This is a genomic window from Dickeya chrysanthemi NCPPB 402 (assembly GCF_000406105.1).
GTDB classification, from domain to species: domain Bacteria; phylum Pseudomonadota; class Gammaproteobacteria; order Enterobacterales; family Enterobacteriaceae; genus Dickeya; species Dickeya chrysanthemi.
Genome location: NZ_CM001974.1, coordinates 3528486 through 3586156, shown reverse-complemented (window position 1 = coordinate 3586156; position 57671 = coordinate 3528486). Strand labels below are relative to the sequence as shown.

The following is a 57671-nucleotide window of genomic DNA, read 5'->3' as shown; positions in this document are numbered from 1 at the left end:
TAGTACTGACGGAAGCTGATTTGCCGTTCTGTAATATTGCTGCGTTAGTGGTAAAGAATCCCTATTTGGCCTATGCGCGTATGGCGCAGTTGATGGATACAACGCCGGCGCCTGCACAGGGGATCGCACCTTCAGCGGTGATAGCTCCTGATGCGCGTTTAGGAGATGGGGTTTCGGTCGGTGCTAATGCGGTGATTGAATCCGGCGTTGAGCTGGGTGATGGTGCCGTGATTGGCGCTGGCTGCTTTATCGGCAAGAATGCCCGTATTGGTGCGGGAACCCGGTTATGGGCCAACGTCACCATTTACCATAACGTTGTATTGGGCGAAAAATGCTTGATTCAATCTGGTGCGATAATCGGTTCAGATGGATTCGGGTACGCCAACGATCGTGGCAATTGGATCAAGATTCCCCAGTTGGGGACGGTTATCATCGGCGATCGTGTCGAGATCGGTGCCAGTACCACCATTGATCGTGGTGCGCTGGATGACACCATTATTGGTGACGGTGTCATCATTGATAACCAATGTCAGATTGCACACAACGTTGTGATTGGGGACAATACCGCCGTGGCCGGTGGTGTCATCATGGCGGGCAGTCTGAAGATTGGCCGGTATTGCATGATTGGCGGTGCCAGCGTGATCAATGGTCACATGGAGATTTGCGACAAGGTAACAGTCACAGGGATGGGGATGGTCATGCGGCCGATCACCGAGCCGGGAGTTTACTCCTCCGGGATCCCGTTACAACCGAACAAAGTCTGGCGCAAAACAGCCGCGCTGGTGATGAATATTGATGAGATGAGTAAACGACTCAAGGCCGTCGAGCGTAAGCTCGAAGACCGCTAATCACTGGTATTCATAACCCTGAGTTTCGGGTGTAAGACTGACGCCGATGTGCGTAATTTTTATTTGCGGCCTGCATGTTGTTCCTCCCTCGTCGGGGAATGTGCAGGCCGTGTTGTTAATGCTATCGTTTTTATTGACAGGAAGAGTATTTTGAATACAGACACGCATACTCTGCATATCGAAGAGATTCTGGATCTACTACCGCACCGCTATCCGTTTTTGCTGGTGGATCGTGTACTGGATTTTGAGAAAGGAAAATTCCTGCGCGCGGTAAAAAATGTCTCTTTTAATGAGCCGTTCTTTCAGGGGCATTTCCCTGGCAAGCCGATTTTCCCGGGTGTGTTGATTCTCGAAGCTATGGCGCAGGCCACGGGGATTTTGGCGTTTAAGAGCCTGGGTAAACTGGAACCGGGCGAGCTGTACTACTTCGCCGCTGTAGATGAAGCACGTTTCAAACGCCCAGTAGAACCAGGCGACCAGATGATCCTGGAAGTCGAGTTCATCAAGGAGCGCCGTGGCATTGCGCGTTTCAAAGGTGTTGCTAAGGTTGATGGCGAAGTCGCTTGTGAAGCGGAAATGATGTGCGCTCGTCGTCGGGAGGGCTGATTAGTGATTGATCAAACCGCCTTTATTCACCCCAGTTCGATTGTTGAAGACGGCGCCGTTATCGGTGCCGGTGTTCATATCGGGCCGTTTTGCCATATCGGCGCGCAGGTTGAGATTGGCGCAGGTACGGTGCTGAAGTCTCATGTCGTCGTTAATGGCATCACCAGGATTGGTCGTGACAACGAAATTTATCAGTTTGTAACGATTGGTGAAGTCAACCAGGACTTGAAATACGCCGGTGAGCCGACCCGTGTTGAAGTGGGCGATCGCAACCGTATTCGTGAAAGCGTGACCATTCATCGTGGTACTGCTCAGGGCGGTGGGTTGACTAAAGTCGGTAACGATAATTTGCTGATGATCAATACCCATATCGCTCACGATTGTGTTATCGGTAATCGTTGCATTCTGGCGAACAATGCGACGTTGGGCGGCCATGTTTCCGTTGATGATTTCGCGATTATCGGCGGCATGACGGCAGTGCACCAGTTCTGTGTGATTGGCGCTCATGTCATGGTGGGTGGTTGCTCCGGCGTCGCTCAGGATGTTCCGCCGTATCTGATAGCGCAAGGCAATCACGCTACGCCATTCGGCATCAATATTGAAGGGCTTAAACGTCGCGGGTTTGAAAAGGACACGCTGCATGCCATTCGTAACGCTTACAAACTGATCTATCGCAGTGGTAAGACGTTGGACGAAGTGAAAGCTGATCTCGAAGCGTTGGCGGCGGAGCATTCTGCGGTACAGGCTTACCTCGATTTCTTTACCCGCTCGACGCGCGGCATTATTCGCTAAGTCATGACGCAGCGTCCCCTGACTATCGGACTGGTCGCCGGAGAAACCTCCGGCGATATTCTTGGTGCCGGCTTGATCCGCGCACTGAAAGCTTACGTGCCTGATGCCCGCTTTGTTGGTGTGGCAGGTCCGCTGATGCAGGCTGAAGGTTGTGAAGCCTGGTATGAGATGGAAGAACTGGCGGTGATGGGGGTGGTTGAAGTATTGGAACGCCTGCCCCGTTTGTTGAAAATCCGTCGCGACCTGACGCAGCGTTTCAGTGCATTGCAACCCGATGTGTTTGTCGGTATCGATGCTCCCGACTTTAACATTACGCTGGAAGGTCGTCTCAAGCGCAATGGCATCAAAACCATCCACTATGTCAGCCCGTCGGTGTGGGCATGGCGGCAAAAGCGCGTCTTCAAGATAGGTAAAGCCACACATCTGGTGCTGGCGTTTCTGCCGTTCGAAAAAGCTTTTTATGATCGCTTCAATGTGCCTTGTCGTTTTATCGGCCATACCATGGCGGATGCGATGCCGCTGCATCCGGACAAAGCCGCCGCACGACGTACGTTAGGGCTGCCGGAAGACGCGCGTTGCCTGGCTATGTTGCCGGGTAGTCGCGGCGCCGAAGTAGAAATGTTGAGTGCGGATTTTCTGAAAACGGCGCAATTGTTGCGGCAAACCTACCCTGAACTGGAAGTGATCGTGCCGCTGGTAAATCAGCGACGCCGCGAACAGTTCGAAAAAATTAAGGCTGAAGTCGCGCCGGACATGACAATTCGGCTGCTGGACGGGCAGGCACGTGATGCGATGATCGCCAGCGACGCTGCCTTGCTGGCATCCGGTACGGCGGCGCTGGAGTGCATGCTGGCGAAGTGCCCGATGGTGGTGGGATACCGGATGCGCGCCTTTACGTTCTGGCTGGCGAAACGACTGGTGAAAACGCCGTGGGTATCGTTGCCTAATTTACTGGCGGGGCGTGAACTGGTCAGCGAATTGTTGCAGGACGATTGCACGCCCGACAAACTGTCGACGGCGTTATTACCCTGGCTTGCCGGCGGTGACGCAGCCCGGCAATTGCAGCAGACATTCTTACATTTGCATGAGCAGATTCGATGCGACGCCGATGAGCAGGCGGCGCAGGCAGTACTGGAGCTGTGCGGTTATGAGTGATGTTTTTGTTTATCCACAGGCACGTTGCATTGCCGGCGTGGATGAAGTGGGACGCGGCCCGCTGGTTGGTGCGGTGGTGACGGCGGCGGTGATTTTGGACCCGAGCCGGCCGATTGTCGGGCTGGCGGATTCCAAAGCGCTCAGCGAGAAACGCCGTCTGGCGTTATACGATGAAATTCGGGAAAAAGCGTTGGCCTGGAGCCTTGGCCGCGCCGAGCCGGAAGAGATTGATTCACTTAATATTCTGCATGCCACCATGCTGGCGATGCAGCGTGCGGTGGCTGCCTTGCCGATTACGCCGGATTTTGTGCTGATCGACGGTAACCGTTGCCCAGCTTTGCCGATGCCGTCGCAGGCGGTGGTCAAAGGGGATAGTCGGGTAGCGGAAATCAGCGCGGCCTCGATTTTGGCCAAAGTGACGCGGGATCGCGAAATGGAAGTGCTGGACCGGCAATTTCCAGAGTATGGATTTGCGCAGCACAAAGGGTATCCTACGGCATATCACCTTGAAAAACTGGCGACGTTGGGCGCCACCCTTCACCACAGGCGCAGTTTTGCTCCGGTTAAACGGGCGCTGGGTCTGGCGTAACGCAAACGTCTGGAAACGCATAATGTGCCTGATGCTATCTATCAGGCGGGTTACTGAAAAGATTATGGGATCCGTAAATGGCCGAACCACGTTTTATTCACCTGCGTGTTCACAGTGACTATTCCATGATCGATGGGCTGGCAAAAATCGGCCCGTTGGTAAAAAAAGCCGCTGCTCTGGGGATGCCGGCGCTGGCAATCACCGACTTTACCAACCTGTGCGGGCTGGTAAAATTCTATGGCGGTGCGCATAGCGCCGGTATTAAGCCGATCATCGGCGCTGATTTTTATCTGCAAAGCGAAGAGTTAGGCGACGAACTGGCGCATCTCACCGTTTTGGCGATGAATAACGAAGGTTATCAGAACCTGACGTTGCTGATTTCACGAGCTTACCAGCGCGGATACGGCGCTGACGGGCCGACGATCGATCGGGCATGGCTGGTGGAGCATCAGGCAGGGTTGCTGTTGTTGTCCGGCGGGCGTCATGGTGATATCGGCAAGTTTTTATTGCGTGGTAATCAGGCATTGGTGGAACAGTGCGTCGCGTTTTACCAGCAACATTTTCCTCAGCGGTTTTATCTGGAGCTGACGCGTACTGGTCGACCGGACGAAGAAAGTTATCTGCATGCCGCAGTGACGCTGGCTACCGCGCACGGCTTACCGGTCGTCGCCACCAACGAAGTCTGTTTCATCAGTCAGGATGATTTTGACGCGCATGAAATTCGCGTAGCGATTCATGACGGCTTTACCCTGGACGACCCTAAACGCCCCCGTAATTATAGTCCGCAGCAGTACATGCGTAGCGAAGATGAGATGTGCGAGCTGTTTGCCGACATCCCGGAAGCGCTGATTAACACGGTAGAGATTGCCAAACGTTGTAACGTGACTATTCGGCTCGGTGAGTATTTCCTGCCTCAATTTCCTACTGGCGACATGTCGACCGAAGACTATCTGGTCATGTGCGCCAGAAAGGGGTTGGAAGAGCGACTGACGTTTTTATTTCCGGATGAAGAGGTCCGCGCCCAGCGCCGTCTGGAATACGATGAGCGTCTGGAAATCGAGCTGAACGTTATCAACCAGATGGGCTTCCCCGGTTACTTCCTGATTGTGATGGAGTTTATCCAATGGTCAAAGGATAACGATGTACCGGTAGGTCCGGGACGAGGTTCCGGCGCCGGTTCGCTGGTGGCCTACGCGCTGAAGATTACCGATCTGGACCCGCTGGAATTCGACCTGCTGTTCGAACGCTTCCTTAACCCGGAACGTGTGTCGATGCCTGACTTCGACGTCGATTTCTGCATGGAAAAACGTGATCTGGTGATCGAACATGTGGCGGATATGTACGGCCGCGATGCGGTGTCGCAAATCATCACCTTCGGTACCATGGCGGCTAAAGCGGTTATCCGTGACGTGGGCCGGGTGTTGGGGCATCCGTATGGTTTTGTCGACAGGATTTCCAAACTGGTGCCGCCCGATCCGGGCATGACGCTGGAAAAAGCCTTTGCGGCCGAGCCGCAACTGGGCGAAATTTACGAAGCGGACGAAGAGGTTAAAGCGCTGATTGATATGGCGCGCAAGTTGGAGGGGGTAACCCGTAACGCCGGTAAACATGCCGGTGGGGTGGTGATTTCGCCCACTAAAATCACCGATTTTGCGCCACTGTATTGCGACCCGGAAGGGCATCACCCGGTCACTCAGTTCGACAAGAGCGACGTAGAATACGCCGGGCTGGTGAAATTCGACTTCCTCGGCTTGCGCACGCTGACCATCATTAACTGGGCGCTGGAGATGATCAACGCCCGGCGCGAGAAACAGGGACTGGAACCGGTAGATATCGCCGCCATCCCGCTGGACGACAAAAAAAGTTTCGACATGCTGCAGCGCTCGGAAACCACGGCGGTGTTCCAGCTTGAATCGCGCGGCATGAAAGACCTGATCAAGCGCCTTAAGCCGGACTGTTTTGAGGATATGATCGCCCTGGTGGCCCTGTTCCGCCCTGGGCCGCTGCAATCAGGGATGGTGGATAACTTTATCGACCGTAAGCACGGACGTGAAGAGATTTCCTACCCGGATATCCAGTGGCAGCATGAGACGCTCAAGCCTGTGCTGGAGCCGACCTATGGTATTATTCTGTATCAGGAACAGGTGATGCAGATTGCCCAGGTGCTGGCCGGGTACACCCTTGGCGGTGCGGATATGCTGCGCCGCGCGATGGGTAAGAAAAAACCTGAAGAAATGGCCAAACAGCGCTCGGTATTCAAAGAGGGCGCGGAGAGGATGGGGGTCGACGGCGAGCTGTCGATGAAAATCTTCGACCTGGTGGAGAAATTCGCCGGTTATGGCTTTAACAAGTCGCATTCGGCTGCTTATGCCTTGGTGTCGTATCAGACGTTATGGCTGAAAGCACACTACCCGGCGGAGTTTATGGCGGCGGTAATGACCGCCGATATGGACAACACCGACAAGATCGTCGGGCTGGTGGATGAATGCTGGCGCATGGGGTTGAAGATCCTGCCGCCGGATATCAATAGCGGGCTCTATCATTTCCACGTCAACAATGACGGCGAAATTGTCTACGGTATCGGTGCCATCAAAGGCGTGGGTGAAGGGCCGATTGAAGCCATTATCGAAGCACGTAATAACGGCGGCTATTTCCGTGATTTGTTTGATCTGTGCGCCCGCACGGATATTAAGAAGCTGAACCGCCGGGTGCTGGAAAAACTGATCATGTCCGGTGCGTTTGACCGGCTTGGCCCGCACCGGGCGGCGCTGATGAATTCGCTGGTGGACGCGATGAAATCGGCGGAACAGCACGCGAAGGCCGAGGCTATCGGTCAGGCGGATATGTTCGGCGTTCTGGCGGAAACGCCCGAACAGGTAGAACAGTCTTACAGTACGGTGCCGCCGTGGCCTGAGCAGGTGGTGCTGGATGGTGAAAGGGAAACGTTGGGGTTATACCTGACCGGCCATCCCATCAACCAGTATCTGAAGGAAATCGAACGCTACGCCGGAGGCGTGCGGTTGAAAGACATGCATCCCACGGAGCGGGGAAAAATGACCACTGCCGTCGGGCTGGTGCTGGCCGCCCGGGTGATGGTGACCAAGCGGGGCAACCGTATTGGCGTCTGCACGCTGGATGATCGCTCCGGTCGCCTGGAGGTGATGTTGTTTACCGACGCGCTGGAAAAATATCAGCACCTGCTGGAGCAGGATCGCATTTTGATAGCCAGCGGACAGGTCAGCTTTGATGACTTCAGCGGTGGACTTAAAATGACTGTCAGAGAGTTAATGGATATCAGTGAAGCGCGGGAAAAATATGCGCGTGGGCTTGCTATCTCGCTGACTGACAGGCAAATTGATGACCAGTTGTTAAACCGTCTCCGTCAGTCGTTGGAACCCCATCGATCGGGGACGATTCCGGTGCATCTCTACTACCAGCGCCAGGATGCGTGTGCCCGGCTACGTTTTGGTGCAGCATGGCGCGTCACGCCCACCGATGTGTTGCTGAATGATTTACGTACCCTGGTTGGTAATGAACAGGTAGAACTGGAATTTGACTAAAATAGGAATACTATGAGTCTGAATTTTCTTGATTTTGAGCAGCCGATTGCAGAGTTGGAAGCGAAGATTGATTCCCTGACCGCAGTCAGCCGCCAAGATGAAAAATTGGATATTAACCTGGACGAGGAAGTTAAGCGTCTGCGTGAGAAAAGCGTAGAGCTGACGCGGAAAATCTTTGCCGATCTGGGGGCATGGCAAGTAGCCCAACTGGCTCGCCATCCGCAACGTCCTTATACCCTGGACTACGTTAAGCATATTTTCTCCGACTTTGATGAGCTGGCGGGCGATCGCGCCTACGCCGACGACAAAGCGATCGTCGGCGGGATTGCTCGTCTCGACGGTCGGCCGGTGATGATCATCGGTCATCAGAAAGGTCGTGAAACCAAAGAAAAAATCCGTCGCAACTTCGGGATGCCCGCTCCGGAAGGTTATCGCAAGGCATTGCGTCTGATGGAGATGGCCGAGCGCTTCAAAATGCCGATCATCACCTTTATCGATACTCCCGGTGCCTATCCGGGCGTGGGGGCGGAAGAGCGCGGTCAGTCTGAAGCGATTGCCCGTAACCTGCGTGAAATGTCCGGCTTGCGTGTGCCGATCGTCTGTACCGTTATCGGTGAAGGCGGTTCCGGCGGCGCGCTGGCCATCGGTGTCGGCGATAAAGTCAACATGCTGCAATACAGTACCTATTCGGTGATTTCGCCGGAAGGGTGCGCTTCGATTCTGTGGAAGAGTGCAGATAAAGCGCCGTTGGCCGCGGAAGCCATGGGCATTACCGCTCCTCGTCTGAAAGAGCTGAAGCTGATTGATTCCGTGATTCCCGAGCCACTGGGTTCCGCTCACCGTGATATCGCAGCAATGTCGGCATCATTGAAGTCTCAATTGCTGTCTGATCTGAAAGAGCTGGATACACTGAGTGAACAGGAACTACTGAACCGTCGTTATCAGCGTTTGATGAATTACGGCTACTGCTGATTTAGCACGCGTTACGCAAGAAAAGTCCGCGATTGGGAACGATCGCGGACTTTTTGTTATGCTAATAACGGTTTTTTATGCGATGCGTGATATTCACGGCGATAATTACCTGACCCAAGCCTTTCTCCCGACTCATGGCATCACATCGACAGGCGTGGTGGTGCGCCTCTTCGGAGAATCAACCTTATGCTGACACTGCTGGATATCCACCATATCGCGATTATTGCCTCGGATTATGAGCGCAGTAAGCGTTTCTACTGCGATGTGCTCGGTTTTACGCTGCAACAAGAGGTTTACCGTGCCGCTCGTGATTCCTGGAAAGGTGATCTGGCGCTGAACGGTCGTTACCTGATCGAACTGTTTTCATTTCCTGCACCGCCTGCGCGCGTCAGCCGGCCGGAAGCTTGTGGGTTACGTCATCTGGCGTTTGCGGTTGAGGATATCGAACCGGCGGTGACCGCGCTGAATGCGGCGGGCGTAAACTGTGAACCGGTACGCATAGATGAGTATACCGAGCGCCGGTTTACGTTTTTCGCTGATCCTGATGGATTACCGCTTGAGTTGTATGAACGCTGATACCGATATTTCTTCCACACTGCTGGCGGCCGTTGACGAGCAAGTTGCTGGCTACGGGCATTATCTGGTGGCTTACAGCGGCGGTCTGGATTCCACCGTGCTGCTACATGTGATGACGCGCTTGCGTTTGCCACGCTGCCTGTCGCTACGGGCGGTATACGTGCATCATGGTTTGAGTATGAATGCCGATGCATGGGCTGAGCATTGTCGTACTCAGTGTCTGAACTGGCAGGTGCCGTTTGATGTCGTGTCGGTGCAGGTAGATGCACGTGACGGCGGTATTGAAGCGGCGGCCCGGGCGGCACGTTATAAAGTGTTACATCAATATTTGTGCGATGGAGAAGTGCTGCTGACAGCCCAGCATCAGGATGATCAGAGCGAAACTTTTCTGCTGGCGCTCAAGCGTGGCAGCGGCCCTGCCGGCCTGGCGTCGATGGCGGCGGCCGCAACGCTGAACGGTATGGTGCTGCAACGCCCATTATTAAGCATCAGTCGTGTGCAACTGGAGATTTATGCCCGGTTGCATCAACTGAGTTGGGTAGAAGACGACAGTAATGCTGATGAGCGTTATGACCGTAATTTTCTGCGTCGGCAAGTCTTGCCATTGTTGAAGCAGCGTTGGCCCCATTTTCCATCCACTGTTGCACGCAGTGCGGCATTGTGTGCTGAGCAGGAACAACTGTTGGATGAGCTGTTGGCGGAGTCGCTGGCGGCATTGCGCAATGCTGACGGCGCATTGAGTGTAGAGGCTCTGATGCCGATGAGCGCGACACGGCGGTTTGCCTTGTTGCGTCGGTGGCTGGCAGAGCAGGGCGCTCGCATGCCGTCTCGTGAGCAACTGGTTCGATTATGGCAAGAGGTGGCGCTCAGTCGCGATGACGCCAACCCGCGGTTACAACTTGGTCCATGGCAGGTCAGGCGATTTCGTCATTACCTTTATTTGCTCCCGACGATGCAGCCGGTGACCGACTACGTGTTGTCGTGGCAACCGACGGTAGCCCCTTTACCTTTGCCGGATAACCTCGGGCAATTGCAGTTGTCGACGCAGGGAACCTGGGTACGGCAACCACGTCATGATGAAGCCGTGACGGTAGGGTTTGGTTTCCAGGGGCATGTGCAGATAGTTGGGCGCGCCCACGGACGCCCGATTAAAAAACTGTGGCAGGAACTGAACGTACCGCCGTGGCTGCGTGAGCGCACGCCGCTGGTATTTTACAACCGGCAACTGATTACCGCAGTGGGGCGATTCGTGACCCGAGAGGGGGCGGTAATGCAGGACGCCGCCGGGTGGTTTATCGATTGGTGCAGGCCGGAGTAAAAACGGACAACCAGGGTTGTCCGTTAATGCTGAATGTCGAAGATAAAGATGAGTTGGGGTTATCAGGGTTCGCTGACCACAACTTTGCCTATTTCAGGGTGACTGAAGCTGAGGATGTGGTCGAGTCGAAGTTCGCGTTTTTGGCCCGCATCGTCAATCACCAGGTATTCGATGTTTTTTCGAGAGATCATATCGCTGGCTTTGCCGACCACGATTTCGCCGTCACGCAATTCGACCGTTAATGTCAGATGCTGCTGGCAGGTGGCTTCCAGATTATCGTAGTCATCACAATTAATGGGTTGATATTCATTACTCATTGACATAATCGCTCACCAATAAGTTAGCGGCGGCATAGGCCGCCTGTTCCCTGACAGAGGATGGTAATTCGCTATTTGTCGCGATGTCATCCAGGGTTTTCAACACACAACCCAGCGCGTCGGGTATGAACCCCAGATCGCCGCTGGCGATCTCCGCGTACAGACGGCGTACTAATTCACTGTATTGTTGCACAATATCCTCCCTTAGAGCTTACCCCGGTAGCGATTCATGCACCCTTCGTGGTTATCGTGACTGCAATGTAGTTCTACGAAGATAAACTCTCCTCTTATTCCCGACTATAGCATAGGCCCCGGCAGGTTATCAGCATAATGCAACAGCATATTAAGTTGTTACCGTCAGACTCGTGCGTGTGGCTGTGATGTCTGTCGCAGCTAGGGTAGACTGTCGGTTCTGTCACAAGGGGTAGAGAATGGCCTTAAAAGCAACGGTTTACAAAGCCAGCGTCAATATCGCTGATATGGATCGCGCCTTTTTTCAGGATGTCGGTCTGACACTGGCTCAGCACCCTTCTGAAACCGACCAACGCATGATGCTGCGGCTGCTGGCGTGGATTTGTCATGCCGATGATCGATTGCGTTTTACCAAAGGGCTGTGCGCGGATGACGAACCGGAAATCTGGCAACATAGCGACGACGGCCGACTGATGCTCTGGATTGAACTGGGGTTGCCGGATGAGAAACGTCTAAAGAAAGCCTGTAGCCTTTCGCCGTCGGTTGTACTTTATGCGTATGGTGAACGTGCCGCCCGGGTTTGGTGGCAAAACATGGCGGATAAAGCGGGAGCACTGGCTAACCTGACGGTGCGTTTCTTGGATGATCAACAACTGATGAGCCTGGCTGCACTGGCAAAGCGCACCATGACGTTGCAGGCGACGTTGCAGGAGGGAACTATCTGGCTGTCTGACGATCAGAATAATCTGGAATTGTCGTTCAGTAACTGGCAAATTGCGCAAGGTTAAGGATGATCTGACAGCAGGCCAGCACAACACAGCAGGAGAATAAGGATGAAAAAACTGGCGACAGGGGTGATGCTTGTTGTTTTATTATCGGGGCTGATGGGATGCCATTCCCGCTCCCAGGTTCAGGATGAGTCACTACGCCCGATGGCGCAATACTATCGCGGTAAGCTGCCTTGCGGCGCTTGCGGTGACATGGATACATCGCTCTTTTTGAGCACGGACGGCAGTTTTGTGATGCAGGAGAGCTATTCATCCGGGGCGGCAGGTAAAACTACGGTTGCCGAATCCGGTCGCTGGAGTCGCACGGCTGAACGTCTGATATTGACCGATAGTCATGGTGAGAAGCGTTATTTCCGCCCGTTGAACAACGACCTTGAAGCGCTGAACGATGATGGTCAGCCGATGGCTGCGACGGCGCGTTATCGGTTGCTGGCGGTAGATAAGCCAGGTAACAGCGGTACTGCGCCTGCCTGTCTCAGTTGGCTTTCTGAGCATGGTAAGCGAGCGCTGAGCACGGCAACTGAGCGTGATATGACGGTGCAACCGGATGGGTATGTGTTTTCGATTACGGCAACGCCGGGGGGAGCCGCCATTCGCGTGAGTTATTACTCACATTCCCGCGTGATCGTTTATCCTGTCTCGTCGTCCTGAACCGCAGAGTGAATAGGCGTATTCAATGAGCGGAGAACCAGAACACTGCTGTTCTCCGCCCAAAGTGCTTACTGTTACAGCATACCTTTTAATTTATACAACCAATCCAGCGCCTGACGTGGCGTCAGTGTATCCGGGTCGATAGATTCCAGCGCCTCCATTGCCGGTGACGGCTCAACTGGCGCGAGCAGCGCAAGCTGCGAACCATCGACATGGCTGGCGGACGCATGACCGGCCAGCGATTCCAACTCCCTCAGTTTTTGTCTGGCCCGTTTGATGACCTCTTTCGGTACGCCGGCCAGTGCGGCAACCGCCAATCCGTAACTCTTGCTGGCTGCGCCCTCCTGCACGCTATGCATAAAAGCAATCGTGTCGCCGTGTTCCAATGCGTCGAGATGAATGTTGATGACGCCTTCCATTTTCTCCGGCAGGTTGGTGAGTTCGAAATAGTGGGTGGCGAACAGCGTCATGGCTTTGATGTTGTTTGCCAGTGCTTCAGCACAGGCCCAGGCCAGCGACAAACCATCATAGGTGGAGGTGCCGCGCCCGATTTCATCCATCAGTACCAGGCTGTGTTCGGTGGCGTTATGCAGAATATTGGCGGTTTCCGTCATTTCCACCATGAAGGTGGAGCGACCGGAGGCGAGGTCATCGGCGGCCCCGACGCGAGTGAATATCCGGTCCACCGGGCCAATCACCGCCTGTTCGGCCGGGACGTAACTACCGATATGCGCCATCAGCACGATCAGTGCCGCCTGCCGCATATAGGTGCTTTTACCGCCCATGTTAGGACCGGTGATGATCAGCAGCCGGCGCTGGGGCGACAGTGATAACGGGTTGGCAATAAACGGCTCGCTCAGTACCTGCTCTACCACCGGGTGGCGACCACCGGTGATCTTGATCCCCGGTTTGTCGCTCAACGTCGGGCAGACGTAGTTCAGTGTGTCGGCACGTTCGGCCAGATTGCTGAGCACATCCAGTTCCGCCAGTGCGCCGGCGCTTTGCTGGAGTTCCGCCAGGTGCGGCAGTAACAAGTCGAACAATTCCTCATACAGCGCTTTTTCCAGTGCTAACGCTTTGCCTTTTGAGGTCAGTACCTTATCTTCGTATTCTTTCAGTTCGGGAATGATGTAACGCTCGGCATTTTTGAGCGTTTGGCGGCGGACATAGTTCATCGGCACCATGTGGCTTTGCCCACGGCTAACCTGAATGTAGTAACCGTGCACGCCGTTAAAGCCGACTTTCAGGGTATCGATGCCGAGCCGGTCACGTTCACGAATTTCCAGTTTTTCCAGATAGTCGCTGGCGCCGTCGGCCAGCATACGCCACTCATCCAGCTCGTCGTTGTAACCGCCGGCAATAACCCCGCCATCGCGCACCAGCACCGGCGGCGTTTCCACTACAGCGCGTTCCAGCAGGTCGCGCAGTTCATCGAAATGGCCGACATGCGCGCGCAACTGCTGTACCGCTTCGGCGTTGACGGTTTCCAGTAGGGCATGGATATCCGGCAGTTGCTGAAACGCGTGACGCATTCTGGCCAAATCACGCGGGCGTGCGGAACGTAACGCCAGACGCGCCAGAATACGCTCCAGATCGCCGACCTGACGCAAAAATGGTTGCAGTTCAGCGGCGGTATCCTGGAGAGCGCCGATGGCCTGTTGACGTTGCAGCAACGCCTGAGTATCGCGAATGGGGGCGTGCAACCAACGCTTAAGCATACGGCTGCCCATCGCGGTCACGGTACAGTCGAGAACGCAAGCCAACGTGTTGTCGACTCCACCAGACAGGTTCTGCGTCAGTTCCAGATTACGGCGGGTCGCCGCATCCATAATGATGCCGTCCTGCTGGCGTTCCATGGTGATGCCGCGGATATGCGGCAGCGATGTGCGCTGGGTATCTTTGGCGTACTGCAACAGGCAACCGGCGGCACGTAACCCCAGCCGGGCCTGCTCGACACCGAAACCGGTCAGGTCGCGGGTGCCGAATTGCAGGTTTAACTGCTGGCGAGCGGTATCAAGCTCGAATTCCCACAACGGACGGCGACGCAACCCGTGGCGGTGCTCAATCAGGGGCATCGCCTCGAAGGTTTCCGGATAAAGCAGTTCCGCCGGATTGGTGCGCTGCAACTCGGCCGCCATGGTATCCCTATCAACCGGCTCCACCAGCCGGAAGCGACCAGAGCTGATATCCAGTGTAGCGTACCCAAATCCCCGGTTTTCCTGCCAGATGGCCGCCAGCAGGTTATCTTGCTTTTCCTGTAACAGCGCTTCATCACTGATGGTACCGGGGGTGACGATGCGGACAACTTTGCGTTCTACCGGCCCTTTGCTAGTGGCTGGGTCGCCAATCTGTTCGCAAATCGCGACCGATTCACCCAACTGCACCAGTCTGGCCAGATAGTTTTCTACTGCATGATGAGGGACACCGGCCATCGGAATCGGTTCGCCGGCGGAAGCGCCGCGTTTGGTGAGCGAGATATCCAGCAATTGCGACGCACGCCTGGCATCGTCATAAAACAGCTCATAGAAGTCGCCCATGCGGTAAAACAGCAAAATATCGGGATGCTGGGCTTTCAGCTTCAGGTACTGCTGCATCATGGGGGTGTGGGCGTCTAAACTCTCTGGTGTACTCATCGCGTTGTGATGTCCATCTTCTTAAATTTTAATGCGTTAATGATACTGGCGATGCTCATTAGCGCTCATGAAATCCTGTGCTTTACTGCTGGCCGATTTGGTTATCACCCGATGATAGGCAATGCGCGACCCGCATGGCTTTCATTGGTATGCAGGCTGCATGATAACGGAGTCTTTAAGGCAGGAAAACAAGAGGGGCGGCCGTATTCTTCGAGCGCGCTCGAAACAATCGAGTTTGGTGATGGTGGTGACGTGGCTATCGATGCAAATCGAGACCTGCGCGGCTGGTGAGGTAAAATAGGCGTAAACCAAAAATAGCAGAAAGTATCACTCGTCTGAGCTTGCAGGGGGCAAGTGAGTATATGTGATGTTGTTTCGATGTTTTGGTATACTGTTTGTACTGCGGTGTTTTTTGAACAACTATCGTTGGATAGAGAGGGCTTAATGGTCAATAACAGAAAAAAAGAGCAGGCAACTTATGCTAAACCTTCTCGCTCTGACATCGTGCGTTCTGTAGCGACGTCAACGGCTGTCGAAACAGGCCAGCCATCAGCTAGCGTCGAAGCTTCTCTTGAAGCCGCACGCAAGAAGTTCGCGCATCTTAGCCTTGCCTAGTCCCTTCTTAATGCTTCACTGACCCTGTGTTTCATCGGCTCATAGTTCATCGACATACCTGAGTGAATAGCTGAGATATACTGGGTTTTGTTCTGCTCCCAGCGTTGATAATCCAGTGTTTTATAACCAGCCTGAACCGCCATTACATCGGCTAACAGTCGTGATAAGCGCCCATTTCCCTCTCTAAATGGGTGGATGAGTATCAGCTCAACATGGGTTATGGCGATAGCTTCAATCAGCTCTTCTTCGCTCATATTTGTACACGGTGTGTAACGGGCGAGATATTTCACATCAAATTCGTTCAGCAGTTTTGGCAACTGCGCTGAGGGCGCAAACATAAAGCCGCCTTTGCTGATATTAACCGCTCTTTCTTGTCCAGCCCACTCGTAGATGTTACCTAACCAGCGGCGATGCCAGCTTTTTAGCATGGCTACGCTGAGCTGCCCTTCCGGGAACTGTTCTTCAAAAACAGACTGGTAGAGTTGTTCTAACAGGACAAGTTCAGCCTCATCCATCTCATCAGAAGTAGCGATCCCCAGCTTGTTAGCCAAAACTTGGTCGCCAGAGTCTTTCTCATACTGACCTTCACTGCTGGATACATGGTATCGGCTCATGGAGATGCCCTGTGTTATTAGAGGGATGGAAAAACAGAGGGATTATAACGCTGGATGAGTACAGTAAACAATATTAATAAAATCAGATGGTTACAAAAATGTAGGTTAAAATATAGTTTTTATAATCTGATGGTAAATAACCGTTAATAATCATCATTAACACACCAATGCATCATGGGGGTGTGGGCGTCTAAACTCTCTGGTGTACTCATCGCGTTGTGATGTCCATCTTCTTAAATTTTAATGCGTTAATGATACTGGCGATGCTCATTAGCGCTCATGAAATCCTGTGCTTTACTGCTGGCCTGCCTGGTTATCCCCCCGGAAGTGGAGGAATGTTCGACCAGCATGGCTTTCATTGGTATGCAGGCTGCATGATAACGGAGTCTTTAAGGCAGGAAAACAAGAGGGGCGGCCGTATTCTTCGAGCGCGCTCGAAACAATCGCGTTTGGTGATGGTGGTGACGTTGTAAGTATCCTGATCTCTTCCCTGTAATCAGTACCGATCTAAACTGCAGTATCCGGTCTTTCTTTATATCGAACAAAGAGGCCAGTCCGTCATGAAAAAGACCCGTTATACCGAAGAACAGATCGCCTTTGCGCTGAAGCAGGCCGAAACCGGCACCCGGGTGGAGGACGTGTGCAGAAGATGGGGATTCTGAGGCCACTTTTTATAACTGGAAGAAGAAATTTGCCGGTCTGGGGGTGACAGAACTGCGTCGTGGCTGCCGCCTGATGATGCAAAGTCGTACGGTGTACAACTATCGCAGCTGCCGCGATGACAGGGCCCTGACTCAGAGGATAAGAGAGATTGCTGCAGCTCGGGTTCGCTATGGTTGCCAGCGTATTCATATTCTTCTGCGGCGGGAAGGCTGGTTAGTCAACCACAAGAAAACACACCGAATTTATTGTCTGGAAGGGCTGAATCTGCGGACAAAACGTCCCCGTCGGCATGTCACAGCCAGACATCCACGGTCAATTGAGCTTCGGAGTTCAACGTGATCATCCTTAGCATTCTGTGAGTGTACAAAAAACACTCACAGAACACGGTTATGGATCAACCGTCAATTTCCCGTGGTAATTAGCGACTGCGACAAAGTCGCCTGGTAATTATACCGTCAGTATCCCTTGGTAATCACCCTAATACAAAATTGCTGACATAGACCAACCTTATTAAAAAGTAACGTTATTTTTGACCGGAAAGCTCGGTTGTACGGCGTACTGCAGCCAGAACGCTGCTTTGCAGGCCAGCGGCGAAATCACTTTTATTCAACTCGTATAAACCATTAATGCCGACACCCGCCGGAGAGTTATTAATATCCATCAGTTGGCGCGGATGGCGTCCGGATAATTTAAGCATTTCAACCGCGCCGACCAGATTTTCCCACACCACCTGCGTGGATTGAGTGCGGGTTAATCCGGCAAGAACACCGGCATCAGCCAGCGCTTCGACAAAGTAATAGACATAGTTGACGCCAGCGACAGCAAAACCGGTGAAGACGTCAATCAGCCGTTCCTCCAGCACCATCACCTTGCCGAAACTTTCGAGGAATGGCATAACGGACGCACTGTTGACATAAGCATTAAACGCCACGCCGCTGTAGCCCAGCCCGGTATCCGTCAGCGTATTCGGGATGATCCGCGTAATCGGGCGCGACTCGCCCAGCATCAAAGACAGCTGGGCCAGCGTGACGCCAGCAATAATAGAAATGACCGACGCCTGTGGCGCTGCATGCTGCTTAATCAGTTGTGCGACACCGGCAATATCATCCTGCGGGCGTACCCCCATCACAATGTGATCCGCTGCAGCCAGCGCGTTGGGCAGATCTTGTGTATTGCTCAACAGATAGCGTGCTTTTAGCGTTTCAATTCGCGCTGGATCAATATCCGATAAGCTGACCTCATCCGGGGTTAATGCCCCGCGTTTTAAGGCGGCGCGCAGAATCGCTTCGGTCATTTGACCGGCACCAATAAAGTGGATATGGCTCATAGTTAATCCTCGGAAGTAACAGAAACAGGGCCCAATGACCTCTCCACCAGCGATACCCAAAGACCGATGCCGGGTGCGATAAGTTGGTCATTAAAATCATAATGCGGGTTATGTAATGCTGCGCCGGGCGTTGGGCCATCGGCCCCCAGCCACAGATAAGCGCCCGGACAGGCTTCCAGAAAATAGGCGAAATCTTCTGCCGCCATGGATGGCGATAACTGCGTGTGGACTTGCGTGATCCCGGGGACTTGGCGTGCGGCATCCGCCAGAATTTTTGCCTGTTGCGCATGGTTGACGGTTACCGGGTAACCGTATTCCCAGCGAATGTTGCCAGTGACGCCAAACGGCTGGGCGAGCTGTTCGACATACTCCGCCATCAGGGTCTGGCAACGCGCTCTGGCGGCCTGACTCAGGCAACGCAACGTGCCGGATAAGTGCATTGTCTGCGGGACGACATTTATTGCTTCTCCGGCCTGTAGTTGCGTCACGCTGATCACGGCGCTGTCCAACGGAGAGAGGCGGCGCGTCGTGATCGTTTGCAATGCGGTAATCAGGTGTGCACCGGCCAACACCGGATCGGCCCCTTTTTCCGGCATCGCCGCATGGCATCCCACGCCAGTCAGCGTGATAAAAAAGTTGTCCTGCGAAGCCATCATTGGGCCTGCGCTAACGGCCACTTCCCCTACCGGCAGCCCCGGCCAGTTGTGCAGCGCATAAACCGCAGAAACAGGGAAGCGCGTAAAGATCCCTTCTTCCACCATCAAACGCCCGCCACCGGCATTCTCTTCCGCAGGCTGAAAAATAAAGTACACCGTACCATTGAACGCTCTGGTCTGGCTGAGATAGCGCGCCGCTCCCAGTAGAATGGCAGTATGCCCGTCATGTCCACAGGCGTGCATCGTGCCTGCCGAGGTTGAGCACCATGCAACGGCGTTATTTTCCTGGATGGGTAATGCATCAATATCAGCGCGCAGGGCTATTGCCGGCCCTTCACCATTGCGAAGAACACCAACCACGCCAGTACCCGCGATACCGGTATGCACTTCAAGATCATATTCGCGTAGCAGGCTGCTGATTTTCGCGGAAGTATTAAACTCTTGTAAGCCAATCTCCGGGCGCGCATGAATCTCACGTCGCCAGATAATCGCCTGTTGAATAATGTCTTCGGGAATGGAGCACATATTTCCTCTACATTTTCCCGGCACAATGCCGCAGCATGACGCTGTGAATGAATTACCAGAACGCATAATGCCTTCTGGTAGTGGATTAAATTATTGTGTTTTTTTTAACGAAAAAGAGCAGCTCAGGGCTTACCAAAATAGATCCTGGCCAGCCCTTCTTTTGTCACTTCAACCGCGTGCTCGGCGCTCAATGAAATATGTTGCTCAATCAGCACCACGCCTTTTTCTATATCCCGCTGACGTAAAGCCGCGATAATGTCGACATGCTCGTCATAAGCATTATTCCTGCGCACGGGCGTTTCGAGATCGATACGCCGGAAAAAGCGGCTGAGCGAATTCAGGCTATCGAGCATTTCATAGAGCCGACCGTTATGGGAAATACGGGCTATCTCCATGTGGAAACGTTCATCGATTTCCGCTATCTTCGCCCAGTCCTGTTCGGTTTGCGCCGGGCGATGCTGGCTCACTTCCTCCCAGATAGCCGTGGTCGCGGCGATCTCTTCATCGGTTGCCCGCAGGCAGGCGAAACGAAAGGTTGATTGCTCTATCACCATTCGCACTTCATACAGCTCGCGGACACCCTCCGGCGTCAGGTCGCGGGAGTAAAAACCCCGGTTAGGGACAAAGTTCATAAAGCCGTCTTTTGCCAGACGGTTTAGCGCTTCCCGTACTGGGGTGCGCGAGACGCCCAGTTGTGCAGCAAGCTCAACTTCATTCACCCGTTCGCCGGGACGAAAGTGGTAATCAATCGCCAGGCCTTTCACTTTCTCGTAGACCTTTTCCACACTGTCAGCGCTACGGGATTTCTTTTTAATAGCAACCACATTATCCCCTTAATTTACCGCACACTCAGCACGAAAATAAAAATGCTGCACAGGTTATTTCACGTAATGTTTTTATATATCCGTCATACTTCAAGTTGCAGGTGTGTTGGCTGCGTTCGTTCACCCGAATCACTTACCTGAGTAAGCTCATCGGGATTCACTCACTTGCCGCATTACAAGGCTCTAATGAGCCTTGCCCTAAAGGGCCAACGCGTGGCGTTGTTCAACACGCCAGCGTGTTGTCCTGCAACTTGAATTATTTAGGGTATAGATAGCACAGCAAAAAAAACAACTCAACACAAAAGTGAATACACTTTTGTTCTATTTAAAAGTTAATGATTTATAAGTTTTTTTATATTATTTGTTGTCGTGGTTTTTTTTCGCACCATTTTGCGTCAGCGTTGCACCAAAATGAATCAAAGTGACTTCACTTTTGTACGCAGGCTTTTTTATAAACCACGGTAAAAAGAAAATAAAAGTTTTACTATGCGATTTTTATTATTTTAGATTTCCTTGTATTTATTCGGGAATTTGCATTTGTCTCACCTGAAATAAGCACGTGCTGTCGGGAATATCCTGGCTTTCTGGCATCGTCTTTGCTTAATACATAAGTGTATGCACTTATATATTCACTTTGGTGCGCACTTTTTTGGCATGACCAGGCAGGCTTGTGCACGTTTGCACAGGCGACAAAACACCGGCCTCAGAAGTCGGCAACAGCAAACCGGAGAACCAACATGAAAAATCGTTTTGGGCAGGGCATGGCGCTGTCAACACTGGCAGGTATGACGTTGTTAGGTCTGGCGCACACGGCGCAGGCCGATGTGAACATGGGGGCGATTTTGCCCTTAACCGGCACCAGCGCAAGCATTGGTGAAGATCAGCGCCGTGGTATTGAACTGGCGGTTGAACAGGTCAATGCCCAGGGCGGCGTTAATGGTCAGCCATTACATGTGATCGTGGAAGATTCCGCTGAAAGCCCGGTAACCGGCCTGAATGCCGTGCGCAAGTTAACCCAGGTTAACCATGTGCCGTTAGTGGTGGGTAGTTTTTCCTCCAGCGTCACCATTCCGGTTGGGCAATATCTGGTGAAGAACAATCTGTTGCACATCAATATTTCCGGCACCAGCACCGATATCCGCAAAATCGGCGCTACGTCCTGGAGCGTTATTGGCCTGGATTCCCTTTCCGCGAGCTTCTCGGCACAAGATGTGCGCCAGCTCGGTTACAGCAGCGTAGCCTTTATCGCACCTGATGGGGCTTACGGGCAGGGGATGGCGGAGCAGTTCACCAAAGCGTTTGAAAAAGCGGGTGGCAAAGTGGTTGCCAAAGTGCTCTATGCCAGCGGTCAGCCTTCTTATCGCCGTGAGTTGGAGCAAATCTCCCGCGCCCATCCGCAAGCCTATGTCTATACCAGTTACGGCCAGGATGCCATTGTGCTCAACCGTGAGGCCTGGGAACTGGGGCTGAATAAAACGCCCTGGTATGGCATGTATTTAACCATGGCTATTGAAGGTTCTCCGGCGCAGTACACCAACGGACAGGTGGGTATGGAAGTCGCGGGTATTGACCAGAAAGCGGCGAGCGGCAACGGCGCAAATTATGCTGAGCTGTACCAGCAAAAATTCCATGAGAAACCGCGTTCCGTGTACGGCAGCTATGCCTGGGATAGCGTGATGCTGGCGGCGGCAGCGATTGATAAAGCACACAGTGCCGATCCGGCAGCGATGATCGCGGCAATGAAAACCATTGCGCCTGGCTTTACGGGGATTACCGGCACATTAAATCTGGATGCCGATAACCAGCGTCAGTCCCAGCCATACCTGAAAGTGAAAGCGTTTAATGGCGTACCGGTTCCCCGGTAACGAGCCGCTTTATCTCGCCAGTTCACGCTACATCATCGGGGAAACACCATGCTGCAGTTTTTGATTGATACATTGATTCGCACGGCGGATTTGTCGCTGGTCGCGCTGGGATTAAGCCTGGTGTACGGGCTGGTACGGTTCGCCAATATCGCCCATATGCAATATGCCATGGTCGGTTCATTTATTACCGCCGCCGGGCTTCGTCTTGGCATGCCGTTGTCTATGGCAATCGTGTTTTCGGCAATGGTCTGCGGCATGCTGTCCATGATGTTGCATCACTGGGTGTACCAGCCGCTGCTAAAACGCGGCACCGCTAACGCCATGATTGGCTCGCTGGCGGTATCGATGGTGCTGATTGCACTGGTTCTCGGGGTTGAAGGATCGGCCCCGGTGAATTATTCCCTGCCAGTGGGCGAACTCTTGCTGGTGGGGGACACACGCATCTCGACCGACGAGCTCTGGAGTCTTGGCGTCACGATGTCGTTGGTGGTGATGTTCAGCCTGCTGCTGTTTCGCACGCCGCAAGGTCGCGCTATCCGTGCGCTGGCCAGTAACCGGGATCTGGCGGCGGCCTCCGGGTTGAATGCCAGTGCCATTATCCACAACGTCAATCTGGTGGCCGGAATGCTGGCCGCTGTGGGAGGCAGCATGCTGGCGATGAACGCCAGCGCATGGGTTAACCAGGGCAATGATCTGATGTTGCCGGTACTCGCTGCCGCCATTCTCGGCGGGCTGGGAAACCCAATGGGCGCTATTTTTGGCGCACTCCTTATCGCGGCAACCGAAACCCTCGTTACCAACATCGACTGGAGCTGGCTGTTCGGCGGCGACTTAGTGTTTATCCCGGTAACCTGGGTGAATGCCTCATCGTTTGTGATTTTGCTGCTGGCGCTGTTGCTGCGTCCTTATGGCCTGTTTAACCGGGAGGTCCGCCGTGTCTGAGTTTTTACTGCATATCCTTTGCCTTGGCGGGATCTATGCCATTGTCGCACTTGCCCTGAATTTACAGGCAGGTTATGCCGGTTTGCTGAATTTCGGTCATATCGTGTTTGTCGGAACCGGCGCTTATGCCATCGGTCTGGGAAGCCATTTTGGGTTGCCGCTGTGGCTGGTGATCCCGGCCGGGTTACTGTGTGCCATTGTTATCAGCGCGCTGATGACGTTGCTGGGTCGTCAGCTCACGGCGGATTACTGGGGCATCGCCACGCTGGCACTGGCTGAAATCATCCGTATTGCGGTCGTCAATGAAGACCGTCTGACGGGCGGCGCGCAGGGGATTGGCGGGCTGTCTGCGCCCTGGTCAACCGGCGATACCGTCGCCGATACGCGCATCTTTGCGGTCATTATCCTGCTTTGCGTCATCATCGCCACGCTTGCCAGCCTGCGGATCGGCACCAGCCGGTTTGGCCGGGCGCTACGCCTGATGCGCGAGCAACCTCAATTGGCTATCTGCATGGGCTATGCGCTGCTATGGCTGAAATGCCGGGCGTTAATGAGTAGCGCGGTGATGTGCTGTCTGGCCGGTATGTTACTGGCCTGGTACACCGACTATGTCAGCCCGGATTATTTGCTCTCTTCGGAAACCTTTCTTATCTGGAGCATGGTAATGATCGGCGGTATTGGCAATGTGCGCGGCGTGCTGCTGGGCGTGTTGTTGGTAGAAGGGCTGTATAACTTTATCCCCTTCGCAAAAGATTATTTCCATATCAGTTCAGACCTGACTGGCGCTTTGCGCCTGGGGTTGGTCGGTCTGGCTTTATTGCTGTGCCTGCTCACCCGGCCGGGCGGCCTGTTACCTGAAAAATTAAGGACGTTATCATGAGCCGTTTGCTTGAAGTGGCTGGTGTCAGCAAAGCCTTTGGCGGCAACCAGGTACTGACATCCGTATCATTTACGCTGGAAAAGGGCGAAATTCTTGGCCTGCTGGGGCCGAATGGTTCCGGTAAAAGCACGCTGCTCAACACCATTTCCGGTTTTACCCGACCGGATGGCGGTAGCATCACATTTGATGGCCGCGCTATTGCGTGTCAGCCCAGTCACCGAATTATCCAGGCAGGCATTGCGCGCACCTTCCAGCTTCCTGTCATGCCGGAAAAAATGAGCGTGATGGAAGTCGTGATGGCGGCGGGTACTCGTCAGCACGGGTTATTCAACGGTCTGCTGGGGCTGGCTTCCGGGCATAAAGTCGAACAGGAAGACCGAGTCCGCGCCAGCGAATTACTCGACACCTTGTTGTTAACCAAAGTGAAAGACCTGCCTGCTGCGGCGCTTTCCGGCGGACAGAAAAAATTACTGGGCATTGCCTGCGCGTTGATGGGCAAACCGACGCTACTGATGCTGGATGAACCTATGGCGGGTGTGCACCCGAAATTACGCCAGGAACTGGTGGAAACGCTGGTCAACCTGAGTCGTCAGGGCATTTCGCTTTTGGTTATCGAGCACGACATGCACTTTATTAACACCTTGTGTCAGCGCTGCATTGTGTTGGATCGCGGGCAGATTGTCGCCAGTTGCCGCCCGGACGAACTGGCGCAGAACCAGCAGGTGCTGGAAGCCTATCTCGGGCACAGCACCGCAACATTGCAGGAGGCGGTATGATTACCCTCGAAAACGTGGTCGCCGGTTATACCCCAGGGATTGATATTCTGCATGGTATTTCGTTGCACGTTAAACAGGCGGAAATCGTGACGCTGCTGGGGCCAAATGGCTGCGGCAAATCCACCTTGCTGAAATCGATTGCCGGTTTTGTCTCCCCGCGCGAAGGACGGGTTGAAATCGATGGACAGGAAACAGCCAAAATTCCGGTGCACCGAAAAATCCGTGAATGCGCGCTCGGGTTTGTCCCGCAACTGGACAACGTCTTCAACACTCTGACCGTGGCAGAAAACCTGCAAACCGGGGGACAGTTTTTAGCGCCCGGCCAGCGTAAGCAGCGGATGGCGCAACTGGCGGAACATTACCCGGTGTTACATAAAAAGTGGCAATCGCCCGCGTCCGCGCTTTCCGGCGGCGAGCGACAAATTCTCGCGCTCGCCCGCGCACTGATGCCTGAACCTGCGGTACTGCTGCTTGATGAACCGTCGGCCGGGCTGTCACCGAAAATGCTGACGGAAGTGTTTAGCGCCATACAAACCATTCGCCGCAAGGAAAAAGTGACTATTTTGATGGTCGAGCAGAACGCCATGGAGGCACTGCACATTTCCGACCGGGCTTACGTGCTGGCGCTGGGGAAAGTAGCAATGGAGGGCAGCGCGCGGGTTCTGCTGGACGACCCCCGTATGCGCGAGCTCTATTTTGGCGGTCGTGCCGCCTGACAGGATCAATAAAAAGAACAGAAGGAATACACCATGCCGATTACCCCGGTTATCGATCACGCGGTGATTAATGTCGATGAAGAGCTGGATCAGGCGCAATCCTTGTTCCAGCGGATGGGATTTCAGCTCAGTACGCGGGGACACCATTCGATGGGCTCCAGCAACCATCTGGCCATCTTTGCCGATAACTATCTGGAGCTTTTAGGCTATGAGCCCGCCAGGCAGACTGACTCGCGAGGTTTATGGAACGTTGCGCCAGGCCTTGCCGGGCTGGTCTGGAAAACCCAGGATGCGCATGCGGTATGGCGTCACCTCCAGCAATGTCAACTCGATGGCGAACCGCCGACCCGCTTCTCACGCCCGGTGATACTGCCGGACGGCAGCCAGGCTGAGGCCCGGTTCTGTATCTCGCGGATCCGCGCCAGCGCCGTGGCATACGGCTTCAGTTTTTTCTGCGAACATCAGACGCCGCAGGCCGTCTGGCAGCCCGCCTGGCAAGTACATCCGAATGGCGTGCAGGCGCTGTCCGCGTTCGTTATTGCCTCGCCTCAACCTGAACAGACGCTGGCGCTGTATCGCCAGTTATTCAGTACGGAGGCTCGCGCGGAGGAGAACGGTGGTTATGTGCTTGATTCAGGAACCTGCTGCCTGCGTATTATCACGCATCAACAGGCCAGCCAGGAGTTCGCGCTGCCGCCTGTCGCTGCGCAGGCTCCGGCGAAAATGGTGGCGCTCTGTTTTCAGGTGGCCTCACTGGGGCAGCTCAGGCGCTGCCTTAGCCAGGGCGATATTCAGTGGCGCGAGCAGGGCCATCAGGTGCTGGTGATGCAGCAGCAGGCACAATGGCTGGCGATGCGTTTTGCGGAAAAAGCGTAGAGGGGAGAGCCAGAAAACGAAGGAAGAGGCAGGACGACAGATGCCCAGGCCCTACCGGGATTTATAAACCAGACCCACAGGAAAATCAGGTAAGCCCCGGCAGACGGAGCTTACGATAGGCGCGTCGAACGCGGGAACTCCGGTTTTCGCAAGCGGTCAGCGAAGGGGATCTCGCAGCCTCGGTGAATATTAACGGGCTTGCTCGTTATGTTCTGGCGGTACAAGGCGGCATGGTGTTGCAGGCGCGCGATGGCGCCAGCCGTGCTGAGCTTGAGAAGGTTGCCCGGTACGCGATGCTGGGATGGGGCGACTGGGAGAAGGCTGCTTCACCCCGGCCCCTCGCTTCCTGCCGCCAGCAGCGGCACCAGCACGTCGCTGATAGGGGTTGGAATACCCTGTGAACGACCATAACGTTGGATCACGCCGTTGCGGATATCCCATTCCAACGGGCGGTTCGCCTGTCGGTCGGCGAGAATTGAGGTGCCCAAATCCGCGGGAGCATGATGGAAGGCGTCAACAATCTCCTGTGGAACATTTTCATCAAGTACCGCGCCTTCCGCATGTGCTACCGCCAGACATTCGTGCAGATAAGCCAGCGCCAGTTCCGTGACATCTCCGCGTGAGAACATCCCGGTACGACGATTAGCCAGCACCATCAGTCCCGCGGCGGCATTATGCAGCAGTTTGCGCCAGGCCACCGAGATAAAATCGGATGATAATTCAACCGTACAGCGAGTGCCGCTGAGCGCATCCACTACCCATTTTGCCTGCGGCACATCCGGCAGCGTCAGGCGGGGTTGGGCGCGCAACCAGACGGATGCGTCAGGCTCACGCTGTGCCGGGAACCAGACTACCGAAGGCAACACCTGTGCGCCGTTGACCCAAGGTTCCAACAATTTTTTCTGCTCGACACCGTTTTGCAGTGCACACACGACGGTGTTTTCATCGCACAGTGTAGCCAGCCAGTCGGCGCTGCTAGCAATCTGGGTGGTTTTCACCGCGACAAACACCAGATCGAATGGATGGCTGATAACCGCCGGATTGTTCAATACCGGGCCCGGCACCACAACTGTATCGTCATCGCGGCGCAGAATTAACTGTGGATGCGCGGTGCGTCCGCAAAGGCGTGGCGTGCGGCCAACTTCATGCAGTACCGCAGCGATGGTCGTACCGATAGCACCCGGACCCAGAAGCGCCATTGTGGGATGGTCTGACATTTTGTGTTCTCCTGATTCAATGATCATTACGGAACCGGTAGCGATGACCGAGCATGCCAACAGAGCAGATTGGTAACAGTATATTCGTTGAATGTGTTGAACAGATGAAAGAGATACTGGGTATTTACCGGTTCAGAACTCTGAATCGAGTCAGGGAAATCATGCGGTGCCGGTGGTTGGAGTACGAGCGCCCCATGAATCCCTGAATAACCGAAGGCCGGGAGAATATCAGCGGATAACTGAAAACCCTGGAATCCCCAAAAGTACGCAGAATTAAAAATAGGTCTACTTACAACATCTCGCCGAGTAGTGTGGCACGCGTATCCTTTGGTGGTTCCGGCTTCAGATGGGCCGGTTCAATCTTGCAAATACTATCAGCGATGATGCCGATTAATGACTCTTTCGGGAATTTTTCCCATTGTCCTACAGCCTCGCGTTTTAAGATCGCATCACCTTGTCCCCAGTACTGAGAAAAATAGATGCGCTCAAACTGTGCACGCTCTTGAGTATCGCAATTAACAACGTTAATCACACGCGAGCTGGAGACATAAACGGGGGGATCGGTTTGTACACGTCTTGGCCCTATGTAGTTATTAATGAGAAAGAAACGGCGCAAATGTGTGTTGTTCTGGTAGCTTGAAACGCTACGCATGTCGGCATATGTACCTCCCGTATTGTCTTCAAGCAGCTTTAGCAATCCAGCGGGGCGCGGGCCAACAGTTGGCACTTTATTTGGACTGGAACAGCCTGCAAGCAGTGCTAATGTGGTACACAGAATTAAGTATTTCATTGTTTGTTTCCAGCCAGATCCGGTCGCAGTGGAAGTAAATCACCTTCTGTTACGCTGCCTTGCACCGAACAGAGTAGCTTGGTTTTGCCATTACTCACCTCCAGTAGTGCAAGTTTTTCTATGCTGCCTTTGGCTGGAGCAATGCCGCTGGCCGCACTTGAATTGGCTTGCCATTCACGATCATCAGGACGTTTAATCATCGGATTAGATATATATTCGTCACCCGCTTTTTGCCAATTTGCCTCCGATAACGCCGCCATCACCACTTTCGGCGATTCCTCGATAACCAGCCCCCAGAAATAATATTTACCTAACTCTGCGAGGTCGCTCTTTTTCGACCAATAACCGGAAAGTGTTAGTTGCCCCACACGAACTGGCTGAGAGAACCACAGCATGTCACCATTGCCTTTGGGGGCAGTGAACCAGGCATGCCGTGCTTGGTCGGTCGTTAGCGGTACAACGTTTTTAAACTTGGCCTGCTGGCTATAGAGCTCGCTGAAAAAACTACTGTCACAGCGAAGAAGGCTTTCAGGGAGAGTCTTGGCCTGCACTGCTCCTATAGCACTTACAGCTAATACCAGAGTGAATATGAGCTTCATAAAATATCCTACTATCAATGGATTGGTTATTAATTAGGGATGGAATAATTTTACATGACTTCGCACAGGGAAAAATCTGTGTAAAGTCAACTTTATATTCGATGGAGCAATGCGCATTTGTAAATGAACCTGTTTTAACTCTATGTATTTGCTGAAACCTCACCAGATATATTTCTTTCTATATTTGTAAAAAAAGAGATTCTTGGGAGTTGGGATACCCGGTGTTTTATCGACTCGTCGTTTCTTGAAATACTGAAGTCAGTGGAACCGTTCCTATCCTTGGCATCAGTGTGATACCCCTCACCCACGCAATGCCGATGGCACAACGCCGAATCGGCGACGGAAAGCGGCGGTGAATTTGCTGTGGGATTCATAACCGACGTCAAGGGCGATGGCGGCGACCGGGCGTTCGGATGACTGCAATAACACCATTGCCGTTTCCAGCCGGGTATCCCGCACACAGGTAGTGATGGTGTGGCCTTCCTGTGCCAGTCGGCGGTTCAGGGTGCTGGCGGTTGTGGACAGCGCTTGCGCTACACGGCTTGCCGACCAGTGATCATACGGGCGCTGCGCCACCAGCCGCCGCACCCGCTCGCTCCAGTTCAATGCTCCCGGCGGCGCCAGTACCACACCGGCGTGTTCAGCCAGCAAGAGCAATACTTCCAACACCCGGTGTTCGCTGAGCGTTGTCGAACAGTTTGCGTCGCTCAATGCATCGGCGGCGCGCAAAAACGCCGTTTTTATGCTTGCCGAAGTCTCTGCGACCCGGGCTGCGCTGCGTACCGGTTCCAGCGCGGCGAACTGACCGAAAGACTGATAAAAGCGCGTTATCGTCTCGGGTTGCAGGTTGATAACTTGCGCTACATAACGCCCTTGCGGTGCCGGATCGTTGACAACATCCCATTGGGTGCCGCGCGGCAATATGAATAACTCGCCGGGTGCAAAATCACTGCGGCCTTCCGGCGCTAGCAACTGTTTGGTGCCGGAAACGACCAGCCCAATCAGATCGGCGTGCATCACTACCGTGCGTAATACGTATTGGTTACGGGCAATAATCTGATGGGTAAGCAGCGAACTGGCCGGTGTATGGCGAGGCACCGGTTCGGGCGAATACGTCGTGGGCAGATTGGGGGGTGCGGTCAGCGTCATCCGGTATCCGTGGTCAAAATGGAACAGAGGTTGAACGAGCCGGAACAACGGGAACGATACCGGCGCGCTACCATTGGCATCACAGTTCAGTCTGTGTTCTGACATTCATCATCAATAAGCCGTAAACGCGGTGAGGCAATGAATGACGAACCCAAAGCCTACCATGAGTCACAGGAATATGAATATGAAAACAGGTTTACGTTTGACCCGCTCTTGCGCCCCGTTGCTCGTCGGTTTGATGGTGACGGCTACGGCACATGCGGAAACTCTGACACTCTCCAGCCCGACGATTGCGCCGAATAGCACGTTGCCTGCCAGCTTTGAGTTCAATGGCTTCGGCTGCAGCGGGCAGAATCAATCCCCGGCGCTGAACTGGCGCGCCGCGCCGGCAGGTACTCAGAGTTTTGCCGTCACCGTTTATGACCCGGATGCGCCGACCGGTTCTGGCTGGTGGCACTGGATGGTACTGAATATTCCGGCAAATGTGACGGGCCTTGCGGCTAATGCCGGCGAAATGGGCGGCAAACGCCTGCCTGCCGGTGCTAGCCAGGTCCGCATTGATTATGGGGTGGCGTCGTGGGGTGGTGTTTGTCCGCCGGCGGGTGACAAACCGCATCGTTACATTTTCACCGTGTATGCGCTGAAAACCAAAACGCTGGATGTCCCTCAAGATGCTAATCCGGCGCTCGGCGGCTTTATGATTAACGCCAATACACTGGCCAAAGCCAGTTTCACGGCTTACTACGGCCGCCCGGCGCAGTAATCGTCTGGCCGCGAGAGACGCTTTGCCGTTTGCTGGGGCGTCACGTCTGCATCAAGCCGGATACCCGATGGGGAGGTATCCGGTTTTATCGTAACGATGTACCTGCCTCAAGCGTGTTGATGCCGCCAGGCGTTAATCACGGCTTTCGCTATATACAGATCCTGAATCGCCAGACCGGAACGGTCGAAAATGGTGATGTCTGATGCTGATTCACGGCCGCTGCCTTTCCCGTGTGGCGAGTAGCCCGTTGGTACAGGCGCACCACGATATGACCCGTCCATCATCCGTGGGTGTGAAAACACCAGTAAACATATTGTTACAAAGATGTGATGATGAAATATTAAATTCATCAAGAATAATCAACTCAAGTGAAGTGATATATTTAAAGTATTACGCCGATCATGGTTGTATTTATAAATAAAAAAGCATCGTATTACATAACTATACCGGTGATGATTGATGGGTAAATAAAGCCATTAATCGGAAATGAAAATGACAATAGGTGCGTTAAATAGATAAATATTGAGCCGGTGATGATAAGTGCCTTTTTCTCTGGCGAATAGGCATCAATGTTGTTTTGTGGTGAAAAGATTCAGGGGAAGTGTCTCTCAATACATCTATATCCCCGTCATACTTCACGTTGCCGGTATGTTGTTCAACATGCGAGCGTGTTGTCCTGTAACCCGAATTATTTTGGGTATAGACATGCGAAGGAAGATACAGGGTGGAAATTTATTTCTTATTATTTCCTCATTAGAAATGGCATGATGGCTGATTATGCTCATCCATTTTAAAGATGGATAAATATATTTAAATCTTATTGATTTTATTTATTAGAGTTTCACAGGTAAATAGTTTCAGCGAGGATTTCTTGTTATTCAAAAAAGGTGATTATCATATTCAATAAGTTCTATTGACGGCATAAAATTATCGACTTAAGCTCACGGCAATATTCCCCATTGACTCAGTGTTTTTTCTGGGTTTTATTGTCTTTAAGAAAATATGGCTTTATTTAATCAAATGGCTTGATTAAAGTTCGGATAGCATGTTCTATACCCAAAATAATTCGGGTTACAGGACAACACGCTCGCATGTTGAACAACACACCGGCAACGTGAAGTATGACGGGTATATACCAATAATGCTGTTGAAGAGTCTGGGTGATTCCGGTTGTGTACCTGTCGACCGAAATATGAAGGATATAAAAAATATATGGAGGTTATTCAGATGAATACTCAGATAAAAAGAATGTCGCTGGATGGTACCAATGATTTTCTTATGAAGCCGGAACATAAAAATATTGCGCTGGCGATTATTGAAAAGATATTTGCACGTCGTTGTCTGGTGGATGAAGACGGTCAGGAGCATTATCGGTATGAGGATGAAATTGCACCTCATCTCGATAATATTATCCACGCTGTCAGCCGTCAGGAGCCCATCGTCATGGTGCTTCCCGCGTTTCCGGGAAAATCGCCGAATCGCAAGAAAACCCTCAGCCATCTGCCTGATTATGCAGAACTGTATGCGCTGGATAATTTGCATGAATTATGTCAGGACATTCGCAGCGTTTATCAACCTGGGGCAGTCATTGGTATTTGTTCTGACGGTTATGTCTTTTCCGATGTCGTCCGCATTCCGGATCATCAGGTAAAGGATTATACGGATATGATCAGTGATTATTGCATGAAGAAATATCCAGGCATGTTTTTTATGTATGACCTGATTGAGACATATCGGGAAATCAAGGATCTCGATTCCATGCGGGAAGAATTGATGATTCAGTATGGCACGTCATTATTGACGCTGAAAAAACGGGTGAAAGAAGAACCGGAAGCCGCCTCCATGTATAAAGGCGTAACACGCTTTTTGTGTGAGGATTACGGCGGTATGGAGGAGTTTGCCGGCGTGAGTAATGCACAAATCCAGAAAGTAGCCCGGGTGGCGGCTTATCGCGTCATTCAGCGTAGCGAAGCCTGGAGTCAGCATCTGGAAGAGAAATTCCCGCAGGCTGTGCGTTTGTCGATTCATCCGCAATTCCGGATTTCTAAAAAAATCGGTATCAAGCTGGCTCCGGTCAGGGATCGCTGGCGGACGCCGTGGCACTCGGTGGCGGTGAAACGGGGAACCGACATCTATTTGGAAAAGCGCAGCAATGTGGATGAACGCCATCATCACCTGATTTTCAAATCAGGCCGTCCTTTTCATTACATCAGCACCCAACTCAATGTGAAGTAACTATGTCGGTATGGAGTAACTATGTCGGTATGGAGTGATTATGTCGGTAAATAAAGCCGTGATTTTCGATCTGGACGGTACGCTGGTCGATACCTTGCCCGGTATTGCATTTGCATTGCATCAGACGCTGGGCGAGTTCGGCGTAACGCCGGACCCGGCGTTCATTGTCAGGGCGCATATTGGCGGCGGGTCAGGAAAGATGTTGGCCGCTGCCGCCAGACATCATGGCATCAGTGATACAACGGCGCTGTCGCAACGCTACCACGCGTTGTATCAGGCACATTGTCTGCACGATACCGTCTGCTATGCCGGAGTGAAAGAGCTGGTCGTGACGTTAAAAGCGCAAGGCGTCAGGCTGGCGGTATTGACCAATAAGGATGACGCGCTATCCAACCGAATCCTGCAGGCGTTATTCCCGCCAGACACCTTTGAGTTGGTGTACGGCGCCCGGCCCGATCGGCCGCTCAAACCTGATACTACCGGTTTGCGGCAGGTGATGGCGACATTGGAGACGTCGCATGAGCGGTGTCTGTATGTGGGGGATACGTCAATCGATGTGCAAACGGCAAATAATGCCGGCGTGGCTGTTGCTTACGTGACCTGGGGATACGGTAACGCAGACGGCACTACCGCCTGGCAACCGAGCTCTGTTTGCCACAGCGTGGCAGAGCTGAATACCTACCTGTGTCTGCATTTAGCGTTGCAGGAGTCTGTTGTCTGATGCTGAAACGCAGGATAAATAAGGTGAAATAAGACGGCGCAATATTACGCGGCAAGAAAAATAAATCATTAATGCTGTTGGCTCCTGGTTCATTTTAATTATCACCATGATGCTGACGGTGTGCTGTATTATTAATAGCACTTTTATCTGGTTTTTTTATTTTACTGGCGGCGGTGTCATTTCAGTGTGAAATGGCGTGCCCATTTACAGGTTGGGGTAGAGGAATGCAAGGAACGTTCGATACATTGTTTTCTATGTAAGCGGTTTTCTCTGTGAACGGTTTTCTCGATGAATGGAAACAATGAATATACCCAAAATAATTCGAGTTGCAGGAAGGCGGCGACGCAGCGAATCTCCGGGAGCTTACTCAAGTAAGTGACCGGAGTGAGCGAGGAAAGCCAACGCACCTGCAACTTGAAGTATGACGGGTATATACTCAATATTAATGGAGTAGAATTATGCACGACAGTATTAAAGAGACGGCTAATAAGATAGCTGATATCGTAAAATCCTATCTGGTTCAGGCTCAGAGCGATCGTTTTGAGCCGGAAGGGCGTATATTTCTGGAAAAACAAATCGGTGCCTTCCTGCAAGCCGCCACGCCTGTCAGGTTCGTCCTGCCTGGCTTCCCTTGCAAATCGCCCAATGTCGTCGATAAGTCGTTTGGCACTTTACCGGATTATGGTGATGTGATTTCCATTAATCGTCTGGAATCATTGGCGAAAGCGATTCAGTCTTTATATGAGCCCGGCTGTCAGGTGACTATTCTGAGCGATGGCACCACCTTTAATGATATTGTCGACGTTCCGGATGAAACGCGTAAAGCTTATAACCACCAATTACGCGAGTTGATTCAATCGCCCTATATTGAATGGAAAGAACTCGGGGATTTTTTCCCGGAAACACGTTCGGACGATGAAACCCGAAAAGCGTTGATTAAATCAGCCGGATTACCTTACAAAGGCATTGCCGATTTTATCAAGCGAGTCGGAAATAACGCCGAACTGGCGGCGACGCACGATAAGATTTGCAGTTATTTGTATAACGATGTGCGACTGAACCGGCAACCCCAGCAGTCCGATGAAAATTACCTGAACAGTGTGGTGGAAAAAGCCTATCAGATGATGTACCGCGGTCAGGCGTTGAGTGCGTTGGTTGAGCGGGCATTTCCCGATATCGTACGCCTGTCGGTTCATCAGTATGATAATGACGGCCCGAAATTCACCTTTGGTTTTACCGATGGTCTCACCATCGTGCGCCAACCGTGGCACAGCGTGCCGGTTCTGGCCGCGTCAGGGGACGTTTCGCTACAGGGGCACGCCAGTATTGATAAAGACCGCCATGTGTTGGTGACTTATCAGGGGCGGCCATGGGTGTATGTGGAAGCCGATGACGCCGGTGCCAGAGAGTTCGACTATGAACTGCTTAAACAACCGTTGTTCGGCCTGAAGATTGACGATCCGCACGGATTGGGCGTTAAGGCGCTGTCGCCGGCGTTTCTGGCTTTCCTGTCCGCTCAGTTTGGCTTCGTGTGTATCAAGGGCGTGCAGTTTGAGCGCAGCGAGCAGTTGGAAGCGTTCTGCCAGCCGTTTGGCGAAATTTTCCAGTGGCAATTCGGTGCGGTGCATGTGGTTAAACCGGAGGAGAAACCGAGTGGATTCGTGCACTCGCTGGAGAAAACGCCGATACACTGGGACCTGAGCATGATTCGGCTGGATCACGAGCAGGTCGGCGGCAACCCCTGGTTTACCGCGGAGCGCTTCATGTTGTACTGCAAGACCCCGCCGAAAAAAGGCGAAGGCAGCACCACGGTGGTGGATGGTCGCATTGTGATGGATATGGTTGGCCCGGACGTGGTGAAAAAGTGGGAAGACGTCCACATTACCTATAACACGCCCATGACCTATTTCGGCGGCAAGCCTCGCACTTATCCGCTGGTGTATGCGCACCCAAAAACCGGTAAGAAGGCGTTCCGCTATCAGGAAGGCAGCGACTCCGAGCTGCAAAAATTCACGGTTGAGGTGGAAGGCGTCTCCGCACAGGAAAGTCGGGCTCTCATCGAGGAGCTTGACCGGCTGGTATACGATGAACGTTGCATGATTGCGCATGACTGGGAGCAGGGCGATCTGCTGATTCTTGATAACTGGCAGACGCTGCACGGCCGGCTGCCGATGACCGAGGCCTCGCGTGGCCGCGAACTGTGGCGGGTGCAGGTGTTTTAATCGCTGCGGAACGACGGCAGTAACACGGGGCGGTTCCGCCCCGTTATCTATCCGCCCCGTCATCTAATCGGCAGGTTCTACGTGTTCTCTCCCGCTTCCAGCGTCTGGCGTTGGGTCAACGTTGGGAAATATTTCATCCACAGCGCCACCACCAGCAGCGTGCCGAGTCCCCCGACGACGATCGCCGGCACCACCCCCAACCAGGCGGCGGTCACGCCGGATTCAAATTCCCCCAGTTGATTGGAGGTGCCGATGAAAATGGAGTTGGCGGCGCTCACCCGGCCGCGCATGTCGTCCGGCGTTTCCAGTTGCACCAGCGTTGATCGGATGACAACACTGACCATATCGGACGCGCCCAGCAACAGCAGCGCGGACAACGACAGAAACAGATTGGTGGACAGGCCAAACGCGATGGTGGCGACGCCGAACACCGCGACCGCCGAGAACATGATCTTACCGACGTTGCGGGTGAGCGGGCGGCGGCTCAGGTAAATCGACATCAGCACTGCACCGAGCGCGGGCGCACAGCGCAGTAACCCTAGCCCCCACGGGCCGGTGTGCAGAATATCTTTAGCGACGATAGGCAACAAGGCGGTGGCGCCGCCGAGCAGCACGGCGAACATATCCAGCGAGATCGAGCCGAGAATGACCGGATTACGGCGGATAAAATTCATGCCGCCAAACAAGCTCGCCAGCGTGACCGGCGCGCGGGCCGGCGCCTTGTACTCGTATCTTAACCGCAGCAGCACCAAAAATGATGCCAGAAAACAGGCTACGCTGGTGGCGTAAAGCGTGGTGGCGCCGATCAGGTAAATCAGGCCGCCGAGCGCCGGGCCGGCAATCACCGTGGCCTCGCGAGCCGACGCCATCAACGCCACGGCACGAGACAACAAACTGGGCGCTATCAGGTTTGGCAGCAGCGCTTGCGTCGCCGGCATTTCAAAGGCCCGCGTCGCACCCAGCACGGCGGAACAGGCATAAATCATCGCAGCGCTGATGGTATGGGTGAGGTTACCCAGCACCAGCACCAGTATGGTGGCGGCCATCAGCAGGCGGCAGCAGAGGATAATCACACGACGGTTGTACTGATCGACGGCATGACCGGCAACCAGCGTCAGCGCCAGTTGCGGCAAGAATTGCGCTAATCCCACCAGACCGAGGTTCAAGGCGCTATTGGTCAATTCATACATTTGCCAGCCAATCCCGACGATCAGCATCTGAAAGGCAAAAGAGGACGCAATTTGTCCTAACCAGAAACACAGAAAAGTAGGATTTTTAAGTGGTGATGCGATTTCCACGGAATGTAATCCAGGCCGGTAGTTGTAATAAGACGTGTTCAGTGTACCCAACTTATTGTTTTATTGAACTGAAGTTTTCTCCACAGAGGTAAGTAAACGATAACGGGTCGGCGGTTTCTTTCGCGCAGAGCGGCGGTAGTGAGAAAACTAAATAAATAGAGTGGCTTTGATGGGGAGAGCGCAACAATATCGATTTTTACGACTCTTTTTGCTGACAGTGCCTGGTTAAAGGCGATAAAATAATAAATACGAAATTTTTTATTTATTGATATATCAGGTTTTTATCTGATTCTTCCATCTTAATGAGGATTATTATGCAACAGCTACCTGCCTGCCCTAAATGTCAGTCTGAATACACCTGGCAGGATGATGCCATGCTGAACTGCCCGGAGTGCGGGCATGTATGGTCGATGGAAGGGGACGCAGGAGCGCAGGAGGAAGGGCTGGTGGTGAGGGATGCCAACGGTAACCTGCTGGCGGACGGCGATACCGTTACCGTGGTGAAAGATCTGAAAGTGAAAGGCAGCTCCTCGACGCTGAAAATCGGTACCCGCGTGAAGGGGATTCGTCTGGTGGAAGGCGATCACAATATCGATTGCAAGATCGACGGTTTCGGCGCCATGAAGCTGAAATCCGAATTTGTGAAGAAAAGCTGATCGGAAAATTCAGCGCGATGAAAAATAATGCTGCCCGGAATGGCACCGGGCGGCTTGTCGATTAGCTGACGGTATCGATCGGTATATATTCCACCCGGTTGCGCCCCTGATGCTTGGCCCGGTATAACGCAGTGTCGGCGGTGCCGTACAGCATATCGAAACTGGTATGCGGTGGCGCCCAACTGACACCGAAGCTGGCGGTAACCTGATGCTCAGGCAACGGCTCCAATGCGGTGTGGTTCAGGCTGGTGTGGATATGCTCGGCGACATCCACCGCGGCCATCAACGTATAGCCATCCAGCAGGATGGTAAATTCTTCGCCGCCGACGCGGCCAATACTGCCTTTTCCCTGTAACAGGTCTCTAATGCGGGCTATCAACGCACAGATCACCGCATCGCCGGTCGGGTGACCGTAAGCGTCGTTGACCTGCTTGAAATGGTCGATATCCAGCACTATCAGTGCCGCTTGCTCCTGTTCCAGCGCGTGGTCGACCAGGTCGATGATCGCGCTGCGGTTGAATACATCGGTCAGCGGGTCGTGGGTGGCTTTGTACTCCAGTTCCACCGCTAACTGATGTAATTGGGTATTGAGGCGGGTCAGCTCACGTTCCGCTCTGTCGCTGCGGGTGATCAGCCGGTGGGTTTCCCGTACCAGTCGTTGATAGTGTTCCGCCAGCATAATCAGACTTTCCCGGTACACCTCCGCCGGCATGTCGGCCTGAGCGGCAATATTGCGGGCTGACAGCAGGATGTCGTATTCGGGGGTGAACAGTTCATAGCGACTCATGCCGTTACTCCAGAATGTGGGGATGGAATTCGAGCGCGGGAAAATCGATATGCAGCTCTTGCCCGAACTCTTCGGCAATGTCGTCGTCCTGGTCGTAATACCAGTGCAACGCAATAGGAAGCTGCTGCTGTGCGGCTTTATCGAGAATATTGAACAGGCTGAACAGCATTTTGGTACTGGAACTGTTGAAGTAGGGCAGCGACACATGCACGTTAATAGGCGCCGGTTGTCCGGCCGTTGCGGCGAGACGGTTTTGTACCAGACGGTTTTGTACAAGACGGTTTTGTAAATAGCGCTGCACCTGCTCGATCAGCGGGCCGTAAAACGCCGCCGCATTTTCCGGGTAAGACTCCCCGGACAACGAAAGCTGGTGGGCGTCGAAGCGAAAATCCACCGTCGGCGTACTGGCCGTGCCGGTAATATGAAGATTGTCCGTTGTTATTATGTCTGTCATGGTTAAATCACCGCCTTCAGATAAAACGTGGAGAGCCCGGTGGTGGCGTCGCTGCGAAAGGTGAATTGCAGCGGTTCGCTGGCATCGCGGGCAACGGTCAACAGGCCGATATCCGCCCCTTTGCTGGATGCCGGGATCTCTTCACGCAGTGAGGCCTTATAGGCAAGCCGAATTTCATCGAGCGTCATCGTGCACAGCGGTTCCAGCCGCCGACGCAGCGTTTCCGCATCAGCCGGATAGACCCGATTGGCGCTCAATAAAAAGTATTTTCCCGCCTCAAAACCGATGCATACCGAGCCATGACGGATTTCATGTTCCTGTTCTTCCGACGTGAGCGCCGAGGCGGAGTAATGGATGATGTTCTGCACCATCTCCACAAAGCTGGAAAACAGCTTGCGGCGGACATTGGGCGGCACCCGGCTTTTTTCCAGTTGCAGCCGTACCGTTTCCGCCAGCGAGCAGATGATGTTTTGCGAGAAATACCCCACATAGTACAGCGCGATATTTTGCTGTTGGGTGAGGTCGAAAAATTCAGTGTACTTCGTGTCGGACATGTTCCGGTTTTACCTGGTTAAACGTGTTCATGGGTGCCTGAAGCCCCAAAATGTAAGGTCGTCGCGTCGTGTCTGGGTGCCCTGCCAGATGCGATGATGATGTAATAGTTGGGCGGCAAGCTGATTCATCGGCAGTTCCCTGATGCGTTGCAACACGTTCTGCAGACGGCGTTTGCCGAATTTGATCTGCCGTTCGCCGCCAATCTGGTCGAGCAAACCGTCGGTGGTGGCAAAAAACAGATCTTGCGGCGACAGCGGGCGTTGGAATGTTGGCCAACTGTAGTCGTATGGCGTATTGGTGTAGCCCACGCCCATACGGTCATTGTCGAGCGTCAGCAACTCGCCGCTTTGCGCCGCTAGCAGGAACGCCGTCATGCGGGCGCTGGCCCAGCTCAGGGTTTGCTCGGCGGTATTGACGTATATCACCAGCGCATCGCAGCCATCGTCGGACGCTGACATTTGCCCCGGATAGCCGCTCTTTTGGCCCAGTGTGTCTTTGATATAGCGATTAATGCCGCCGATCAGTTGTCCTGGTTGGTCCGGGCGGTGTTGCGCCAGCGCCTGTTCCAGCGCCGAATTGAATATCAGCGTCATAAAGGCGCCCGGCACGCCATGGCCGGTACAATCGGCCAGTACGGCCAGCCAGCCATGTGCGTATTGTCTGAAGGCGTAACTATCGCCGCCGACGCAATCGCGCGGTTCCCACACCAGACACCAATCCTGCAAGGTCTCGGCCAGCGTTTGCCGAAACGGCGTCAGCATCGCTCCCTGAATGACGCTGGCATATTCTATACTTTGCACAATCTGCTGATGCTGGCGGACATGGGTATCCGAGACGATGCGGAACAGATCGATACCCAGGCCGATACCAAGATAGCGGCCGTTTTCGGTAATGATGAAGCCGTCGGCCAGAAAGCGCTCTCCGCTGATGACCGCCTTGTCCGCGACATCGCTCAATAAGGTCGAGGCCTCGATGATCAGCGGCGTTTTGTCCATAAAAGCAATACAGCTTTTTCGGTCATACAATTCGCGGTAGTAGGGGCGCGCCATTTGCGACAGGAAACTATGACGGTTGATCAAGCCGAATGGACGTCCATCCTCCACCACCGGCAGGCTCACCAGATCCTTGTGACGGCTGAACAACTGTAATACGGTGGCGTTATCGGTAGAGGGCGAGATATCCGGCGTGGTGATACATAAGTCGCGTGCGCTTGGGAAGGAAGCGAAGCGTAACCGATGTTCCTGTGACGGCAAGGCACTCATTGTTTTGTCTTTCTGGAGAAGTAGGCTAGCTCCACGTTAACAGCGACAGATGACGGGAACATGACAGGCTGTTGAAACGCTAAGGAATTGTCAGTTTCGTCTTTACACTCATGACTAAATATTGCCGACATGTTCGTTTAATGAACGTTTTTATGCCTTTTTCGTATTAATAAAAAAATAAATTGGCCGATATATTTTAGACGTGGGCGTGTCTTTTCTATTTTGTGAATGCAGTGTGAAAAATGAAGCCGCCCGTGTGGTTTTCAACCACTCTTCTATTTCCTGATAGCTTTGGATGGCATGAGTCTGTTTAGCCGTCCTGCGTGATTCTCGCTGCGGCGGGTGTGTTGTTTTTCTTCCGGTGTGCAGGTGTTGGTGCGTCGTAATAAATCAGTGCCCTTAGAGGCATGCTATCGTTAAAAATAAAAAAGGAGTGAATCGTGGTCATATCGGGTATTCAGAATCAAAACATGGCATCTTCTTATCCACAGCAAGGTTATATTGCCAATGGCGGCTCTGGAGAGAGCACCGACGCTGTCGGAGTAAATAAATCCGCTTCCTTTAGCTCAGGAAAAATGAATAATTCGCCAAATAATGAATTTGCGGATAACAATTCTAATGATGTGACCGATACGCGTGATCGTACGACATCGCTGGACGAGCGCCTGGCAAAAGAAAAACTACAGAAACAGCAAACTGAATCCACCGTTGAGCGCTCGCTGCGCATGACGGGCATCCCGCTTTATGGCGGCGTGTTGGTTTCGGTAGTGAAGTACCCTGACGGTCAAAGTGAAAGCTATAACGTATTTACCGGTAAGCGTATGACTTCCGCCGATTTAAGTGTAAGTGGCGGGCGTGCGCCAGCGAGTACGGCGGAGTTTGGTTATTATAGCCAGGGTTTATATAGCGGTATGTCGGCAGCAGAAGTTTACGAGAAAATACAGCAAATGCTGGGTGCAAGTTCGGGTGAGGTTCCCTGGGCGCTTCCCGGTAGCAATAAATTGCCGCAGCCGAGCTGATACGTAAAAATATTACCGCTACGTTTGTTATTCAGAAAATATATTAATGACCTGATTTATTATCAGGCGGCGACTTATTTTTAGATTTTCCCTTTTTTCAGTCTTTCCAGAACCAGGCGCAATGCCTTATTCAAGGGTTTATCCTGCCGCATGACAATCGCCAGTGTCCTGTTAAGCACCGGACTCAGTGGCCGAATATGAAACGCTGGCGTCAGCGCGTCAGAGTTCAACGACAGTTTTGGTACGATGCTGCATCCCAGCCCGGCCAGCACCATTTCCTTGATAGCCTCGATACTGCCCAATTCCATTACCGCTGCGTTCGGCCAGCCGTACGCCAAAATAGTGCTCCAGTTGGCGAAATTGCTGGTTGACGGCCGGCTGGCTCAGGTTGAGCCGGTTGGCTGCCGCAGAAAAACTGCCCTCCCGCATCACCGTGGTAAAGGTTTCCAGCAATTCCAGATTCTATCTGGCCATATCAAACTTTCCTTTATGACAGGCATAACTGTTTGTGTCTGTTGCCTTTATCGGGGATTGGTTAAGCTAGTGGATATCCTGCTGTCGCATACGATGGTTTGTGCGGCAATAAGGCCCAGCCTAATCGCTAACCTGCTGTTTTGACAAGGATACACTAATGAGCACCATTGTAATTGAGGATGCCCGGGCGGAACATATCGCTGCCATCAGGGATATTTATGCCCAACATGTTCTGCATGGTATCGCGACGTTTGAAACCGAAGCGCCTGATGAAGCCGAAATGCGCGATCGTTGGCAGAAAATTCGCGACGCTGGCTTGCCCTGGCTGGTGGCGACGGAAAACGGGCGCATGTTGGGATACTGCTATCTGGGGTTTTATCGTACTCGTTATGCTTACCGCTTCACCCTGGAGGATTCGATTTATCTGCATCCGGATCATCTGGGGAAAGGCATCGGCAAGCGCTTGTTATCCGCCGCATTGTTACAGGCGGAACAACAAGGATATCGACAGGTGGTGTCGGTCATTGCCGACAGCGGTAATCAGGCCTCGCTGCAATTACATTTGTCGCTGGGATTTACCCTGACGGGGACGTTACGTTCGGTAGGGATGAAGCACGGGCGTTGGGTGGATACCACATTGCTGCAACGTGCGCTGGGGGAGGGGGATGCCTCCTTACCGTATGACTGACGCCGGACGATCGCCTGCGTGGCGTCCGAGGTTCGGATAGGCTCCCCGCCAGGACATAACGCGCCGCCATGACGGGGAACCGGGTATTGATTGCTAGCCGCGATGGCGTAACTGAGCCTGCCATAGCGCCAGTACGCTTATCAGCGCAGTGATCATCAGGTAGTAGCTTGGCGCCAGGTTGCTGCCGGTGGCGCTAATCAATAACGTACAGATGAATGGGGCAAAGCCGCCGAATACGGTCACCGCCACGTTATAGCTGATCGCCATGCCGCTGGCGCGGGTGGAGACCGGGAACAGGTCAGCCATCATTGACGGCACGGTGGAGAAATACACCGATTTCAGCAGCGCCATCCAGCCTACCACCACAATCAGCGACATCGCCGACAGATACCGGGTCATCAGCCAGAATGCCGGATAGATGGTTACCGCCAGCAACAGCAGCGCCCCCCACATCAACGGCAGGCGGCCGACTTTTTCCGCCCACAAGCCAACCAGCGGCGTGACGACCGTCAGGATGACGCCGGCAATCAGCGTGGCGCTGAACGCAGCGCCGGACGGCAGGTGCAGCGTCTTGGTGGCATAGGTGGGGACATAGTTCAGCATGTAGTTGATGGCGGTGGAAATCACCATCAGGCCGACGGCAATCAGGAACAGTGCCTTTTGCCGGGTGAACAGCGTCTTGATCGGCGATTGGGTTTTCTCGGCCTGTTCAAAGTTGGCGGGTTCATGCACGTGACGGCGGATGTACAGCCCCACCGGGCCAATCAACAAACCAAACGCGAACGGGATGCGCCAGCCCCATTCCTGAATCTGGGCTTCGCTCAACGATTGCGATAATCCGAGACCAAACGCCGAAGCCAGCAGGGTACTGGCGCCCTGCGTGGCGAACTGCCAACTGGCGATAAACGCGCGGCGTTCCGGGAAATGCTCCACCAGAAACGCGGTGGAGCTGCCGAACTCGCCGCCGGCGGAAAACCCCTGAATCAGGCGCGCCAGCATGACCAACAGCGGTGCCGCCAGACCGATGCTGGCGTAGGTGGGCATAAAGGTAATCATTGCGCCGCCCAGCAACATCATGCTGATGGAGAGCAGCAGAGACGCCTTGCGTCCGGCGCGATCAGCGTAAGCACCCAGTACCACCGCGCCCAACGGACGGATCAAAAAAGAAACGCCGAAACTGCCGAAGGCCAGCAACAGCGATACCGTCGGATCCTGGGTGGGGAAAAAGGCGTGGGCGATGTAATTGGCGAAGAAGCCGTAGACCGCGATGTCAAACCATTCCAGCGCATTGCCGATGCACGTAGCAAACAGCGTTTTGTACAGGCTGGGGCGTGTGGCTTGGTGATGTGAAACGGATACCGTCGTCATCGTGTCCCTCAGCTTGGCTTGTTGGCATTATGATGTGCACGGTGTCGTGCCAGAATGGCGTGACCCTGTTCACCCAGATCCCAGAACAGACGCGTCATGATCTGCAACCCTTCGCGGGCGATGCTTACCAGCATATGCTCGTCCACGGCGTGCTGGCCACAGGCCGGGTAAGAGTGGGGGATCCACAGCGTCGGCAGCCCGAGAATCTCGGCAAATACCTCGTTGGGCAGCGAGCCGCCGAGGTTGGGCAACAACGCCGGTTTTTTATCGCTGCACTGACGCATCAGGTCGAGCGCCCAGTCTACCAGCGGGTCGGTCGGGTCGAGACGGGTGGCGGGCGTACCACGTACCTCGCTGATTTCCACCATGGTGAAGCCGTGTTCGTCGAGGTGACGACGCAGATGCTGCGCCAGTTGCCGCCAGTCGGTGTCCACTACAAAACGTAGCTGGCATACCGCCGTAGCGTGACCGGGAATAGCGTTCATCGGCCGCTGCGGATTGCCGGTCAGAAACGACAGCACTTCCAGCGTGTTCCAGCCGAACAGCCGTTCGGACGGGCTTAGCCCCGCTTCACCCCAATGCGGGTCGAGAGCCGGGTCCGTCGCCTGCCCGCCTGGCGTGATGTCCGCCAGAATCGTGCGCAACGCCGGTGTGAGGCGCGGTGGTTTCAGCGCGTCCACCTGCATTTGACCATGTTGGTTGACCAGACAGGCAATCGCATTAGCCAGTTGCGTGCCGGGGTTGCTCAGTAAACCGCCCCAGTTGCCGGAGTGGTAATCCCGCTCGCGGGCGCGGATGGTCAGGCGAAAGTTGACGCAGCCGCGTGAACCCAGAAACAGCGTCGGGCGTTCGGCGTTGAGACGCGGGCCATCCGAAGCGATGAACAGATCGGCTTGCAGGTCTTGTGCATGACGGCGGCACACCTCGGCCAGGCCCGGCGAGCTGATCTCTTCGCCCATTTCAAACAGCCATTTGCAGTTAAAGCCGAGCCGCCCCTGACGGGCCTGAAAGACCTGCTCCAGCGCCGCAATATTGACGGAGTGCTGACCTTTGTTGTCGGCGCTGCCGCGACCATACCAGCGGCCTTCCCGCTCCACCAGTCGCCACGGGGAAAGCCCTTCGCTCCAGTGCTCGTCATCGCCGAACACGACGTCGCCGTGGCCGTAGCACAGTACGGTGGGCTGGCTGTCGTCTTCATGCGGGAGGCGAGTAAAAACGGGCGGTTGGCCGCGGCCGGGTTATCGATTTGCTGCAATTCGAAACCCAGCGCCTGTAGCGCCGGTACGATTTCCCCGCTGAGATAGTGTTGTAGCTCGGCGTCCCGGTCATTGCGCTGACTTTCGCTGGCGATAGCGACGCGACGCGCCAGCACATCCCGAAAGCGGCCGCTATCGAAATACGCCAGCGCCTGTTGAATCACTTGTGGTGTCGTCATGTTATGCCTGTCTGTGGTGATGTTTTTGTCGTGATGTTTTTTAGTGATGCGATAAACCACGTTCTAAATCATCGCCAGCATTGCCACAATAATAATAATTGCAAGCAAGCTTTGCTTTTAATATAAAGCTTCGTTGCACAAAAACGAGGCAGGCGGACAGGCTATGCATAGCAATGAAATCAGGTATTTTCTGACGGTAGCGAACACGGGGTCGCTAAGTGCCGCCAGCCAACAACTGTTTGTGGCGGTATCGGCCATCAGCCGACAAATCCACAAACTGGAGGAGCGCATCGGTGCGCCGCTGTTTGAACGCCATGCCCGCGGTATGGTGTTGACGGATGCCGGGCAAATCCTGGAAAACCACGTGCGTAAAAGCATGATGGACATGGAATACGCCATCGCCGAGATTCAGGGGTTAAAAGCGGTTCGGCGAACGTTTGTGCGGGTTGCCTGTACCGACGGCATGGCGTTTGATCTGCTGCCGGGGCTGTTTTGCCCGCTTCCGGCAGGATAACCCCGCCGTCACGTTCTTTTTACAGGTCGGTAGCGCGATACAGGTATCGGAAATGGTGCGCAACGGTGAATGTGATCTGGCGTTTCAGTTCAGCCTGTCGCCGGAACGCGGCATTGACGTGATGGCGTTGTACCCGGCGCCGGTGTTGCTGCTGATGCGCCCGGATCATCCACTGGCGAACAAAACCATCCAGCTCCCCGATCTGCATGGATTTCCGCTGGTGTTGCCGCAACAAGGCACCACCATCCGTCAACTGTTCGATCTTTCCTGCCGGATGAGCGGCACCTTTCTCGAGCCGACGCTCAGTTGCAACAACTTTTCCGCGCTTTACTACTTTATGCAGCAGACGCCGGATGCCATTACCGCCTGTAGCCATTTTTCGGTGCTGTACCGGGCGCGACAAGACGGCTTGTTGCTGAAACCGGTACACAGCGAACCGTTGACCCAACGCAGCCTGCAGGTACAGACGCTGGCGGGTAAACATCGCTCGGCGGCATTAAGTCATTTCATCGCGTTTATCATTGCCGAACTGGGCCGCGAGCATACACGGCTGGCAGCGGATATCGGACTGGAGCCGCACACATTCGGTTAGCCCGGGAGCGTCGGGTTAGCATTGCCAGCGGCAGATGCGCCAGTCTTTCTCCTGCGCTAACGCCGCCAGTTCAGGCGATGGATTAACCACGTAAGCCTGATCGACGAATTCCAGCATTGCCCGGTCGTTGAGCGAATCGCTGTAACCGTAAAGCCGGCCGAAGGGCTCGCCGTCGCGGTGTGCCAGCCATTCGCGGATACAGGTGACTTTACCGTGCTGATAGGTTGGTACGCCGTGAATATCGCCGGTAAAACGCCCGTCTTTCAGCGTAACGCCGATCGCCAGCGCGTGGTCCGCTCCCAAATGACGGGCGATGGGCTGCACCAGATGTTCGCCACTGGCGGAGATAACCACCAGGGTATCGCCGCGCTGGCGATGCCAGTCCATGTGTTCTCGTGCTTGTGGATAGAGGCGGGGCAGAATATCACGCTGGATAAAGCGTTCGATCCAGGTGGAGACTGTCTCGGCCTCCAGACCAATCAGCGGCGACAGCGAGAGATACATGTAATCTTCGATCGCCAGCGTGCCCTGGTAGTAGCTCTGCATCAGGTGCTGTTCCCGTTGCAATAATTCTTTGCCGGCGAATCCCTCCGCCTCCAGCCAGCGTAGCCATAAGCCGGTGCTATCGGCGCAAATCAGGGTTTCGTCCAGATCAAACAGGGCTAAATCCATCAGGATCCTCCGGTAGTCAACTGCGGATATCAGGTTGTCGGGTAACCGCCGACGCAACAGATGCGCGCGGCACGGCAAAACTAACATACTGTACCGATCAATAATGACAGTCACGCGTTAGTGCGGCGGTTAGGGAGCGGCATCGGCCAGTACCTGCTGCATCACACTGTTCTGCCAATCAAAATAAGGATTAAACGTCAGCCGCACATGCGTTTTTCCCTCCTCCTGATAGCCCCAGTCGGAATACCAGAAGCGACTGCGATCGCGGCATTGGTCTTCTGATGGGGAGGTCAGGCCATTGCGGCAAAGAATTACCGAACCATTGCGGCCGTACAGCGGATTATCCGGCGAGAACAAGACCGACATATGTGAAAACTGGCTGATGCGCCATTCAGGCAGACGATCAGCGCGTACCTGCTCACGGTTGGTGATGGCATTATCCGGTTGCCCGTACCAAATCAGGCGGCTGGCCGGGTGAGTAAAGTGTGTTCGAAAGAGCTGCCGCAGGTAAGGCGTATCCAATACCGAGTCGTGCTCGGCGACCACCATCAGCACCGGACGATCATAGTTGTAGCGCCATAACAGGCGCCTTACCGCCAGGCTGGTTCGGTAATACTGCGCCAGACCGTTGGTCGGGACCAACAGATAACGTGTGGCTAACTGTGTCGGCGCATTTGGGCGAGGTGCGAGCAACCACTGCCGGAACGGGGCAATCACCGGCGTCAGAAAATCAAAGGTTGAATTGGAGCGAATCGCCGGAGAGAACAGCAGCAGCCCGCGAATATTCGGGTGTTCCAGTGCGTATTCCAGAACCAAATTGGCGCCGGTGGAGAAGCCGCCCAGATAGACCTCATCCACATCGCGTTGTAGCAGCCCGGCCTGTTCGGCGACGACCAGCCGCCAATCGTCTATCGATATCGGGATCATATCTTCCGGGCGGGTACCATGTCCGGCCAGTAGTACCGTGCGAACAAGGTATCCTTGTTGCGCCAGTGCCGGTGCCACATCGCTAAATGTGCCGGGCGCATCGCCCAGCCCATGCACCAGCAGGATCCCTTTGCGGGGTTTCCCGGCGGGGCTGGTTTCCTGCGGTGTATTCCAGCGTAGCTCTTGTCGAATATCGCTGGACTGAAACGCCCGATGCTGCCGCACCCATTGTTCGGTTTGCTGTTGATAGGCGGTAAAAGAGGGCTGCCCCAACGGCGGCGTAGCAATACGGCCGCAGGCGGTGAGCAACGGCAGCGTGACGATGCCTATCAGCGCCAGCATTCTGGCTGTGAATAATCGGCGTCGGAGAGCGGTAAACGCATATTCCATAAAAAACCATCCTTGCGAGCGAGCGCGCACAATCGTAAGACGGTATGACAAGTTGATTGACGAAAATCATCCCTTGAATCATAACGATGGCGTCCTGAGGAGACAATTTCTCCGTGCAGGAAAACCGGGTATTGGAAATCGGTTCCGGCGGATAACGGCGTTGCGTCGGTATGAAACCCCAGCATGGAAAATATATAGCAATGAAATAATTAAATTTTGTTATTTGTTGTCAATAGGTAATCAGTGCGACAATCGCCTGCCCCATCAATTGACATCGGTGAGCGGATCAGTGACAGTCCGCCGCCCGAACGATAACCCCAGAAAACACAAGCGCATTGAAGCGCTGGCCATATTGTGTAACCCACTGCGTCAACACAATAGCGCCGAGTAAACCAAAAGGATGCGTGAGATGCGCACAGTAAAAAAACCTTATCCGCCGTTTCATGCTGAACATGTGGGCAGCTTTGTTCTGCCGCATCGCCTGAGGCAGGCACGACTGGCGTGGCGGCAGGGGCTCATGACCCGTGATCGGTTAACCGAAATCGAAAACGAAGAAGTGCTGAATGTGGTCGAACGTCAGAAGGATTGCGGTCTTCATGCGATTACCGATGGCGAACTGCGCGTATGCGATGGCATCACCGATTTTTTCTCCTGCCTGACGGGCATCGACGTGGACGATTCGGTCCTGCCGGATGGCGAGATGCCCTACCGGTTGCGTGTCGTGGGTAAACTCGATTTTGACGACAACCACCCATTTTTGACCCATTATCGCTTTTTACATCAGGCGGTGGGCGGCGGTGGGGAAATGCTGGCAAAGCAGACGCTGCCCAGCCCGAATATGCTGATGTACCCGGCTATCCGCAACAATGCGGCTTATCCCTCGCTGGAGGCATTTTGCGATGATCTGGCGGCGGTATACCGCAAGGTGATTCAGGCGTTTTATCGTCAGGGCTGCCGCTATATTCAACTGGATGATCTGTTCTGGGCGCACCTGTGCGACAACCGGGCGATGGAGCGGGAAAGTGCGGCTGGGTTCGAGTTGCATACGCTGCTGGAACGCTGTACCTACACGTTAAACCAGGCGCTGGCGGAGCGTCCGCAGGATATGTTCATCAGTCTGCATATCTGTTGCCGCCGTTTTTCCCCAAACTGGGTTTACGGCCGCGGGCGTGAAGTCATGGGGCATGCGATGGCGAATCTGGCGGTAGACAGCCTGTTTATCGAGTATGACGACCGCCGTCCGGTTGGACTGGAACCGTTACGGCAGGTGAACTGCCAGAAAGTGGTGTTGGGCGTAATAGATTCTCACCATGCCGGGCTGGAGACGTCGCAATCGATCAAGATGGCTATTAATACCGCCTCGCTGTACCTGCCGCTAAAGCAGTTGGCCATCAGCCCCAAGTGTGGTTTCGGGCACTACGAGCCGGGTGGGCTGACGGAAGAGCAGCAATGGGCCAAGCTGAAGCATATGGTGAATATTGCCCATGAAGTCTGGACGCTACCGGGGTGAGCCGCCCTAGGTAGAAGGCGGAGGGGGAATCCGTTATCGCCTGCATCTCTCATCCTGATGCGGGGATTGATGAAAATAGACAGTCCATTCAGTGATCTGGCTCTCCTGTTGACTATTAGACGCTATACAGCTCTGTGAGAGCGCTGCACCATAAGCGCCGATGCCAGCTAGCTGGCTGGCAGGCAAGGCATTTTTAATAAAAAACGATCGGCTGACGCCGAGTTTTGGGCCGGATCAGCCCGATCGCCTCTGACCAGATAAAGAGAATCTGTTATGGAAAGATGGTTAAAATCTCTGTTTGTTATGGTTTTATTTTTGTTTTTACGGCGAATGCGGCTGATAAGCTGCCGAACATCGTTATCCTGGCAACCGGCGGTACCATTGCCGGCTCCGCGGCAACAGGTACACAAACCACCGGTTACAAGGCAGGCGCGCTTGGCGTGGATACGCTCATCAACGCCGTGCCGGAAATCAAAAAACTGGCTAATGTGAAAGGCGAGCAATTCGCCAACATGGCCAGTGAAAACATGACCGGTGATGTGGTGTTGAAGCTGAGTCAGCGCGTGAATGAACTGCTGGCGCGGGACGATGTGGATGGCGTCGTCATTACTCATGGTACCGACACGTTGGAAGAATCGGCCTATTTTCTTCATCTGACGGTGAAAAGCGACAAACCGGTGGTGTTTGTGGCGGCGATGCGCCCGGCTACGGCCATCAGTGCCGACGGCCCGATGAACCTGCTGGGAGCGGTGCGCGTGGCGGGCGACAAACAGTCCCGCGGCCGTGGCGTGCTGGTGGTGCTCAATGATCGTATCGGTTCCGCCCGCTACATTACCAAGAGCAATGCTTCGACACTGGACAGTTTCCGTGCGCATGAAGAAGGTTATCTGGGCGTGATGATCGGTAACCGTATCTATTATCAAAATCGTCTCGATAAACTGCATACTAACCGTTCGGTGTTCGATGTACGTGGCCTGACCTCGCTGCCGAAAGTCGATATTCTTTATGGTTATCAGGATGATCCGGAGTATCTGTATGACACGGCCATCCGTTATGGCGCGAAAGGCATCGTCTATGCCGGCATGGGAGCCGGGTCGGTGTCGGTTCGTGGTATTACCGGCATGCGTAAGGCTCAGGAGAAAGGCGTTATCGTGATGCGCTCCACCCGTACCGGTAATGGTATCGTGCCGCCGGATGAAGCGCTGCCAGGGCTGGTTGCGGACTCGCTCAACCCGCCGCACGCTCGTATCCTGCTGATGCTGGCATTGACGCGTACCAGCGATCCGAACGTGATTCAGGAATATTTCCACACCTACTGATAGCCCTGAACGTTTAAGGTCGATTCGGTATACACAGGCCGCCTTCGGGCGGCCTTGTTGTTGGTAAGAGACCTATAAATATCTGCAGCGCTTTTATGGGGGGATTTGCCATATCCGGCGTAAATGATGGCGTGTTGTGCTGGATTTGGCGGGAAAGCTGGCGTGAAGTCGCTTTCCCCATGTTGCGACAATACGGAGGCTTTCTTAATGAGGATTGTTGCCTGTATGATTCAGCTCTTGGTACGACGGGCGCTGACTGGCGGCAACTTCGCTGCGGGGAGCAGGCCTGAGAAGAAAAAGAAGGACAGGTCGTGACATGACACAACCCATTTTTATGGTCGGTGCCAGAGGATGCGGAAAAACCACCGTCGGCGGCGAGCTGGCGCAGGCGCTTGGCTATGACTTTGTCGATACGGATATTTTTATGCAGCGCACCAGTGGTTTGACCGTGGCGGATGTGGTCGCCGTGGAAGGGTGGCCTGGGTTTCGCCGTCGGGAAAGCGACGCATTGCAGGCGGTCACAACCGCGAATCGGATTGTGGCGACCGGCGGGGGTATGGTGCTGCTGGAACAAAACCGCGAGTTTATGCGTGCACACGGAACCGTCGTTTATTTGCACGCACCGGCGCAGGAATTGGCTCAGCGCTTGCAGGCCAGCCCGCAGGCACATCAGCGGCCGACATTGACCGGACGGCCGATCGCCGAGGAAATGGAAGCGGTACTCAGGGAACGTGAGGCGCTGTATCAGGATGTGGCGCACTATGTGGTCGATGCGACCCGGCCGCCGGCGGTCATCGTCGCGGAACTGTTGCAGACGTTGCGTTTGCCTGCGGCCTGACGGCCAATCGATTTTTTAACAGAAGGGTTGGGCATTATGCTGAATGTAAATGAGTATTTTGAAGGGAAAGTAAAATCCATCGGTTTTGACGGTAGCCGCATCGGCCGTGCCAGCGTCGGCGTGATGGAAGCCGGTGAATATACTTTTGGCACCGGGCAGGCGGAAGAAATGACCGTAGTCAGCGGTGCATTAAACGTATTGCTGCCGGGCGCGCAGGAATGGCAATTGTTTGAAGCGGGCGACGTTTTCAATGTGCCGGAAAAAAGCGAATTCAAACTGAAGGTGTCTGAACCGTCTTCTTATCTGTGCCGTTATCTGTAACCTGCGGTTTTTCCTTTCTTGACAACGGCTGTCGGTAATACCGGCGGTCGTTTTCTGCGGCCTGCTGACCTATCGCTTGTGCAATCTGCTTGTCATCCTGTCGTTATATAGTCATCGGAACGTTTCACCCCAAATAATTCGAGTTGCAGGACAACCGGCTGGCGTGTTGAACAACAGTGTTAAACAACACATCTGCAACGTGAAGTACCCTGCAACGTGAAGTACGACGGGTATATCATTCTTGGGTGATGGTGATAATGACGTTTAGTCATTACCAGGCAAAATGATGGTTATTTGAAAATATATACTTTTGTATATTATCAATTTGTTATTAATTGAAAATCTCATACTCTTTTCTTATGGGAAAAATTTCAGATAAATCTGTAAATCTGGCGAGAGCCATTGTATTTTCCTGAGAGAGGGCCTTTCTTTTGGCTGCGGTATCGATAGTCCGCGTGATGAGAGGAGATACTTCTGGTCGATAGTTTACTTTTCCCGAATGGAATGCCTCGTAACCGATGAGGCGCTCGTTGTGGTTATCTAAAAAAAAAGTATTTCAATAATTACGTGGTCATTATGTTTAAAACTATTCGCGCTCGTATTCTGGCCGTGTGTACGGCTATCATTGTGGTTGCATTGGTAATTAACACTTTCCTGAATTACCGGGTGACTGATAAATATAACGATGAGTCTATCAATAACCTGCTTACCGCCGTCACTGCCGGCCACAGTCTGGCTATCAGTGATTGGGTTGCCTCCAAAAAACAAATCATTACATCGCTCAATTCCGTTGCACTGACCAACGATGACCCTATCCCTGTATTTAAACAGATGGCCACGGCGGGCAGTTTCATCAATGTGTATATGGGCTACGCCAGTCATACCGCTAAATTTTCAGACCCAGGCGGCATCCCGGCTAATTATGATCCCACCGTTCGGCCCTGGTATCAGCAGGCGGTGAGAGAAGGGAGAGCCGTTGCAACCGCACCCTATCTGGATATGGCGACCAATACCATCGTGGTGTCGTTTGTGGCACCGGTGCTGGACGGCAACAGCGTCAAAGGCGTGCTGGGCAGCGACGTGACTATGGATAGCGTTATCGCCAACGTCAAAGCCATCCAACCGACGCCTGCCAGCTACGGGATTCTGATTCAGGCGGATGGCACCATCATCGCCCATCCGGATGCCAAATTAACGCTGAAAAAATTAACCGAGATTGTGCCGCAATTGAGTCTGTCATCGGTACTGAAATCCGACCGTCCGGTGCTGATGAACATCAGCGGACGCGACATGCTGGTGAAAACCCAGCCGGTAGCCGGTACCGACTGGTATGTGCTGGTGGCGCTGGACAAAGCGGAAGCGACCGCCGGTATGGGGTCGTTGCTGTGGACCTCGGTGATCGCGCTGGTCATCATCAGTATTCTGGGGTCGGTGGTATTGGGGCTTCTGATCAGCGCATCCCTCAAACGCTTGTTGCAGATTCGTGATGCGATGGATGACATCAGCCACGGCAATAACGACCTGACGCAACGTCTGCCGGATGAAGGCCACGACGAGGTGTCGCAGATTGCCCGTTCGTTCAACAGCTTTGTCGATAAACTCAGCATGATCATGCTGCAGATTCGCGACATCAGCGCATCGCTGCAAACCGCGACGGATGAAGTGGCGACCGGCAACAATGATCTGGCGTCCCGTACTGACGCGGCGGCCGCCAGCCTGCAACAGACCGCCGCCGCGCTGGAGCAGATTTCCGCGACGGTTACGCAGTCGGCCGGTTCAGCCCGTCAGGTGAACGACCGGGCGCTGGCGCTGGCGAACGATGCCGGTGCCGGCGGTAAGGTGGTATCCGAGGTGATCAATACCATGGAAGAGATCGAGGTGGCGTCCGGCAAGATCGGCGACATCATCGGCGTGATCGACGGCATCGCCTTCCAGACTAACATTCTGGCATTGAACGCGGCGGTGGAAGCGGCCCGCGCCGGTGAGCAAGGTCGCGGCTTTGCGGTGGTGGCCGGTGAGGTCCGTTCGCTGGCGCAGCGCAGCGCACAGGCGGCAAAAGAGATTAAGGCGCTGATTGAATCTACCGTACAGAGCGTGGATGCCGGTTCTCGTCAGGTCCGTCAGGCCGGTAACACCATGACCGAGATTGTCGGCGGCGTCTCTTCGGTGACGACGGTGATGTCGGAAATCACTCATGCATCGGAAGAGCAGATGCGCGGTATTCAGGAGATTAACAAAGCGGTGGCGCAGTTGGATTCGATGGTGCAACAGAACGCGGCGATGGTGCAGGAAGCGGCGTCCGCTTTCGCGTCGTTGCAGTCGCAGTCTGAAGAATTACACTCCTCGATTAGCCACTTCAAGCTGTAAAGCGACAGGGTGCCGGTTTATTCGGCACCCTGAGTTTGACGGGGATTAGCGTTGCGCCTCGCCTCCCAACGCCTCCGTCAGGCTGGCTATCAGCGCCGCCACTTCACCGGTCATCAGCGTAAAATCGGCGTCAAACCGCTGTGCTACGTCTTCCCGGTCGATATCGTCGTTTTGCTCGCGCAACGTATCGGCGAATTTCAGCCGCTTGAGCGAGCCGTCGTCCGCCAGCACCAGTTGGATACGTTCCTGCCAGTCCAGCGCCAGTTTGGTTACCACCTTGCCTGCTTCGATATGGGTGGCGATCTCGTCACTGACCAGTTCCTGTTTCTTACAGCGGATCACGCCGCCATCCTCCAGTACCGCTTTCAGTTCGGCTTCGTCCTGCAACGTAAAACCGGCGGGCGTTTGGCCGGAACGCACCCACTCGGTCAGCGTCAGTTCGATCGGGTTTTCCATCGTGAGCGGCACCACCGGCAGCGAACCCAGCGTTTTACGCAACAGCGCCAGCGTATCTTCGGCTTTCTTGGCGCTGGCGGCATCCACCATAATCAGATGATTGACGGTGTCTATCCACAGCGAGATCTGGCTAAAACGGCTGAATGCGCGAGGCAGCAGGCTGTGCAGCACATCGTCTTTCAGCGCGTCTTTTTCGGTTTTCTTCAGTTTGCGGTGTTGTTCGCCTTCCAGCTTGTCGATCCTGGCCTGTAGCGCCTGTTTGATAACGGGAGCCGGCAGGATCTTTTCTTCTTTGCGCGCACAGATCAGAATCTGACCGTTGACTACGTGCGTCAGAGCGTCGCCGTGCGGGCCCATCGGCGAAACCCAGCCGGTTTTGGTCAGATCCTGGCTACCGCAAGGGGTGAAGGCGAAGGAGGCCAGCTGTGTCTCCATGGCGTCCGCAGAGAGGCTGATATCGCGGCTTAGGCGATAGATCATCAAATTTTTAAACCACAGCATTTTTCTTCCCAGACTGGCGCGTCTTGGGCGCAATATCTCGTGATAACACGGAGCGAGTTTCAAGACGCAGGGGTTATTCGCAGCGGGCATAATAACGAATTGTGGTGAGAGGCGGTACGATAATGTCATCATCAGTGATACGTAAGTTCGGTAGATAAACAGGAGACAACGTGCGAATAGGTATTGATTTGGGCGGTACCAAAACCGAGGTCATTGCGTTGACGAACGAAGGCGAGGAGGCGTTTCGCCATCGCGTGGCGACGCCGCGCCACGATTATCGTCAAACGTTACAAACTATCGCCGATCTGGTCGATATGGCGGAGCAGGCTACCGGCCAACGCGGTAGCGTCGGGGTGGGGATTCCCGGCACGCTGTCGCCGGTAACCGGGCGGGTTAAAAATGCCAACTCGGTCTGGCTGAACCAGCAGCCGTTGGATCAGGATTTGGCGCAACTGCTGGGCAGGCCGGTGCGGATAGCGAATGACGCCAATTGTTTTGCGGTATCCGAAGCGGTGGATGGCGCGGCTGCGGGGGCGGGTAAGGTGTTTGCGGTGATTATCGGCACCGGTTGCGGTTCCGGGATAGCGTTGAATGGCTTGGTGCACAGCGGGCGTAACGGCGTAGCCGGCGAGTGGGGCCATAACCCGCTGCCCTGGATGGATGCCGACGAATGGCGCGATCAGCAGACGATGCCCTGCTATTGCGGCCGCACCGGATGTATCGAAAGCTTTATTTCCGGCACCGGCTTTGGTAGGGATTATCAGCGTTTGAGCGGCCATGCACGCAAAGGGCATGAGATTATCGCGCTGGTGGAACAGGGCGACAGGCTGGCTGAACAGGCGCTGCAACGCTATGAACAGCGGCTGGCGAAGTCGCTGGCGCACATCGTTAACGTGTTGGATCCGGATGTGATTGTACTGGGCGGCGGCATGAGCAACGTGATGCGGCTGTATGACACCGTGCCTGCGCTGCTGAAACCCTGGGTGTTTGGCAGCGAGTGCGACACGCCGATCCGGCGGGCGATGCACGGCGATTCCAGCGGTGTGCGCGGCGCGGCCTGGTTGTGGCCGCGGGAAACATAAGCGAGCGAGACGGGGGACGTGGTGAACGCCCCCCTTGAGGTTATTTCACGGCGTACGTGCTATCGAGCTGGCTGATGCCGAGGCCGTTGCGCTTTTTGACCCGGATCTGCACCTGTATGCGGTCTTTCATCGCTTCGACATGGCTGATCACGCCGATAGTCTTGCCGGACGCATTGAGGTTATCCAGCACGTCCAGCGCGGTATCCAGCGCTTC

The 57671-nt window shown here is 54.1% G+C and carries 55 protein-coding genes and 4 pseudogenes (1 of these 59 only partly in view); 34 read left to right on the top strand and 25 right to left on the bottom strand.

Annotated features, from left to right (window positions below):
* The 9 genes from lpxD to tilS form a co-directional block, all read left to right on the top strand.
* Positions 1 to 848 carry the 3' portion of a UDP-3-O-(3-hydroxymyristoyl)glucosamine N-acyltransferase gene (gene lpxD / locus DCH402_RS15730; protein ID WP_040002186.1) on the top strand. It extends 175 nt beyond the left edge of the window, so the window shows 848 of its 1023 coding nt (coding positions 176-1023); the start codon falls outside the window, past its left edge; it ends in the stop codon at positions 846 to 848.
* Positions 849 to 998: 150 nt separating this feature from the next.
* On the top strand, positions 999 to 1454 hold the full coding sequence (fabZ, locus tag DCH402_RS15725) for a 3-hydroxyacyl-ACP dehydratase FabZ (RefSeq protein WP_012770826.1): 456 nt from the start codon (positions 999 to 1001) through the stop codon (positions 1452 to 1454).
* Positions 1455 to 1457: 3 nt separating this feature from the next.
* Complete coding sequence (gene lpxA, locus DCH402_RS15720; protein WP_040002185.1) at positions 1458 to 2246, top strand: acyl-ACP--UDP-N-acetylglucosamine O-acyltransferase; 789 nt, start codon at positions 1458 to 1460, stop codon at positions 2244 to 2246.
* A 3-nt stretch (positions 2247 to 2249) separates the two neighbouring features.
* Positions 2250 to 3401, top strand: coding sequence for a lipid-A-disaccharide synthase (gene lpxB, locus DCH402_RS15715; RefSeq protein ID WP_040002184.1), 1152 nt, complete (start codon positions 2250 to 2252; stop codon positions 3399 to 3401).
* Complete coding sequence (gene rnhB, locus DCH402_RS15710; protein WP_040002183.1) at positions 3394 to 3990, top strand: ribonuclease HII; 597 nt, start codon at positions 3394 to 3396, stop codon at positions 3988 to 3990. Before lpxB ends, rnhB begins: the two co-directional genes overlap by 8 nt.
* A gap of 77 nt (positions 3991 to 4067) precedes the next feature.
* A complete protein-coding gene (dnaE, locus tag DCH402_RS15705) occupies positions 4068 to 7550 on the top strand; it encodes a DNA polymerase III subunit alpha (RefSeq protein WP_040002182.1) in 3483 nt (1160 codons plus the stop codon).
* 12 nt (positions 7551 to 7562) lie between these two features.
* Positions 7563 to 8522, top strand: coding sequence for an acetyl-CoA carboxylase carboxyl transferase subunit alpha (gene accA, locus DCH402_RS15700; RefSeq protein WP_040002181.1), 960 nt, complete (start codon positions 7563 to 7565; stop codon positions 8520 to 8522).
* A 186-nt stretch (positions 8523 to 8708) separates the two neighbouring features.
* The gene (locus DCH402_RS15695; RefSeq protein ID WP_040002180.1) at positions 8709 to 9098 is read left to right on the top strand and encodes a VOC family protein; all 390 of its coding nucleotides are present in this window, start codon (positions 8709 to 8711) and stop codon (positions 9096 to 9098) included.
* Positions 9088 to 10416, top strand: a complete 1329-nt coding sequence (gene tilS, locus DCH402_RS15690; RefSeq protein ID WP_040002179.1) for a tRNA lysidine(34) synthetase TilS — start codon at positions 9088 to 9090, stop codon at positions 10414 to 10416. Before DCH402_RS15695 ends, tilS begins: the two co-directional genes overlap by 11 nt.
* A gap of 62 nt (positions 10417 to 10478) precedes the next feature.
* Here the strand turns inward: tilS and rof are convergent, their stop codons facing one another.
* Entirely contained in the window at positions 10479 to 10739 is a 261-nt protein-coding gene (rof, locus tag DCH402_RS15685; RefSeq protein WP_040002177.1) for a Rho-binding antiterminator, read from the bottom strand.
* Positions 10726 to 10926: a YaeP family protein gene (locus DCH402_RS15680; RefSeq protein WP_012770817.1), complete on the bottom strand. Its 201-nt coding sequence runs from the start codon at positions 10924 to 10926 to the stop codon at positions 10726 to 10728. The genes rof and DCH402_RS15680 overlap by 14 nt, the downstream gene beginning before the upstream one ends.
* 238 nt (positions 10927 to 11164) lie before the next feature.
* Here DCH402_RS15680 and DCH402_RS15675 point away from each other — a divergent pair, with 238 nt between their 5' ends.
* Together DCH402_RS15675 and DCH402_RS15670 are read left to right on the top strand one after the other, a co-directional pair.
* On the top strand, positions 11165 to 11713 hold the full coding sequence (locus DCH402_RS15675) for a YaeQ family protein (protein ID WP_012770816.1): 549 nt from the start codon (positions 11165 to 11167) through the stop codon (positions 11711 to 11713).
* 45 nt (positions 11714 to 11758) lie between these two features.
* On the top strand, positions 11759 to 12364 hold the full coding sequence (locus DCH402_RS15670; RefSeq protein WP_040002175.1) for a copper resistance protein NlpE N-terminal domain-containing protein: 606 nt from the start codon (positions 11759 to 11761) through the stop codon (positions 12362 to 12364).
* Positions 12365 to 12438: 74 nt separating this feature from the next.
* Here DCH402_RS15670 and mutS read toward each other — a convergent pair whose 3' ends face one another.
* A complete protein-coding gene (mutS, locus tag DCH402_RS15665; RefSeq protein WP_040002173.1) occupies positions 12439 to 14997 on the bottom strand; it encodes a DNA mismatch repair protein MutS in 2559 nt (852 codons plus the stop codon).
* Between the two features lie 9 nt (positions 14998 to 15006).
* Between mutS and DCH402_RS15660 the strand changes: the two genes are divergently transcribed.
* Complete coding sequence (locus DCH402_RS15660) at positions 15007 to 15288, top strand: hypothetical protein (protein ID WP_040002172.1); 282 nt, start codon at positions 15007 to 15009, stop codon at positions 15286 to 15288.
* A gap of 63 nt (positions 15289 to 15351) precedes the next feature.
* Entirely contained in the window at positions 15352 to 15612 is a 261-nt protein-coding gene (locus DCH402_RS22745; RefSeq protein ID WP_152486935.1) for a hypothetical protein, read from the top strand.
* On the opposite strand, the gene DCH402_RS15650 is transcribed toward DCH402_RS22745, so the two are convergent.
* Positions 15609 to 16226: a Fic/DOC family protein gene (locus DCH402_RS15650; RefSeq protein WP_040002168.1), complete on the bottom strand. Its 618-nt coding sequence runs from the start codon at positions 16224 to 16226 to the stop codon at positions 15609 to 15611. The two genes, DCH402_RS22745 and DCH402_RS15650, sit on opposite strands and share 4 nt — an antisense overlap.
* A 560-nt stretch (positions 16227 to 16786) precedes the next feature.
* Between DCH402_RS15650 and DCH402_RS21610 the strand changes: the two are divergent.
* Positions 16787 to 17195 (top strand): annotated as a pseudogene (locus tag DCH402_RS21610) (transposase); the annotation flags it as partial.
* A gap of 217 nt (positions 17196 to 17412) precedes the next feature.
* Here DCH402_RS21610 and DCH402_RS15635 read toward each other — a convergent pair.
* From DCH402_RS15635 to DCH402_RS15625, 3 genes are all read right to left on the bottom strand, one after another.
* Entirely contained in the window at positions 17413 to 18216 is an 804-nt protein-coding gene (locus DCH402_RS15635; protein WP_040002156.1) for a pyrroline-5-carboxylate reductase family protein, read from the bottom strand.
* 2 nt (positions 18217 to 18218) lie between these two features.
* Complete coding sequence (locus tag DCH402_RS15630; protein WP_040002154.1) at positions 18219 to 19397, bottom strand: M20 aminoacylase family protein; 1179 nt, start codon at positions 19395 to 19397, stop codon at positions 18219 to 18221.
* Positions 19398 to 19519: 122 nt separating this feature from the next.
* Entirely contained in the window at positions 19520 to 20221 is a 702-nt protein-coding gene (locus DCH402_RS15625) for a GntR family transcriptional regulator (RefSeq protein WP_038914352.1), read from the bottom strand.
* Between the two features lie 737 nt (positions 20222 to 20958).
* Here DCH402_RS15625 and DCH402_RS15620 point away from each other — a divergent pair.
* From DCH402_RS15620 to DCH402_RS15595, 6 genes are read left to right on the top strand one after another with little or no spacing between them, the layout of a single operon-like run.
* On the top strand, positions 20959 to 22086 hold the full coding sequence (locus tag DCH402_RS15620; protein ID WP_040002150.1) for an ABC transporter substrate-binding protein: 1128 nt from the start codon (positions 20959 to 20961) through the stop codon (positions 22084 to 22086).
* A gap of 48 nt (positions 22087 to 22134) precedes the next feature.
* The gene (locus DCH402_RS15615; RefSeq protein WP_040002148.1) at positions 22135 to 23028 is read left to right on the top strand and encodes a branched-chain amino acid ABC transporter permease; all 894 of its coding nucleotides are present in this window, start codon (positions 22135 to 22137) and stop codon (positions 23026 to 23028) included.
* Positions 23021 to 23908, top strand: a complete 888-nt coding sequence (locus tag DCH402_RS15610) for a branched-chain amino acid ABC transporter permease (protein WP_040002146.1) — start codon at positions 23021 to 23023, stop codon at positions 23906 to 23908. The genes DCH402_RS15615 and DCH402_RS15610 overlap by 8 nt, the downstream gene beginning before the upstream one ends.
* Entirely contained in the window at positions 23905 to 24684 is a 780-nt protein-coding gene (locus DCH402_RS15605) for an ABC transporter ATP-binding protein (protein ID WP_040002144.1), read from the top strand. The genes DCH402_RS15610 and DCH402_RS15605 overlap by 4 nt, the downstream gene beginning before the upstream one ends.
* Positions 24681 to 25400 (top strand): ABC transporter ATP-binding protein, encoded by a 720-nt coding sequence (locus DCH402_RS15600; protein WP_040002142.1) that lies wholly within the window; start codon positions 24681 to 24683, stop codon positions 25398 to 25400. Before DCH402_RS15605 ends, DCH402_RS15600 begins: the two co-directional genes overlap by 4 nt.
* A gap of 33 nt (positions 25401 to 25433) precedes the next feature.
* Complete coding sequence (locus DCH402_RS15595) at positions 25434 to 26276, top strand: VOC family protein (RefSeq protein WP_040002140.1); 843 nt, start codon at positions 25434 to 25436, stop codon at positions 26274 to 26276.
* Positions 26277 to 26602: 326 nt separating this feature from the next.
* Here the strand turns inward: DCH402_RS15595 and DCH402_RS15590 are convergent, their stop codons facing one another.
* From DCH402_RS15590 to DCH402_RS15575, 4 genes are all read right to left on the bottom strand, one after another.
* Positions 26603 to 27493, bottom strand: coding sequence for an oxidoreductase (locus DCH402_RS15590; RefSeq protein ID WP_040002138.1), 891 nt, complete (start codon positions 27491 to 27493; stop codon positions 26603 to 26605).
* Between the two features lie 289 nt (positions 27494 to 27782).
* Positions 27783 to 28283: a surface-adhesin E family protein gene (locus DCH402_RS21595; RefSeq protein WP_152486934.1), complete on the bottom strand. Its 501-nt coding sequence runs from the start codon at positions 28281 to 28283 to the stop codon at positions 27783 to 27785.
* Positions 28280 to 28882, bottom strand: coding sequence for a hypothetical protein (locus DCH402_RS15580; protein ID WP_040002135.1), 603 nt, complete (start codon positions 28880 to 28882; stop codon positions 28280 to 28282). Before DCH402_RS15580 ends, DCH402_RS21595 begins: the two co-directional genes overlap by 4 nt.
* 300 nt (positions 28883 to 29182) lie before the next feature.
* A complete protein-coding gene (locus DCH402_RS15575; protein ID WP_226052508.1) occupies positions 29183 to 30136 on the bottom strand; it encodes a helix-turn-helix transcriptional regulator in 954 nt (317 codons plus the stop codon).
* A 79-nt stretch (positions 30137 to 30215) separates the two neighbouring features.
* Here DCH402_RS15575 and DCH402_RS15570 point away from each other — a divergent pair, with 79 nt between their 5' ends.
* Entirely contained in the window at positions 30216 to 30794 is a 579-nt protein-coding gene (locus tag DCH402_RS15570) for a YbhB/YbcL family Raf kinase inhibitor-like protein (protein ID WP_200864856.1), read from the top strand.
* 107 nt (positions 30795 to 30901) lie between these two features.
* On the opposite strand, the gene DCH402_RS22475 is transcribed toward DCH402_RS15570, so the two are convergent.
* Positions 30902 to 31075: a hypothetical protein gene (locus DCH402_RS22475; RefSeq protein WP_233276371.1), complete on the bottom strand. Its 174-nt coding sequence runs from the start codon at positions 31073 to 31075 to the stop codon at positions 30902 to 30904.
* Between the two features lie 946 nt (positions 31076 to 32021).
* Between DCH402_RS22475 and DCH402_RS15565 the strand changes: the two genes are divergently transcribed.
* From DCH402_RS15565 to DCH402_RS15555, 3 genes are all read left to right on the top strand, one after another.
* A complete protein-coding gene (locus DCH402_RS15565; RefSeq protein WP_081642222.1) occupies positions 32022 to 33029 on the top strand; it encodes an L-tyrosine/L-tryptophan isonitrile synthase family protein in 1008 nt (335 codons plus the stop codon).
* 40 nt (positions 33030 to 33069) lie between these two features.
* The gene (locus tag DCH402_RS15560; RefSeq protein WP_040002131.1) at positions 33070 to 33750 is read left to right on the top strand and encodes an HAD family hydrolase; all 681 of its coding nucleotides are present in this window, start codon (positions 33070 to 33072) and stop codon (positions 33748 to 33750) included.
* Between the two features lie 458 nt (positions 33751 to 34208).
* Positions 34209 to 35972 (top strand): L-tyrosine/L-tryptophan isonitrile synthase family protein, encoded by a 1764-nt coding sequence (locus DCH402_RS15555; RefSeq protein WP_040002129.1) that lies wholly within the window; start codon positions 34209 to 34211, stop codon positions 35970 to 35972.
* 77 nt (positions 35973 to 36049) lie between these two features.
* On the opposite strand, the gene DCH402_RS15550 is transcribed toward DCH402_RS15555, so the two are convergent.
* The gene (locus tag DCH402_RS15550) at positions 36050 to 37270 is read right to left on the bottom strand and encodes an MFS transporter (protein WP_040002127.1); all 1221 of its coding nucleotides are present in this window, start codon (positions 37268 to 37270) and stop codon (positions 36050 to 36052) included.
* Positions 37271 to 37584: 314 nt separating this feature from the next.
* Between DCH402_RS15550 and DCH402_RS15545 the strand changes: the two genes are divergently transcribed.
* Positions 37585 to 37926, top strand: a complete 342-nt coding sequence (locus tag DCH402_RS15545; protein WP_040002125.1) for a zinc ribbon domain-containing protein YjdM — start codon at positions 37585 to 37587, stop codon at positions 37924 to 37926.
* 61 nt (positions 37927 to 37987) lie between these two features.
* Here the strand turns inward: DCH402_RS15545 and DCH402_RS15540 are convergent, their stop codons facing one another.
* The 4 genes from DCH402_RS15540 to DCH402_RS15525 are packed head-to-tail and all read right to left on the bottom strand — an operon-like array spanning position 37988 to position 40984.
* Positions 37988 to 38713, bottom strand: coding sequence for a GGDEF domain-containing protein (locus tag DCH402_RS15540; RefSeq protein ID WP_040002123.1), 726 nt, complete (start codon positions 38711 to 38713; stop codon positions 37988 to 37990).
* A 4-nt stretch (positions 38714 to 38717) separates the two neighbouring features.
* Positions 38718 to 39167, bottom strand: a complete 450-nt coding sequence (locus tag DCH402_RS15535; protein WP_040002121.1) for a DUF1987 domain-containing protein — start codon at positions 39165 to 39167, stop codon at positions 38718 to 38720.
* 2 nt (positions 39168 to 39169) lie between these two features.
* Positions 39170 to 39721 (bottom strand): SiaB family protein kinase, encoded by a 552-nt coding sequence (locus tag DCH402_RS15530; RefSeq protein ID WP_012770798.1) that lies wholly within the window; start codon positions 39719 to 39721, stop codon positions 39170 to 39172.
* A gap of 27 nt (positions 39722 to 39748) precedes the next feature.
* Entirely contained in the window at positions 39749 to 40984 is a 1236-nt protein-coding gene (locus DCH402_RS15525) for a SpoIIE family protein phosphatase (protein ID WP_040002120.1), read from the bottom strand.
* A 470-nt stretch (positions 40985 to 41454) separates the two neighbouring features.
* On the opposite strand from DCH402_RS15525, the gene DCH402_RS15520 reads away from it, so the two are divergent.
* Entirely contained in the window at positions 41455 to 42003 is a 549-nt protein-coding gene (locus DCH402_RS15520; RefSeq protein WP_226052515.1) for a hypothetical protein, read from the top strand.
* 80 nt (positions 42004 to 42083) lie between these two features.
* Here the strand turns inward: DCH402_RS15520 and DCH402_RS22915 are convergent, their stop codons facing one another.
* Positions 42084 to 42341, bottom strand: a complete 258-nt coding sequence (locus DCH402_RS22915) for a LysR family transcriptional regulator substrate-binding protein (protein ID WP_040002117.1) — start codon at positions 42339 to 42341, stop codon at positions 42084 to 42086.
* Positions 42342 to 42366: 25 nt separating this feature from the next.
* Positions 42367 to 42432: pseudogene (locus tag DCH402_RS23160) on the bottom strand (LysR family transcriptional regulator); the annotation flags it as partial.
* A gap of 202 nt (positions 42433 to 42634) precedes the next feature.
* Here DCH402_RS23160 and DCH402_RS15510 point away from each other — a divergent pair.
* A complete protein-coding gene (locus DCH402_RS15510; RefSeq protein WP_040002115.1) occupies positions 42635 to 43165 on the top strand; it encodes a GNAT family N-acetyltransferase in 531 nt (176 codons plus the stop codon).
* A 93-nt stretch (positions 43166 to 43258) separates the two neighbouring features.
* Here DCH402_RS15510 and DCH402_RS15505 read toward each other — a convergent pair whose 3' ends face one another.
* Both DCH402_RS15505 and DCH402_RS15500 read right to left on the bottom strand, forming a co-directional pair.
* Positions 43259 to 44533, bottom strand: coding sequence for an MFS transporter (locus tag DCH402_RS15505; protein ID WP_040002113.1), 1275 nt, complete (start codon positions 44531 to 44533; stop codon positions 43259 to 43261).
* 8 nt (positions 44534 to 44541) lie between these two features.
* Positions 44542 to 45968 (bottom strand): annotated as a pseudogene (locus DCH402_RS15500) (M20 family metallopeptidase).
* Between the two features lie 163 nt (positions 45969 to 46131).
* On the opposite strand from DCH402_RS15500, the pseudogene DCH402_RS15495 reads away from it, so the two are divergent.
* Positions 46132 to 47074, top strand: a pseudogene (locus DCH402_RS15495) (LysR family transcriptional regulator).
* Positions 47075 to 47089: 15 nt separating this feature from the next.
* On the opposite strand, the gene DCH402_RS15490 reads toward DCH402_RS15495, so the two are convergent.
* Both DCH402_RS15490 and DCH402_RS15485 read right to left on the bottom strand, forming a co-directional pair.
* Positions 47090 to 47746, bottom strand: coding sequence for an HAD family hydrolase (locus DCH402_RS15490; RefSeq protein WP_040002111.1), 657 nt, complete (start codon positions 47744 to 47746; stop codon positions 47090 to 47092).
* 129 nt (positions 47747 to 47875) lie between these two features.
* Positions 47876 to 49063: an alpha/beta hydrolase gene (locus tag DCH402_RS15485; RefSeq protein ID WP_040002109.1), complete on the bottom strand. Its 1188-nt coding sequence runs from the start codon at positions 49061 to 49063 to the stop codon at positions 47876 to 47878.
* A 409-nt stretch (positions 49064 to 49472) separates the two neighbouring features.
* Between DCH402_RS15485 and DCH402_RS15480 the strand changes: the two genes are divergently transcribed.
* The 5 genes from DCH402_RS15480 (at position 49473) to DCH402_RS15460 (ending at position 55418) form a co-directional block, all read left to right on the top strand.
* Positions 49473 to 50573 (top strand): uroporphyrinogen decarboxylase/cobalamine-independent methonine synthase family protein, encoded by a 1101-nt coding sequence (locus DCH402_RS15480; protein WP_040002107.1) that lies wholly within the window; start codon positions 49473 to 49475, stop codon positions 50571 to 50573.
* A 281-nt stretch (positions 50574 to 50854) separates the two neighbouring features.
* Positions 50855 to 51892, top strand: coding sequence for an asparaginase (locus tag DCH402_RS15475; protein ID WP_040002105.1), 1038 nt, complete (start codon positions 50855 to 50857; stop codon positions 51890 to 51892).
* Positions 51893 to 52208: 316 nt separating this feature from the next.
* Entirely contained in the window at positions 52209 to 52730 is a 522-nt protein-coding gene (gene aroL / locus DCH402_RS15470; protein WP_040002104.1) for a shikimate kinase AroL, read from the top strand.
* A gap of 36 nt (positions 52731 to 52766) precedes the next feature.
* Positions 52767 to 53051, top strand: a complete 285-nt coding sequence (gene ppnP, locus DCH402_RS15465) for a pyrimidine/purine nucleoside phosphorylase (RefSeq protein ID WP_040002102.1) — start codon at positions 52767 to 52769, stop codon at positions 53049 to 53051.
* 576 nt (positions 53052 to 53627) lie between these two features.
* Positions 53628 to 55418: a methyl-accepting chemotaxis protein gene (locus DCH402_RS15460; RefSeq protein ID WP_040002100.1), complete on the top strand. Its 1791-nt coding sequence runs from the start codon at positions 53628 to 53630 to the stop codon at positions 55416 to 55418.
* A gap of 45 nt (positions 55419 to 55463) precedes the next feature.
* Here the strand turns inward: DCH402_RS15460 and rdgC are convergent, their stop codons facing one another.
* Complete coding sequence (gene rdgC, locus DCH402_RS15455) at positions 55464 to 56375, bottom strand: recombination-associated protein RdgC (RefSeq protein WP_027712858.1); 912 nt, start codon at positions 56373 to 56375, stop codon at positions 55464 to 55466.
* Positions 56376 to 56545: 170 nt separating this feature from the next.
* Between rdgC and mak the strand changes: the two genes are divergently transcribed.
* Positions 56546 to 57457, top strand: coding sequence for a fructokinase (gene mak / locus DCH402_RS15450; RefSeq protein ID WP_040002098.1), 912 nt, complete (start codon positions 56546 to 56548; stop codon positions 57455 to 57457).
* Between the two features lie 40 nt (positions 57458 to 57497).
* Here the strand turns inward: mak and DCH402_RS23420 are convergent.
* On the bottom strand, positions 57498 to 57671 hold a 174-nt coding region (locus DCH402_RS23420; RefSeq protein WP_161624082.1), incomplete at its 5' end, for a hypothetical protein.

Coding starts and splice junctions, on each gene's coding strand:
- DCH402_RS15635 (WP_040002156.1), bottom strand. CDS start 18,216: ATGAGCCATATCCACTTTATTGGTGCCGGTCAAATGACCGAAGCGATT.
- DCH402_RS15630 (WP_040002154.1), bottom strand. CDS start 19,397: ATGTGCTCCATTCCCGAAGACATTATTCAACAGGCGATTATCTGGCGA.
- DCH402_RS15660 (WP_040002172.1), top strand. CDS start 15,007: ATGTCCATCTTCTTAAATTTTAATGCGTTAATGATACTGGCGATGCTC.
- DCH402_RS15605 (WP_040002144.1), top strand. CDS start 23,905: ATGAGCCGTTTGCTTGAAGTGGCTGGTGTCAGCAAAGCCTTTGGCGGC.
- DCH402_RS15595 (WP_040002140.1), top strand. CDS start 25,434: ATGCCGATTACCCCGGTTATCGATCACGCGGTGATTAATGTCGATGAA.
- DCH402_RS15480 (WP_040002107.1), top strand. CDS start 49,473: ATGCGCACAGTAAAAAAACCTTATCCGCCGTTTCATGCTGAACATGTG.
- DCH402_RS15560 (WP_040002131.1), top strand. CDS start 33,070: ATGTCGGTAAATAAAGCCGTGATTTTCGATCTGGACGGTACGCTGGTC.
- DCH402_RS15590 (WP_040002138.1), bottom strand. CDS start 27,493: ATGTCAGACCATCCCACAATGGCGCTTCTGGGTCCGGGTGCTATCGGT.
- DCH402_RS15540 (WP_040002123.1), bottom strand. CDS start 38,713: ATGAGTCGCTATGAACTGTTCACCCCCGAATACGACATCCTGCTGTCA.
- DCH402_RS15650 (WP_040002168.1), bottom strand. CDS start 16,226: ATGAGCCGATACCATGTATCCAGCAGTGAAGGTCAGTATGAGAAAGAC.
- DCH402_RS15505 (WP_040002113.1), bottom strand. CDS start 44,533: ATGACGACGGTATCCGTTTCACATCACCAAGCCACACGCCCCAGCCTG.
- lpxB (WP_040002184.1), top strand. CDS start 2,250: ATGACGCAGCGTCCCCTGACTATCGGACTGGTCGCCGGAGAAACCTCC.
- DCH402_RS15580 (WP_040002135.1), bottom strand. CDS start 28,882: ATGAAGCTCATATTCACTCTGGTATTAGCTGTAAGTGCTATAGGAGCA.
- DCH402_RS15530 (WP_012770798.1), bottom strand. CDS start 39,721: ATGTCCGACACGAAGTACACTGAATTTTTCGACCTCACCCAACAGCAA.
- DCH402_RS15510 (WP_040002115.1), top strand. CDS start 42,635: ATGAGCACCATTGTAATTGAGGATGCCCGGGCGGAACATATCGCTGCC.
- dnaE (WP_040002182.1), top strand. CDS start 4,068: ATGGCCGAACCACGTTTTATTCACCTGCGTGTTCACAGTGACTATTCC.
- DCH402_RS15460 (WP_040002100.1), top strand. CDS start 53,628: ATGTTTAAAACTATTCGCGCTCGTATTCTGGCCGTGTGTACGGCTATC.
- mutS (WP_040002173.1), bottom strand. CDS start 14,997: ATGAGTACACCAGAGAGTTTAGACGCCCACACCCCCATGATGCAGCAG.
- DCH402_RS15535 (WP_040002121.1), bottom strand. CDS start 39,167: ATGACAGACATAATAACAACGGACAATCTTCATATTACCGGCACGGCC.
- DCH402_RS15600 (WP_040002142.1), top strand. CDS start 24,681: ATGATTACCCTCGAAAACGTGGTCGCCGGTTATACCCCAGGGATTGAT.
- DCH402_RS15570 (WP_200864856.1), top strand. CDS start 30,216: ATGAAAACAGGTTTACGTTTGACCCGCTCTTGCGCCCCGTTGCTCGTC.
- DCH402_RS15545 (WP_040002125.1), top strand. CDS start 37,585: ATGCAACAGCTACCTGCCTGCCCTAAATGTCAGTCTGAATACACCTGG.
- DCH402_RS15475 (WP_040002105.1), top strand. CDS start 50,855: ATGGTTAAAATCTCTGTTTGTTATGGTTTTATTTTTGTTTTTACGGCG.
- DCH402_RS15525 (WP_040002120.1), bottom strand. CDS start 40,984: ATGAGTGCCTTGCCGTCACAGGAACATCGGTTACGCTTCGCTTCCTTC.
- DCH402_RS15695 (WP_040002180.1), top strand. CDS start 8,709: ATGCTGACACTGCTGGATATCCACCATATCGCGATTATTGCCTCGGAT.
- ppnP (WP_040002102.1), top strand. CDS start 52,767: ATGCTGAATGTAAATGAGTATTTTGAAGGGAAAGTAAAATCCATCGGT.
- DCH402_RS15520 (WP_226052515.1), top strand. CDS start 41,455: ATGGCATCTTCTTATCCACAGCAAGGTTATATTGCCAATGGCGGCTCT.
- aroL (WP_040002104.1), top strand. CDS start 52,209: ATGACACAACCCATTTTTATGGTCGGTGCCAGAGGATGCGGAAAAACC.
- DCH402_RS15670 (WP_040002175.1), top strand. CDS start 11,759: ATGAAAAAACTGGCGACAGGGGTGATGCTTGTTGTTTTATTATCGGGG.
- rof (WP_040002177.1), bottom strand. CDS start 10,739: ATGTCAATGAGTAATGAATATCAACCCATTAATTGTGATGACTACGAT.
- DCH402_RS15565 (WP_081642222.1), top strand. CDS start 32,022: ATGAATACTCAGATAAAAAGAATGTCGCTGGATGGTACCAATGATTTT.
- DCH402_RS15490 (WP_040002111.1), bottom strand. CDS start 47,746: ATGGATTTAGCCCTGTTTGATCTGGACGAAACCCTGATTTGCGCCGAT.
- rdgC (WP_027712858.1), bottom strand. CDS start 56,375: ATGCTGTGGTTTAAAAATTTGATGATCTATCGCCTAAGCCGCGATATC.
- DCH402_RS15575 (WP_226052508.1), bottom strand. CDS start 30,136: ATGTCAGAACACAGACTGAACTGTGATGCCAATGGTAGCGCGCCGGTA.
- DCH402_RS15485 (WP_040002109.1), bottom strand. CDS start 49,063: ATGGAATATGCGTTTACCGCTCTCCGACGCCGATTATTCACAGCCAGA.
- DCH402_RS15675 (WP_012770816.1), top strand. CDS start 11,165: ATGGCCTTAAAAGCAACGGTTTACAAAGCCAGCGTCAATATCGCTGAT.
- rnhB (WP_040002183.1), top strand. CDS start 3,394: ATGAGTGATGTTTTTGTTTATCCACAGGCACGTTGCATTGCCGGCGTG.
- tilS (WP_040002179.1), top strand. CDS start 9,088: ATGAACGCTGATACCGATATTTCTTCCACACTGCTGGCGGCCGTTGAC.
- accA (WP_040002181.1), top strand. CDS start 7,563: ATGAGTCTGAATTTTCTTGATTTTGAGCAGCCGATTGCAGAGTTGGAA.
- DCH402_RS22475 (WP_233276371.1), bottom strand. CDS start 31,075: ATGGACGGGTCATATCGTGGTGCGCCTGTACCAACGGGCTACTCGCCA.
- DCH402_RS15615 (WP_040002148.1), top strand. CDS start 22,135: ATGCTGCAGTTTTTGATTGATACATTGATTCGCACGGCGGATTTGTCG.
- DCH402_RS15555 (WP_040002129.1), top strand. CDS start 34,209: ATGCACGACAGTATTAAAGAGACGGCTAATAAGATAGCTGATATCGTA.
- DCH402_RS21595 (WP_152486934.1), bottom strand. CDS start 28,283: ATGAAATACTTAATTCTGTGTACCACATTAGCACTGCTTGCAGGCTGT.
- DCH402_RS15620 (WP_040002150.1), top strand. CDS start 20,959: ATGAAAAATCGTTTTGGGCAGGGCATGGCGCTGTCAACACTGGCAGGT.